The 57671-nt window shown below is 70.6% G+C and carries 13 protein-coding genes (1 of these 13 running past the window's edge); 8 read left to right on the forward strand and 5 right to left on the reverse strand.

Annotated elements, in window-relative coordinates:
• The 3 genes from AB0B96_RS37225 to AB0B96_RS37235 all read left to right on the forward strand — a co-directional run.
• The coding region (locus AB0B96_RS37225) for an SDR family NAD(P)-dependent oxidoreductase (RefSeq protein WP_362906538.1) at nt 1–8349 on the forward strand (8349 nt) is incomplete at its 5' end.
• A 38-nt stretch (nt 8350–8387) separates the two neighbouring features.
• Nucleotides 8388–27695 (forward strand): type I polyketide synthase, encoded by a 19308-nt coding sequence (locus AB0B96_RS37230; protein WP_362906540.1) that lies wholly within the window; start codon nt 8388–8390, stop codon nt 27693–27695.
• Nucleotides 27696–27864: 169 nt separating this feature from the next.
• Complete coding sequence (locus tag AB0B96_RS37235; protein WP_362906542.1) at nt 27865–28845, forward strand: enoyl-CoA hydratase/isomerase family protein; 981 nt, start codon at nt 27865–27867, stop codon at nt 28843–28845.
• A 126-nt stretch (nt 28846–28971) separates the two neighbouring features.
• Here the strand turns inward: AB0B96_RS37235 and AB0B96_RS37240 are convergent, their stop codons facing one another.
• A complete protein-coding gene (locus AB0B96_RS37240) occupies nt 28972–30741 on the reverse strand; it encodes an ABC transporter ATP-binding protein (RefSeq protein WP_362906544.1) in 1770 nt (589 codons plus the stop codon).
• 326 nt (nt 30742–31067) lie between these two features.
• Here AB0B96_RS37240 and AB0B96_RS37245 point away from each other — a divergent pair, with 326 nt between their 5' ends.
• Nucleotides 31068–31820 carry an alpha/beta fold hydrolase gene (locus AB0B96_RS37245; protein ID WP_362906546.1) on the forward strand — a complete coding sequence of 251 codons (753 nt, stop codon included), beginning with the start codon at nt 31068–31070 and terminating at the stop codon, nt 31818–31820.
• A 59-nt stretch (nt 31821–31879) separates the two neighbouring features.
• On the opposite strand, the gene AB0B96_RS37250 is transcribed toward AB0B96_RS37245, so the two are convergent.
• Both AB0B96_RS37250 and AB0B96_RS37255 read right to left on the reverse strand, forming a co-directional pair.
• Entirely contained in the window at nt 31880–32818 is a 939-nt protein-coding gene (locus AB0B96_RS37250; protein WP_362906548.1) for an NAD-dependent epimerase/dehydratase family protein, read from the reverse strand.
• A gap of 53 nt (nt 32819–32871) precedes the next feature.
• The gene (locus tag AB0B96_RS37255) at nt 32872–34101 is read right to left on the reverse strand and encodes a class I SAM-dependent methyltransferase (protein WP_362906550.1); all 1230 of its coding nucleotides are present in this window, start codon (nt 34099–34101) and stop codon (nt 32872–32874) included.
• A 332-nt stretch (nt 34102–34433) separates the two neighbouring features.
• Here AB0B96_RS37255 and rfbB point away from each other — a divergent pair, with 332 nt between their 5' ends.
• Nucleotides 34434–35342: a dTDP-glucose 4,6-dehydratase gene (gene rfbB, locus AB0B96_RS37260; RefSeq protein ID WP_350949968.1), complete on the forward strand. Its 909-nt coding sequence runs from the start codon at nt 34434–34436 to the stop codon at nt 35340–35342.
• 221 nt (nt 35343–35563) lie between these two features.
• On the opposite strand, the gene AB0B96_RS37265 is transcribed toward rfbB, so the two are convergent.
• A complete protein-coding gene (locus AB0B96_RS37265) occupies nt 35564–36799 on the reverse strand; it encodes a glycosyltransferase (RefSeq protein WP_362906553.1) in 1236 nt (411 codons plus the stop codon).
• Between the two features lie 636 nt (nt 36800–37435).
• On the opposite strand from AB0B96_RS37265, the gene asnB reads away from it, so the two are divergent.
• A complete protein-coding gene (gene asnB, locus AB0B96_RS37270) occupies nt 37436–39280 on the forward strand; it encodes an asparagine synthase (glutamine-hydrolyzing) (RefSeq protein WP_362906555.1) in 1845 nt (614 codons plus the stop codon).
• A gap of 51 nt (nt 39281–39331) precedes the next feature.
• A complete protein-coding gene (locus AB0B96_RS37275) occupies nt 39332–40870 on the forward strand; it encodes a glycosyltransferase family 39 protein (protein ID WP_362906557.1) in 1539 nt (512 codons plus the stop codon).
• 161 nt (nt 40871–41031) lie between these two features.
• On the opposite strand, the gene AB0B96_RS37280 is transcribed toward AB0B96_RS37275, so the two are convergent.
• Nucleotides 41032–42057: a DegT/DnrJ/EryC1/StrS family aminotransferase gene (locus AB0B96_RS37280; protein WP_350949972.1), complete on the reverse strand. Its 1026-nt coding sequence runs from the start codon at nt 42055–42057 to the stop codon at nt 41032–41034.
• A gap of 409 nt (nt 42058–42466) precedes the next feature.
• Between AB0B96_RS37280 and AB0B96_RS37285 the strand changes: the two genes are divergently transcribed.
• The coding region annotated (locus AB0B96_RS37285) for an SDR family NAD(P)-dependent oxidoreductase (protein WP_362906560.1) crosses the window boundary (this coding region is incomplete at its 3' end): on the forward strand, nt 42467–57671 show 15205 of its 17883 nt. 2678 nt of the annotated region lie beyond the right edge of the window.

Below are 57671 nucleotides of genomic sequence, written 5' to 3' on the forward strand. Positions count from 1 at the left end.
GAGCTCGATGGCGGGTACTGGTGTGAGAACCTGCGGCGCACGGTGGGCTTCGCTCCGGCGGTCGGGCAGTTGCTGGAGCAGCGGTATCGGGTGTTTGTCGAGGTGAGTCCGCATCCGGTGCTGACGGTCGGGGTTGGTGAGTGTGTGGACGCGGCCGAGGTGGAGGCCGTGATCGCCGGGACGCTGCGCCGTGACGAGGGTGGCCTGGAGCGGGTGCTGGTCTCGGCGGCGGAGCTGTTCGTGCGTGGTGTGACGGTGGATTGGCTGCAGGTGCTGCCGGGCGGTCGCCGGGTGGATCTGCCCACCTACGCCTTCCAGCACCAGCGGTTCTGGCCGAACGCCAAGCAGAGCGGTGACGCTCATGTGCTGGGCCTGGCCGCGACGGGTCATCCGCTGCTGGGCGCGGCGGTGGGCCTGGCCGATTCCGACGGTGTGTTGTTGACGGGCCGCTTGTCGCTCTCGTCGCATCCGTGGCTGGCCGATCATGTGGTGGCCGGGATGGTGTTCTTCCCGGGGACCGGGTTCGTGGAGTTGGCGGTGCGTGCCGGTGACCAGGTCGGCTGCGAGGTGGTCGAGGAGTTGATCCTGGATGCTCCGCTGGTGCTGGGCGAGGACGACGCGGTCGTGGTCCAGATCGCGGTGGGTGCGCCGGAGGAGACCGGTCGGCGGAGTGTGAGCGTCTACGCCCGTTCGGCGGATGCGGCCGAGGAGGTGCCGTGGGTACGGCACGCCACCGGCACGCTCGCCACGGGTAACCGGGCCGCGATGCCGTTCGACACGGCGGTGTGGCCGCCGGCCGGCGCGACCGCGATCGAGCTGGACGGCCTCTATGACCAGCTGGCCGAAGGGTTGCTCACCTACGGTCCGGTGTTCCAGGGATTGCGGGCGGCGTGGCGTGGTGCCGATGGCGCGGTGTTCGCCGAGGTGGCGCTGCCGGAGGAGGCGCAGTCGGACGCGGGGTCGTTCGGGGTGCACCCGGCTCTGCTGGACGCGGCGTTGCACGCGGTGAGTTTCGCCGGGCTGGACGCCGCGGCGGGTACGCGCTTGCCGTTCTCCTGGGACGAGGTGTGCCTGCACGCGAGTGGGGCGACCCTGCTGAGGGTGCGACTGGCCAAGGTGGGCGAGGACGCGGTGTCGCTGAGCGCGGTGGACTTCGCCGGGGAGCCGGTGGTGTCGGCGCGTTCCCTGGTGCTGCGCCCGGTCTCGGCCGACCAGCTCGTCGCCGTCGGTAGCACCCCGGCGGTGGAGCGGGACGCGTTGTTCGGGCTGGAGTGGACGCCCTCGGCTCAGATGCCGGTATCCGACGCCGAACCAGACGTGGTCGAACTCGCCGGAGAAGCCCTTTCTGACCTGGCCCTGCTGGATTCGGTGCCGGATGTGGTCATGGTCTCGGTGGGGTCGGCCGATGCCGGGGGTGTGGTGGAGTCGACGCACGCGGTGGTCGCGCAGATGTTGGAACTGCTGCAGCGGTGGTTGGCCGATGGGCGGTTTGAGGGGTCGCGGTTGGTGTTCGTGACTCGGGGTGCGGTCGAGGCGCGGGATGGTGATGTGGTCGTTGATCTGGCGGCTGCGGCGGTGTGGGGGTTGGTGCGGTCGGCGCAGTGGGAGAATCCAGGCCGGTTCGTGCTGGTCGACGTCGATGGTGATGGTGGGTTGTCGTCGTCGGTGTTGGCGGGGGTGCTGGTTTCGGGTGAGCCGCAGGTGGCGGTGCGTGAGGGTGGGATTCGGGTGCCGCGTCTGGTGCGGGTGGCGCCGGTGGGGGAGGCCGAGGGGTTGTGGGATCCGGAGGGGACGGTGTTGATCACTGGTGGTACCGGTGGTCTGGGAGGGAGTCTGGCTCGGCATGTGGTGGCCGAGCGTGGGGTGCGGCATCTGGTGCTGACCAGCCGTCGAGGTCTGGACGCTCCGGGTGCGGTGGAGTTGCAGGCTGAGCTGATCGCGCATGGCGTTGAGGTCACGGTCGCGGCCTGTGACATGGCCGACCGCGACCAGGTGGTGGCCCTGCTGGCGCAGATGGACGACGATCACCCGCTGACCGCGGTGATCCACACCGCCGGTGTGCTGGCCGACGGCACGATCCCGTCGCTCACGCCTGAGCGGCTGGAGACGGTCCTCCGGCCGAAGGTCGACGCCGTCTGGCACCTGCACGAGCTGACCCGGGATCTGGATCTGGCGGCGTTCATCACCTATTCGTCCCTGTCTGGCGTGATGGGCTCCGCAGGGCAGGGCAACTACGCGGCCGCGAACACGTTCTTGGACGCCTTGGCGCAGGTGCGCAGGGCCGAAGGGCTGCCCGCGCTCTCGCTGGCCTGGGGGCCCTGGACCCAGGACACCGGATTGACCGGCACGCTGGGCGATATCGATATGCAGCGGATCACCCGTACGGGCATGCCGCCGCTGTCGGTGGAGCAGGGCATGGCGCTGTTCGAGGCCGCTACCGCGCTGAAGCACGCGGTGCTGGTTCCGGTTCGGCTGGATCTTCCTTCGATACGCACCTACGGCGAGGTGCCGGCGTTGTTGCGTGGTCTGGTGCGGAGCGGTCGGCGGTCGGTGGCGTCGGGTTCGGTGGTGGCCGCGACGTTGTTGCAGCGGTTGGCTCCGTTGGGGGCGGCCGAGCGGGCCGAGGTGCTGGTGGACCTGGTGCGTGTCGAGGCGGCGATGGTGCTGGGTCATGCCTCGTCCGACATGGTGGAGGTGCGTCGGGAGTTTCGTGAGCTGGGCTTCGACTCCCTTACCGCGGTCGAGTTGCGTAACCGGCTGAACGCCGCGACGGGGCTGCGGTTGCCGTCCACGCTGGTGTTCGACTACCCGACACCGACCGTACTGGCGGACTTCCTGCTGGCCGAACTGTTCGGTGAGGACGCCGATGTGCGGGTTCCCGCGATGCCGGTGCCGGTGACGAACGATCCGGTCGTGATCGTGGGCATGGCGTGCCGTTTCCCGGGTGAGGTCGCCTCTCCGGAGGATCTGTGGCGGCTGGTGGCCGAGGGTGGGGACGGGATCTCCGAGTTCCCGACCACGCGAGGCTGGGATCTGGGGGCCTCGTACAGTTCGGACTACGTGCGCGAGGGTGGCTTCCTGGAGAGTGCCACGCAGTTCGATCCGGGGTTCTTCGGGATCTCGCCGCGTGAGGCGCTGGCGATGGACCCGCAGCAGCGGTTGCTGCTGGAGACGTCGTGGGAGGCGATCGAGCGGACGGGCGTGGACCCGATCTCGTTGCGCGGCAGCCGTACCGGCGTGTTCGCCGGGGTGATGTATCACGACTACGGGATGAGCGCCGCACTCCCACCGGAGGCGATGGGCTTCATCAGCACCGGTACGGCGGGCAGCGTCGCGACCGGCCGGATTTCGTACGCGCTGGGCCTGGAGGGTCCTGCGGTGACGGTGGACACGGCGTGTTCGTCGTCGCTGGTGGCGATGCACATGGCGGCGCAGGCACTGCGCTCGGGTGACTGCGACCTGGCGCTTGCGGGTGGTGTGACCGTGATGGCCACTCCGGCGGTGTTCATCGGCTTCAGCGCGCAGGGTGGGCTGGCAGGCGATGGGCGGTGCAAGTCCTTCGCTGACGCGGCGGACGGCACCAACTACTCCGAAGGCGTGGGCATGCTGGTGCTGGAGCGGCTGTCGGACGCGCGCCGCAACGGCCACCAGGTGCTCGCGGTGGTTCGGGGTTCGGCGGTGAACCAGGACGGCGCGTCGAACGGGTTGACCGCGCCGAACGGTCCCTCCCAGCAGCGGGTGATCCGTCAGGCGCTGGCAGGCGCCGGGCTCTCGGCGTCCGAGGTGGACGCGGTGGAGGCGCACGGTACGGGGACGACGCTGGGTGACCCGATCGAGGCGCAGGCGCTGCTCGCGACCTATGGTCAGGATCGGGACGAGGATCGGCCGCTGCTGCTGGGGTCGATCAAGTCGAACCTGGGTCACACGCAGGCGGCGGCCGGTGTGGCGGGTGTGATCAAGATGGTGATGGCTCTGCGGCACGGGGTGCTGCCTCGGACGTTGCACGTGGACGAGCCGTCGTCGCACGTGGACTGGTCGGCGGGTGCGGTGGAGTTGCTGACCGAGCAGGTCGAGTGGCCTCAGACGGGTCGTCCGCGCCGGGCGGGTGTGTCGTCGTTCGGGATCAGCGGCACGAACGCGCACGTGATCTTGGAGCAGGGGCCGGAGGTTTCTGAGCGGGAGTCGCGTGACCAGGGCCAGGCGCCGGGTGCGGTGCCGTGGGTGGTGTCGGCGAAGACCGAGGAGGCACTGCGGGCACAGGCCGGGCGATTGCTGACGCATGTGCGGGAGGCCGACGAGCTTGACCCGGTGGATGTGGGGTCGTCGCTGGTGGTGTCGCGGTCGGTGTTCGAGCACCGCGCGGTGGTGGTCGGTGCCGGCCGTGAGGGGTTGCTGGCGGGGCTGGGTGCGGTGGCTTCGGGTGAGCCGGTGCCCGGTGGTGTGGTCGAGGGTGTGGCCGACGTCGACGGGAAGTCGGTGTGGGTGTTCCCGGGGCAGGGGGCGCAGTGGGTGGGGATGGGTGCGGCTCTGCTGGAGGAGTCGGCGGTGTTCGCGGCTCGGATGGCCGAGTGCGCGGCGGCGTTGGAGCCGTTTGTGGAGTGGTCGCTGCTGGATGTGGTGCGTCAGGTGGAGGGTGCGCCGGGGCTGGATCGGGTGGATGTGGTGCAGCCGACCTCGTTCGCGGTGATGGTGTCGTTGGCGGCGGTGTGGGAGTCGCTGGGGGTTCGTGCGGATGCGGTGGTGGGGCATTCGCAGGGCGAGATCGCGGCGGCGGTGGTGGCCGGCGGGTTGTCGTTGTCCGATGGTGCGCGGGTGGTGGCGTTGCGGAGCCGGTTGATCGGTGAGCGGTTGGCGGGGTTGGGGGCGATGGCGTCGGTGGCGTTGCCGGTCGAGCGGGTTGAGGCCGTTTTGGTGGATGGGGTGTCGGTGGCGGCGGTGAACGGTCCGAACTCGGTGGTGGTGGCCGGTGAGGTCGCGGCGGTCGAGGAGCTGGTCGAGCGGTTGTCGGCTGAGAATGTTCGGGTGCGGCGGATCGCGGTGGATTACGCCTCGCATTCGGCGCAGGTGGATCTGATCGCCGAGGAGCTGGCAGCGGTGTTGGCGGAGGTGAGCCCGGGTTCGGTGCGGGTGCCGATGCTGTCGACCGTGACCGGTCAGTGGCTGGAGGGTCCGGAGCTGGCAGCCGGTTACTGGTGTGAGAACCTGCGGCGCACGGTGGGCTTCGCTCCGGCGGTCGGGCAGTTGCTGGAGCAGCGGTATCGGGTGTTTGTCGAGGTGAGTCCGCATCCGGTGCTGACGGTCGGCATCGGCGAGTGCGTGGACGAGACCGACGCCACCACCGTGATCGCCGGGACGCTGCGCCGCGACGACGGTGGTCTGGACCGGGTGCTGGTCTCGGCGGCGGAGCTGTTCGTCCGTGGCGTGACGGTCGACTGGCAGCAGGTGCTGCCGGGCGGTCGCCGGGTGGATCTGCCGACGTACGCCTTCCAGCACCAGCGGTTCTGGCCGAACGCCAAGCAGAATGGTGATGCTCGCGTGCTGGGGCTGGCCGCGACGGATCACCCGCTGCTGGGTGCGGCGATGCCGCTGGCCGATTCCGACGGAGTGGTGTTGACGGGTCGGTTGTCGGTGAGTGCGCATCCGTGGCTGGCCGATCACGTGGTGGCGGGCTCGGTGGTGGTGCCGGGGTCGGCGTTCGTGGAGTTGGCGGTGCGGGCCGGTGACCAGGTCGGCTGCGACGCGGTGGAGGAACTGACGCTGGAGGCGCCGCTGCTGCTGGGGGAGGGCGAGGCGGTCGCGGTGCAGGTCTGGGTGGGCGCCTCTCAGGAGTCGGGCCGTCGGACGGTGAACGTGTACGCCCGTTCGGCGGATGCGGTCGAGGAGGTGCCGTGGGTGCGGCACGCGACCGGCGCTCTCACCGCGGGTGCTTCGCCTGCCGTGCCGTTCGACGCGGCGGTGTGGCCTCCGGCCGGCGCGGCTGCGATCGAGCTGGCGGGGCTGTACGAAGAGCTGGCGGAGGAGGGCTTGGCGTACGGCCCGGCGTTCCAGGGATTGCGGGCAGCCTGGCAACGTGATGACGAGGTGTTCGCCGAGCTGAGTTTGCCGGAGCAGACCGGTGATGCGGCTTCGTTCGGGCTGCACCCGGCGCTGCTGGACGCGGCGCTGCACGCGGTGGCCTTCGCCGGGCTGGAGCCGGTGGAAGGTGGCCGGTTGCCGCTGTCATGGGGTGAGGTGTGCCTGCACGCGGGCGGGGCGTCGGTGCTGCGGGTACGGCTGGCCAGGACGGGCGGCGATACGGTGTCGCTGGTGGCGGTGGACGCGGCCGGGGCGCCGGTGGTGTCGGCCCGGTCGGTGGTGCTGCGGCCGATGGCCGCCGAGCACTTGGTCGGCTTCGACCCCCGTGAGGCCAGGCAGGACGCGCTGTTCCGGGTGGAGTGGTCTGCCGTGAGTGGCCTGCCGCTGACCGACGAGGTGCCGGTGGCGCTGCTCGGTGTGGACGCCCTGGGGCTTGCCCCCGCGTTGCTGGCGGCCGGGGACGTGGTGCCGGTGCATGCGGATCTGCCCGCGCTGGCCGAGGCGGGTCCGGCCCCGGCCGTGGTGATGGTGGAGGTGCTTTCCGAGTCCGCGGCCGGGGTGGTGGAGTCGGCGCATGCGCTCACCGCCCACGTGCTGCATCTGCTGCAGCGGTGGTTGGCGGATGAGCGGTACGCCGATTCGCGCCTGGTGTTCGTCACCCGGGGCGCCGTCGCGACCGACGATGGTGAGGTGGTGGCTGACCTTCCGGCCGCTGGGGTGTGGGGCCTTGTCCGCAGTGCTCAGTCGGAGAACCCAGACCGGTTCGTACTGGTAGACATGGATGACCAGGAGTCCTCGCTGCCGACCCTGCTCGATGCATTGCCGAGAGTGCTGGCTTCAGGTGAGCCGCAGGTGGCGGTGCGCGAGGGTGAGGTGCGGGTTCCGCGCCTGGTGCGGATGGCGCCAGGATCTGACGTTGGCGACGAGGCGGGCCGGGTCTGGGATCCGGAGGGAACTGTCCTGGTCACCGGTGGTACGGGTGGTCTGGGTGCGTTGTTCGCGCGGCATGTGGTGGCCGAGCGTGGGGTGCGTCATCTGCTGCTGACCAGCCGCCGGGGCCTGGACGCTCCCGGTGCGGTGGAGTTGCGGGCCGAGTTGATCGCGCATGGGGTCGAGGTCACGATCGCGGCGTGCGACATGGCCGATCGGGATCAGGTGGCGGTGCTGCTGGCGCAGATCCCGGTCGAGCACCCCCTGACTGCCGTGATCCACACAGCCGGTGTGCTGGCCGACGGCACGATTCCGTCGCTGACTTCGGAGCGGTTGGATGCGGTGCTGCGGCCGAAGGCCGACGCCGCCTGGCATCTGCACGAGCTGACCCAGGGGTTGGACCTGGCCGGGTTCGTGATGTTCTCCTCGTTCGCCGGGGTGATGGGCAACGCCGGGCAGGGCAACTACGCGGCGGCGAACGCGTTTGTGGACACATTGGTCCAGGCGCGTCAAGCTGCGGGACTGCCGGGGTTGTCGCTGGCCTGGGGCCTGTGGGAGCAGGAGACCGGGATGACCGGAGGGCTCGGGACGATCGATCTGCAGCGGATGGCGCGGGCGGGGATGCCGGCGCTGTCGGCCGAACAGGGGGTGGCGGCGTTCGAGGTGGCCACCACGTCGGGTCGGGCGACGGTGGTGGCGGCGCGGCTGGATCTTTCGGTACTGCGCACGTTCCCCGAGGTGCCGCATCTGATGCGGGGCCTGGTCCGTGTGGGGCGCCGCTCGGCGGTCTCCGTTCTCGCGGGCGGGGAAGCGGAGCTGGTGCGGAGGCTGGCGGGGCTGGGTGAGTCCGAGCAGGTTCGGCTGGTGGTGGAGCTGGTGCGGGCGCAGGCGGCGGCGGTGCTGGGGCACGACTCGGTGGACGCGATCCGGCCGGGACGGGAGTTCCGTGAGTTGGGCTTCGACTCCCTGACCGCGGTGGAGTTGCGCAACCGGCTCAACGCCGTCACCGGGCTGCGGTTGCCCGCCACCCTCATCTTCGACTACCCCACCCCGGCCAGCATTGCCGAATACCTCCTGGAGGAAATCGCGCCCGGAGCGGACACCACGGTGGAGCTGTCGTTGCTGGCCGATCTCGACCGCTTCGAGACCGCTCTTTCCGGCTACACGCTCGACGAACTCGCCCGGAACGGCATCTCGACCCGGCTGCGGCACCTGCTGACGAAGGTGAGCGAGAGCGGTACGGAAACTAGTGAAATCGCTGTCGCGGGCATGCTCGAATCGGCGAGTACCGAGGAAATCCTCAGCTTCATCGACAACGAACTGGGCCGCTCGAAAGATCTGTGATTCGAGCCCGCGTCTGAACAATGTGAAGGGCCACTCTCATGTCTGAAGACCGGAAGCTCGTCGAATACCTGAGGTGGGTCACCGCCGATTTGCACGAGACCCGCCGGCGGCTCGAAGAGGTTGAGTCGGGCAGGCATGAGCCGATCGCCATCGTGTCGATGGCATGCCGCTTTCCAGGTGGGGTCGATTCTCCTGAGGATCTGTGGCGGTTGCTGATCGAGGGTGAGGACGCGATCTCGCCGGTCCCGGCCGATCGAGGCTGGGATGTGGAGCTGCTGTCCGGGATGGGCCTTGATGTTCAGGGTGGGTTCCTGGCGGATGTGGCGGGGTTTGATGCGGGGTTCTTCGGGATCTCGCCGCGTGAGGCGTTGTCGATGGATCCGCAGCAGCGGTTGCTGTTGGAGGGGGCGTGGGAGGCGGTCGAGCGGGCCGGGATCGACCCGCTCTCGCTCAAGGGCAGCCACACCGGCGTGTTCGTGGGCACCAACGGTCAGGACTACATGAGCCTGATCATGAACGCCCCGGCGGATGTGCAGGGCAATGGCGTCACCGGCGTGGCGGCCAGCGTGCTGTCGGGTCGGCTGTCCTACACCCTGGGGTTGGAGGGCCCGGCGGTGACGGTGGACACCGCGTGTTCGTCGTCGCTGGTGACACTGCATCTTGCGTCGCAGGCGCTGCGGTCTGGGGAGTGCTCGCTGGCGCTGGCCGGCGGCATCACGGTGATGACGTCGCCGATGGCGTTGGTCGGATTCGGCCTACAGGGCAGCGGGATGGCGCCCGACGGGCGGTGCAAGGCTTTCTCCGACGCCGCGGACGGCACCAGCTGGTCCGAGGGTGTGGGCATGCTGGTGCTGGAGCGGTTGTCGGACGCGCGCCGCAACGGTCACCAGGTGCTGGCGGTGATGCGTGGGTCGGCGATCAACCAGGACGGTGCGTCCAATGGGTTGACCGCGCCGAACGGTCCTTCCCAGCGGCGGGTGATCCGCCAGGCACTGGTCAGCGCCGGTTTGTCGTCGTCCGAGGTGGACGCGGTGGAGGCGCACGGGACCGGCACGGTTCTGGGCGACCCGATCGAGGCGCAGGCGCTGCTGGCGACCTATGGGCAGGATCGGGACGAGGATCGTCCGCTGCTGCTGGGGGCGATCAAGTCGAACATCGGTCACACGCAGGCGGCGGCGGGTGTGGTCGGTGTGATCAAGATGGTGCTGGCCATGCAGCACGGTGTGCTGCCCAAGACGCTACATGTCGATACTCCCTCCTCGCACGTGGACTGGTCGGCGGGCGCGGTGAAGTTGCTGACCGAGTCGGCGGAATGGCCGGAGACCGGTCATCCGCGCCGGGCGGGTGTGTCGTCGTTCGGGATCAGTGGCACCAACGCGCACGTGATCATCGAACAGGGGCCGGAAGCGCCGGAAGAAGAGGACGTTCCGCAGGACCGGGTGCCGGTTGCGGGTGTGGTGCCGGTGCTGGTGTCGGCGAAGACGGGTCAGGCGTTGCAGGTGCAGGCCGAGCGACTGGTCTCGCACATACAGAACCGCGGTGAGACGGCGCTGGTCGATACGGCGTTCTCGCTGGCGACGACGCGGTCGGCGTTCGAGCATCGGGCGGTGGTGCTGGCCGACGGTCGTGAGGGTGTGCTGGCCGGGTTGGCCGGTCTGGTCGAGGGCCTGCCGGGTGCGGGTGTGGTGCGCGGGGTGGCTGCGGGTGAGCCGCAGTTGGCGGTGTTGTTCACCGGTCAGGGCAGCCAGCGGGCCGGGATGGGCCGGGAGCTGTATGAGCGGTTCCCGGTGTTCGCCGAGGCGTTGGACGAGATGATCGCCGAGTTCGACCCGTTGCTGGACGGATCGCTGCGGCAGGTGTTGTTCGCCGAGCCGGGGTCGGCGCAGGCGGAGGCGCTCGATCAGACTGGGTGGGCTCAGCCTGCCCTGTTCGCGGTGGAGACGGCGCTGTTCCGGCTGGTGGAGTCCTGGGGGGTGCGGCCCGATGTGCTGGCCGGGCACTCGGTCGGGGAGATCGCGGCGGCTCATGTGGCGGGGGTGTTGTCGCTGCAGGACGCGTGTGCGTTGGTGGCGGCGCGGGCGCGGTTGATGCAGGCGTTGCCTGCCGGTGGGGCGATGGTGGCGGTGCAGACCTCCGAGGAGCAGATCGCCGCCCTTATCGCCGGACGCGAGAAGGAGGTTGCGGTCGCGGCGGTGAACGGCCCCACGTCGGTGGTGATCTCCGGGGCCGAGGAGGCGGTGCTGGAGGTGGCCGCCGCTCTGGAGGAGCGGGGGATCAGGACGAAGCGGTTGCGGGTGTCGCACGCGTTCCATTCGCCGTTGATGGATCCGATGCTGGAGGAGTTCCGGGCGGTGGCGAGCAGGCTCACCTACGGGGCGCCGAGGACTCCGATCGTGTCGACCCTGACCGGGCAGGCGGCGACAGCCGAGCAGCTGTGCTCGCCGGACTACTGGGTCGAGCAGGTCCGCGGCGCGGTCCGCTTCTCCGACGGCATCCGCACCCTCCACGCTCAGGGGGTGCGGGCCTACCTGGAGCTCGGCCCCGACGGGGTGCTGACCGCCATGGCCCAGGACACCATCGCGACCGAGCCGGAGGCACATGGACACGAGTCGCCTGCGGTGCTGGTGCCGGTGCTGCGCAAGGGGCGGGACGAGCACATGGCGTCCATGACGGCGCTGGCCGAGCTGCATGTGCACGGGGTGCCGGTCGACTGGCGATCAGTACTGCCGGGCGGGCACCGGGTCGACCTGCCCACCTACCCCTTCGAGCGCCAGCAGTTCTGGCCGGAGAACATCGGTTCCGGTATAGGGAACGTGGCGGCGGCGGGGTTGGCCGCGGCGGATCATCCGCTGCTGGGTGCGGTGATGTCGCTGGCCGATTCCGACGGGGTGGTGTTGACGGGTCGGTTGTCGGTGAGTGCGCAGCCGTGGCTGGCCGATCACGTGGTGGCGGGTTCGGTGGTGGTGCCGGGTTCGGCGTTCGTGGAGCTGGCGGTGCGTGCCGGTGACCAGGTCGGCTGCGAGGTGGTCGAGGAGCTGACCCTGGAGGCGCCGTTGATGTTGGGCGAGCGGGATACGGCCGTGGTGCAGGTGTGGGTGGGGGCTCCGCAGGAGTCGGGCCGTCGGAGCGTGAACGTGTATGCCCGCTTGGCCGAGGAGGTGGCGTGGGTGCGGTACGCGACCGGCACGCTCGCGGCCGGTGTTTCGGAGGTCGTGCCGTTCGAGGCGGCGGTGTGGCCGCCGGCTGGGGCGGTCGCGATCGAGGTGGAGGGATTGTACGAGGGGTTGGCCGAGGACGGGTTCGTCTACGGTCCGACGTTCCAGGGGCTGCGGGCGGCGTGGCACGGCGCCGACGGTGAGGTGTTCGCCGAGATCGTCCTGCCCGAGCAGGCGGCGTCGAGTGCGGGTTCGTTCGGGGTGCATCCGGCGCTGCTGGACGCGGCGCTGCACGCGGTGCCCTTCGCCGGGTTGGACGATTCCGAGGGCGGTTTGTTGTCGTTCTCCTGGGGTGAGGTGTGTCTGCACGCCGGTGGCGCTTCGGTGTTGCGGGTGCGGCTGGTCAGGACGGGGCTGGATGCGGTGTCGCTGAGCGCGGTGGACGCGGTCGGGGAGCCGGTGCTGTCGGCGCGGTCGGTGGTGTTGCGGCCGGTCTCGGCCGAGCAGCTGAGGGTCTCGGAGGGGGTTGGCGCGGGCTGGGGGTCGTTGTTCGGGGTGGAGTGGGCGCCGGCGGGTGCTGTGCCGAAGGTCGGTGGGGTGTCGGTGGCGGTGCTCGGTGCGGATGCGCTGGGTGTCGCGGCGGCGTTGCGGGCGGCCGGGGACGTGGTGCCGGTGCATGCGGATCTGTCCGCGCTGGCCGAGGCGGATCCGGTCCCGGGTGTGGTGCTGGTGGAGGTGGTCTCGGATCCGGCGGCCGGGGTGGTGGGGTCGGCGCATGCGCTGACCGCCTACGTGCTGGAGTCGTTGCAGGGCTGGCTGGCCGATGACCGGTTCGCCGAGTCGCGGCTGGTGTTCGTCACCAGGGGTGCGGTCGCGTCGGGTGACGGCGAGGTGGTGGCGGATCTGCCGGCTTCCGGGGTGTGGGGATTGGTCCGCAGTGCTCAGTCGGAGAACCCGGGCCGGTTCGTACTGGTCGACATGGACCAGGACCAGGCCTCGCTGTCGGCCTTGCTCGGTGTGCTGCCGGGAGTGTTGGTGGCGGGTGAGCCGCAGGCGGCGGTGCGTGGGGGCGAGGTGCTGGTCCCGCGCTTGGTGCGGGTGACATCCGGCAACGTCTCGGCCGACGTTCTCGCTGATGTCTCCGGTGATGGCGCCGACCGGGTCTGGGATCCGGAGGGGACGGTGTTGATCACCGGTGGTACGGGTGGTCTGGGTGCGTTGTTCGCGCGGCATGTGGTGGCCGAGCGTGGGGTGCGGCACCTGCTGTTGACCAGCCGCAGGGGGTTGGACGCTCCTGGCGCGGTGGAGTTGCAGGCGGAGTTGATCGCGCACGGCGTCGAGGTCACGGTCGCGGCGTGCGACATGGCCGACCGGGACGCGGTGGCGGCCCTGCTGGCGCAGGTCCCGGTCGAGCACCCCCTGACCGCGGTCATTCACACAGCCGGTGTGTTGGATGACGGGACGATTCCGTCGCTGACGCCGGAGCGGCTGGACGGTGTGCTGCGGCCGAAGGTCGACGCGGCCTGGCATCTGCACGAGCTTACCCGGGAGCTGGATCTGGCGGCGTTCGTGCTGTTCTCCTCCATGGCGGGGGTGGTAGGAGCACCTGGTCAGGGTAACTACGCGGCGGCGAATGTGTTCTTGGACGCGCTGGCCCAGGTGCGCCGGGCCGAGGGGCTGGCGGGGTTGTCGCTGGCGTGGGGTGCGTGGGCTCAGGACGCTGGGATGACCGGCACGCTGGGTGAGATCGAGATGCGGCGGATGGCGCGGGCGGGGATGCCGGCGCTCTCGGCCGAGCAGGGGCTCGCGGCGTTCGAGGCGGCCGCTACGACGGGTCACTCGCCGGTGGTGGTGATGCGATTGGATCTCTCGGTCCTGCGCACGATTCCCGAGGTGCCGCATCTGATGCGTGGCCTGGTGCGCAGGGGGCGCCGCCTGGCGGTCTCCGCGTCGGCGGGTGGGGATTCGGAGTTGGTGCGGCGGTTGGCGGGGCTGGACGAGGCCGAGCAGGTTCGGCTGGTGGTGGAGTTGGTGCGGGCGCAGGCGGCGGTGGTGCTGGGGCACGACTCGGGGGAGGCCGTTCAGCCTGGGCGGGAGTTTCGTGAGCTGGGCTTCGACTCCCTGACCGCGGTGGACCTGCGTAACCGGCTCAACATCGCGACGGGGTTGCGGTTGCCGGCGACGTTGGTGTTCGACTATCCGACGCCGACCGTGCTGTCGCGGTTCCTGGTGTCGGAGCTGCTGGGCCGGCAGGACCTGGCGGCGGTCTCGGATGTGGTGGCCAGGTCGAGGACGTCGGTGGCGGACGATCCGATCGTGATCGTGGGGATGAGCTGCCGCTTCCCCGGTGGGGTGAACTCTCCGGAGGAGTTGTGGCGGTTGCTGGTCGAGGGTGAGGACGCGATCTCGCCGGTCCCGGCCGACCGGGGCTGGGACCTGGGGATGCTGTCCGGGATGGGCCTTGATGTCCAGGGCGGGTTCCTGGCGGATGTGGCGGGGTTTGATGCGGGGTTCTTCGGGATCTCTCCGCGTGAGGCGTTGTCGATGGATCCGCAGCAGCGTTTGCTGTTGGAGACGTCGTGGGAGGCGGTCGAGCGGGCCGGGATCGACCCGCTCTCGCTGAAAGGCAGCCACACCGGCGTCTTCGTGGGCACCAACGGCCAGGACTACACGAGCCTGATCGTAAGTACGCAGACGGATGTGCAAGGCCATGGCGTCACCGGTATGTCGGCCAGCGTGCTGTCGGGTCGGCTGTCCTACACCCTGGGGTTGGAGGGCCCGGCGGTGACGGTGGACACCGCGTGTTCGTCGTCGCTGGTGGCGATGCACATGGCGGCGCAGGCGCTGAGGTCGGGCGAGTGCAGCCTGGCGCTGGTCGGCGGTGCCACAGTGATGGCGTCACCGATGGGGGTCATGGGGTTCAGCGCGCAGGGCGGGTTGTCGCCCGACGGGCGGTGCAAGGCGTTCTCCGACGCCGCGGACGGCACCAGCTGGTCCGAGGGCCTGGGCGTGCTGGTGTTTGAGCGGTTGTCGGATGCCCGCCGCAACGGGCATGAGGTGCTGGCGGTGGTGCGGGGTTCGGCGGTGAACCAGGACGGTGCGTCGAACGGGTTGACGGCGCCGAACGGTCCGTCTCAGCAGCGGGTGATTCGTCAGGCGCTGGCCGGTGCGGGGTTGTCGCCGTCCGAGGTGGACGCGGTGGAGGCGCACGGGACCGGCACGGTTCTGGGCGACCCGATCGAGGCGCAGGCCCTGCTGGCCACGTACGGCAAGGACCGGGACGAGGACCGGCCGCTGCTGCTGGGGGCGATCAAGTCGAACCTGGGTCACACCCAGGCGGCGGCGGGCGTGGCCGGTGTGATCAAGATGGTCTTGGCTCTCCGGCATGGGGTGCTGCCCAAGACGTTGCATGTGGATGCGCCGTCGTCGCATGTGGACTGGGCTTCGGGTGCGGTGGAGTTGCTGACCGAGCAGGTCGAGTGGCCTCAGACGGGTCGTCCGCGTCGGGCGGGTGTGTCGTCGTTCGGGATCAGCGGCACCAACGCGCACGTGATCCTCGAACAGGGGCCGGAAGCACCGGAAGAAGAGGACGTTCCGCAGGACCGGGTGCCGGCTGTGGGTGTGGTGCCGGTGCTGGTGTCGGCGAAGACGGGTGAGGCGTTGCGGGCGCAGGCCGGGCGGTTGGCGTCGGTCCTGGATGGTGAGTCTGGTCCGGAGCTGGCCGATGCGGCGTTCTCGCTGGCGATGACGCGGTCGGCGTTCGAGCATCGGGCGGTGGTGCTGGCCGATGGTCGTGAGGGTGTGCTGGCCGGGCTGGGTGCGTTGGCCGAGGATCTGCCGGGTGCGGGTGTGGTGCGCGGGGTGGCCGGAGGCGAGCCGCGGCTGGCGTTCCTGTTCACCGGTCAGGGCAGCCAGCGGGCCGGGGTGGGCCGGGAGTTGTACGACCGGTTCCCGGTGTTCGCCGAGGCGTTGGACGCGGTGATCGCGGAGCTGGATCCGTTGCTTGAGGGGGTGGAGCGGGGATCGGCCGGAGGGTTGGGTGGCCGGTCGTTGCGTGAGGTGGTGTTCGCCGAGCCGGGGTCGGCTGAGGCGGAGGCGCTGGATCGGACCGGGTGGGCGCAGCCTGCGCTGTTCGCGGTGGAGACGGCGCTGTTCCGGCTGGTGTCCTCCTGGAGGATCCGTCCGAACGTGCTGGCCGGGCACTCGGTCGGGGAGATCGCGGCGGCTCATGTGGCCGGTGTGCTGTCGCTGCAGGACGCGTGTGCGTTGGTGGCGGGTCGGGCGCGGTTGATGCAGGCGCTGCCCGAGGGTGGGGCGATGGTATCGGTGCGGGCCTCCGAGGAGCAGGTCGCCGGGCTGCTGGCCGGACGTGAGGGTGAGGTGTCGGTCGCGGCGGTGAACGGCCCGTCCTCGGTAGTGATCTCCGGCGTCGAGGAGGCGGTGCTTGAGGTGGCCGCCGCCCTGGAAGAGCGGGGAGTGCGGACGAAGCGGCTGCGGGTGTCGCACGCCTTCCATTCGCCGTTGATGGATCCGATGCTGGAGGAGTTCCGCACGCTGGCGAGCAGGCTCACCTATAGGGCGCCGAGGACTCCGATCGTGTCCACCTTGACCGGGCAGGCGGCCACGGCCGAGCAGTTGTGTTCGCCGGAGTACTGGGTGGAGCAGGTGCGTGGCGCGGTCCGTTTCGCCGACGGTGTGAGCACTCTGCGCGCGCAGGGTGTGCGCGCGTATCTGGAGCTGGGTCCCGACGGGGTGCTGACCGCGATGGCGCAGGACACGCTGGAGGCGGACCCGGACCCGAGCACCGCGAAGTCCGGCTCGGATGTGGAGCCGGATCCGGACGTGGTACTGGTGCCGGTGCTGCGCAGGGACAGAAACGAGCATGAGTCCGTTACCGAGGCACTGGCTCGTCTGCACGTGCACGGGGTGCCGGTGAACTGGCAGGCGCTGCTCCCGCGCGGGCGCCGGGTCGATCTGCCGACCTATCCTTTCGAGCATCAGAGGTTCTGGCCTGAGGGCGGTTCCGGTGCGGGGAATGTGGCGGCGGCGGGATTGGCGGCGGCGGATCATCCGCTGTTGGGCGCTGCGGTTGGGTTGGCCGATTCCGATGGGGTGGTGTTGACGGGTCGGTTGTCGCTCTCGTCGCATCCGTGGCTGGCCGATCACGTGGTGGCGGGTTCGGTGGTGGTGCCGGGTTCGGCGTTCGTGGAGCTGGCGGTGCGTGCCGGTGACCAGGTCGGTTGCGAGGTGGTCGAGGAGCTGACCTTGGAGGCGCCGCTGGTGCTGGGTGAGCGGGACACGGTCGCGTTGCAGGTGTCGGTGGGGGCTTCGCAGGAGTCGGGTCGTCGGAGCGTGGGTGTGTATGCCCGTTCGGCGGATGCGGCCGAGGAGGTGGCGTGGGTACGGCACGCCAGCGGCACGCTCACGACCGAGGCGGCGGAGGTCGCGCCGTTCGAGGCGGCGACGTGGCCGCCGGTCGGGGCATCGGTGATCGAGGTGGACGGGCTGTACGAGGAGCTGGCCGAAGACGGTTTCGTCTACGGTCCGACCTTCCAGGGGTTGCGGGCAGCCTGGCGACGCGACGGTGAGGTGTTCGCCGAGGTGGCGCTGCCGGAGCAGGCGGCGTCGAGTGCGGGTTCGTTCGGGGTGCATCCGGCGCTGCTGGACGCGGCGTTGCACGCGGTGGCCTTCGCCGATCTGGATGATTCCGAGGGCGGTTTGTTGCCGTTCTCCTGGGGTGAGGTGTGTCTGCACGCGGGTGGGGCGTCGGTGCTGCGGGTGCGGCTGGTCAGGACGGGGCTGGATGCGGTGTCGCTGAGCGCGGTGGATGCGGCCGGGGGGCCGGTGGTGTCGGCGCGCAACGTGGTGTTGCGGCCGGTCTCGGCCGAGCAGCTGAGGGTCTCCGATGGTGTCGGGGCGGGCTGGGAGTCGTTGTTCGGGGTGGAGTGGGCACCGGCGGGTGCCGTGGCGCAGGCGGGTCAGGCGTCGACGCCGGTGGCGGTGCTCGGTGCGGATGCGTTGGGTGTGGCTCCGGCGTTGTGGGAGGCCGGCGATGTGGTGCCGGTGTATGCGGATCTGTCCGTGCTGGCTGAGGCGGGTCCGGTCCCGGCCGTGGTGATGGTGGAGGCGGTCTCGGATCCGGTGGGCGGGGTGGTGTGGTCGGCGCATGCGTTGACCGCCTACGTGCTGGAGTTGTTGCAGGGGTGGCTGGCCGATGATCGGTTCGCCGAGTCGCGGCTGGTATTCGTCACCCGGGGCGCGGTCGCGTCCGGCGATGGCGGGGTGGTGACCGATCCGGCGGCTGCGGCGGTGTGGGGCCTTGTCCGCAGTGCTCAGTCGGAGAATCCGGGCCGGTTCCTGCTGATCGACGTGGATGAGGAAACCCCGCTGTCGGGGCTGCCGGGGATGTTGGTGTCCGAGGAGCCGCAGATGGCGGTGCGCGGAGGCGAGGTGCGGGTTCCGCGCCTGGCACGGGTGGCGCCCGGTCCCGACCTGGACGGAGAGGCAAGTCAGGTCTGGAACCCGGATGGGACGGTGTTGATCACCGGTGGTACGGGTGGTCTGGGTGCGTTGTTCGCGCGGCATGTGGTGGCCGAGCGTGGGGTGCGGCACCTGCTGTTGACCAGCCGCAGGGGGTTGGACGCTCCTGGCGCGGTGGAGTTGCAGGCCGAGCTGATCGCACACGGGGTCGAGGTCACGATCGCGGCGTGCGACATGGCCGACCGGGACGCGGTGGCGGCCCTGCTGGCGCAGGTCCCGGTCGAGCACCCCCTGACCGCCGTGATCCACACAGCCGGTGTGCTGGTCGACGGGACGATCATGTCGCTGACGCCGGAGCGGCTGGACAGCGTGCTGCGGCCGAAGGTCGACGCCGCCTGGCACCTGCACGAGCTCACCCAGGACCTGGACCTGGCCGGGTTCGTGCTGTTCTCCTCGCTCGCAGGGGTGATAGGCAACGCCGGGCAGGGTAACTACGCGGCGGCCAACGTGTTCTTGGACGCGTTGGCCCAGGTGCGCCGGGCCGAGGGGCTGGCGGGGCTGTCGCTGGCGTGGGGTGCGTGGGCCCAGGACGCTGGGATGACCGGCACGCTGGGTGAGATCGAGATGCGGCGGATCAACCGGACGGGGATACCGGCGTTGTCGGCCGAGCAGGGGCTCGCGGCGTTCGAGGCGGCCACCGCGTCGGGCCGGGCGATGGTGGCGCCGGTGCGGCTGGAGCCGTCGGCGCTGCGGGCGATGGGCGAGGTGCCGCATCTGATGCGGGGCCTGGTGCGTGCGGGCCGCCGCCTGGCGGTCTCCACGTCGGCGGGCGGGGATTCGGAGCTGCTGCGGCGGTTGGCGGGGCTGGACGAGGCCGAGCAGGTTCGGCTGGTGGTAGAGGTGGTGCGGGCGCAGGCGGCGGTGGTGCTGGGGCACGACTCGGGGGAGGCGGTTCAGCCTGGGCGTGAGTTCCGTGAGCTGGGCTTCGACTCCCTGACCGCGGTGGACCTGCGTAACCGGCTGAATGTCGCCACCGGCCTGCGGTTGCCGACGACGATGGTGTTCGACTATCCGACGCCGGCCGCGCTGGCGCGGTTCCTGGTGTCGGAGCTGCTGGGCCGCGAGGACCTGTCGGCGGTCTCGGGTGTGGTGGCCGGGCCGAGGGCGTCGGTGGCGGACGATCCGGTGGTGATCGTGGGGATGAGCTGTCGCTTCCCCGGTGGGGTGAACTCGCCGGAGGAGTTGTGGCGGTTGCTGGTCGAGGGTGAGGACGCGATCTCGCCGGTCCCGGCCGACCGAGGCTGGGACCTGGGGATGCTGTCCGGGATGGGCATTGATGTCCAGGGTGGGTTCCTGGCGGATGTGGCGGGGTTCGACGCGGGGTTCTTCGGGATCTCGCCGCGTGAGGCACTGGCGATGGACCCGCAGCAGCGCCTTCTGTTGGAGGGGGTGTGGGAGGCGGTCGAGCGGGCCGGGATCGACCCGCTCTCACTCAAGGGCAGCTCCACCGGCGTGTTCGTGGGAAGCAACAGCCTGGACTACACGGGCCTGATCGTGGGTACTGAGGCGGATGGGCAGGGCCATAGCGTCACCGGTCTCTCGGCCAGCGTGCTGTCGGGTCGGCTGTCGTACATGCTGGGCCTGGAGGGCCCGGCGATGACGGTGGACACCGCGTGTTCGTCGTCACTGGTGACACTGCACCTGGCGGCGCAGGCGCTGCGGTCGGGCGAGTGCTCGCTGGCGCTGGCCGGCGGTATCACGGTGATGGCGTCACCGATGGGGGTCATGGGGTTCAGCGCGCAGGGCGGGTTGTCGCCCGATGGTCGCTGCAAGGCGTTCTCCGACAGCGCGGACGGCACCAGCTGGTCCGAGGGTGTGGGCATGCTGGTGCTGGAGCGGCTGTCGGACGCCCGCCGCAACGGCCATGAGGTGCTGGCGGTGGTGCGGGGTTCGGCGGTGAACCAGGACGGTGCGTCGAACGGGTTGACGGCGCCGAACGGTCCCTCCCAGCAGCGGGTGATTCGTCAGGCGCTGGCCGGTGCGGGGTTGTCGCCGTCCGAGGTGGATGCGGTGGAGGCGCACGGTACGGGTACCAAGTTGGGTGACCCGATCGAGGCCCAGGCGCTGCTGGCGACCTATGGGCAGGACCGGGGCGAGGATCGTCCGCTGCTGCTGGGCGCGATCAAGTCGAACATCGGTCACACGCAGGCGGCGGCCGGTGTGGCCGGTGTGATCAAGATGGTGCTCGCGATGCGGAACGGTGTGCTGCCCAGGACTCTGCATGTGGATGCGCCGTCGTCGCATGTGGACTGGGCTTCGGGTGCGGTGGAGTTGCTGACCGAGCAGGTCGAGTGGCCTCAGACGGGTCGTCCGCGTCGGGCGGGTGTGTCGTCGTTCGGGATCAGTGGCACCAACGCGCACGTGATCCTCGAACAGGGGCCGGAAGCACCGGAAGAGGACGTGCCGCAGGACCGGGTGCCGGCTGTGGGTGTGGTGCCGGTGCTGGTGTCGGCGAAGACGGGTGAGGCGTTGCGGGCGCAGGCCGGGCGGTTGGCGTCGGTCCTGGATGGTGAGTCTGGTCCGGGGCTGGCCGATGTGGCGTTCTCGCTGGCGACGACGCGGTCGGCGTTCGAGTATCGGGCGGTGGTGCTGGCCGATGGTCGTGAGGGTGTGCTGGCCGGGCTGGGTGCGTTGGCCGAGGATCTGCCGGGTGCGGGTGTGGTGCGCGGGGTGGCCGCGGGTGAGCCGCGGCTGGCGGTGTTGTTCACCGGTCAGGGCAGTCAGCGGGCGGGGATGGGCCGCGAGCTGTACGCGCAGTTCCCGGTGTTCGCCAAGGCCCTGGACGCGGTGATCGCGGAGCTGGACCCGATGCTCGACGGTTCGCTGCGTGAGGTGCTGTTCGCCGACCAGGCCGGGCTGCTGGATCAGACGGGCTGGGCGCAGCCGGCGCTGTTCGCGCTGGAGACCGCCCTGTTCCGACTGGTCGAGTCGTGGGGTGTACGGCCGGATGTGCTCGCCGGTCATTCGATCGGGGAGATCACGGCGGCTCACGTGGCCGGGGTGCTGTCGCTGGCCGATGCGTGTGCGCTGGTGGCGGCCAGGTCGCGGCTGATGCAGGCCTTGCCGACCGGCGGGGTGATGGTGGCGGTGCAGGCGACAGAGGAGGAGGTCGCCGAGCTGCTCGCCGGGCGTGAGAGCGAGGTGTCCGTCGCGGCTGTCAACGGTCCCACCTCTGTGGTGATGGCCGGTGTCGAGGAGCCGGTGCTCGGGATCGCCGCCGTCCTGGAAGAGCGTGGGGTGCGAACCAAGCGGTTGCGGGTGTCGCATGCGTTCCATTCGCCGTTGATGGATCCGATGCTGGAGGACTTCCGCACGCTGGCGAGCAGCCTCACCTACAACCCTCCGCGGGTTCCGATCGTGTCCACCCTGACGGGAGAAGCAGCCACGGCTGAGCAGTTGTGCTCGCCGGATTACTGGGTGGACCAGGTCCGTGGCGCGGTCCGTTTCGCCGACGGCGTGCGCGTTCTGCACGGGCAGGGCGTGCGGGCCTATCTGGAGCTGGGCCCCGATGGCGTCCTGACCGCCATGGCCCAGGACACGCTGGCGGCGGACCCAAGCTCCGACGTGGTGCTGGTCCCGGTGCTGCGCAGGGACCGGGACGAGCACGAGGTCGTCACCGAGGCGCTGGCTCATCTGCACGTGCACGGCGTACCGGTGCAGTGGCAGGCGGTGCTCCCGCGTGGACGCCGGGTCGACCTGCCCACCTACGCCTTCCAGCACCAGCGGTTCTGGCCCGAGACCGACGGCCTGGCCCAGGGCGCCGCCGCGGCCGATCCGGTGGACGCGGAGTTCTGGGCGACCATCGAGCGTGAGGATCTCCAGTCCCTCGCGGCGCGGCTGGATGTGGAGCAGGAGACGCTCAGCGCGGTGTTGCCGGCGTTGACGTCCTGGCGCCGAGCCCGGCGCGAGACGTCCGTCGCGGACTCCTGGCGATACCGCGTCATTTGGAAGCCGCTGACCAACGTCTCGGCCGCCGTCGTCCCGGGCACCTGGCTCGTCGTGGTGCCCGCGGAGCTGACCGGCGACGTCTGGGCGGAGTCCGTGGTCCAGATGTTCGGCGCGGCAGCCGTACGGCTGGACGTATCCGGACAGGACCGGGCCGCGCTCGCCGAGCAACTGCGCGAGAGCCTCGACGCGGAGCCGGCCGGGGTGGCATCGCTGCTGGCGCTGCGTGAGACCACGGAGCCAGGTGTCTCGGAGGGCTCGGCACTGACGTTGACCCTGCTGCAGGCACTGGGCGATGCCGGTGTCGAGGCGCCGTTGTGGTGCGTCACGAAGGGCGCCGTCTCGATCGGCCGGTCCGACACGGCGCCGAGCCCGGCTCAGGCGGGCGTGTGGGGCCTCGGCCGGGTGGCCGCGCTGGAGCACCCGAACCGGTGGGGCGGCCTGATCGACCTTCCCCAGACGCTGGACCAGCGGGTGGTGACCTGGCTGGCGGGCATCCTCACCGTTCCCGACTCCGAGGATCAGGTGGCGATCCGCTCGACCGGCGTCTACGGCCGCAGACTGGCCCACGCTCCCTACCAGGGCACCGACACCATGCCACGACCGCACGGCACGGTCTTGATCACCGGTGGCACGGGCGCGCTCGGTGGTCACGTGGCCCGGTGGCTGGCCGCCCAAGGCGTCGAACATCTCGTGCTGACGAGCAGGCGGGGCATGGCGGCCGACGGTGCGGCCGAGTTGCGCGACGAGCTGACCGCGCTGGGGGCCCGGGTGAGCATCGTGGCATGTGACGCGGCCGACGCGGACGCCCTCGCGGCCGTGCTGGCCGACATCCCGGCCGAGTGCCCGCTGACCGGGGTGGTCCATGCCGCCGGTATCAGCCCGGTGAACAGCCTGGACGGGCTGGACGCCGCCGAGCTGGCCGAGGTGATGCGGGCGAAGGTCCTCGGCGCGCTGAACCTCGACGCGCTGCTGGGCGACCGCGAGCTCGACTTCTTCGTGCTGTTCTCCTCGATCGCCGCGGTGTGGGGCAGTGGTGGCCAGGCCGCCTACGCCGCCGCCAACGCCTCCCTTGACGCCCTCGCCAGTCGGCGGCGTACGCGTGGAGTCGTGGCGACCTCGGTCGCCTGGGGCCCGTGGGCCGGGGATGGCATGGCCGCCGCCGACGGGGCGCAGGACTACCTGTCCAGGCGGGGCGTCCGGACCATGGCGCCGGGGGCGGCCGTCACCGCGCTGTGGCGGGCGGTCGCGCATCAGGACGCGAGCGTGGCGGTCGCGGACATCGCCTGGGAGCTGTTCGCCCCGACCTTCACCGCCGTACGGCAGAGCGCTCTGCTCGGCGACCTGCCGGAGGTGCGGAGTCTGGTTGAGGCAGGCCGTACGCTCCGGGAGGAAGAGCAGTCGGCCGTTTCCGCGCTCCGGGAGCGGCTGCGCGAGCTGGCGGCGGATGAGCGGTCGCAGGTCCTGCGGGGCATGGTCCGCGAGCAGGTCGCCGTGGTGCTGCGGCATTCCAGCGCGGAGGCGATCGAGGCCGAGCGCGCCTTCAAGGACCTCGGGTTCGACTCGCTCACCGCGGTCGAACTTCGCAACGCGCTCCATGCCGCGACCGGCCTGAGCCTGCCGGCGACGCTGGTCTTCGACTATCCGACGCCCGCCGTCCTGGCGGACTTCCTGCTGGCGGAGCTGCTCGGCGAGCAGGGGCAGGTGGGGGTGCCGTCGGCGGTGGTGCCGGTGGCGGACGATCCGATCGCGATCGTGTCGATGGCATGCCGGTATCCGGGTGGGGTGAGCTCTCCTGAGGATCTGTGGCGGTTGCTGATCGAGGGACAGGACGCGATCTCTACATACCCGGTCGATCGGGGCTGGGATGTGGAGACGGTATCGATGCTGGGCCAGGAGTGTCAGGGCGGGTTCTTGTCCGATGTGGCGGGGTTCGATCCAGGGTTCTTCAGGATCACGCCGGGTGAGGCGCTGGCGATGGACCCGCAGCAGCGCCTGCTGCTGGAAGGGGCGTGGGAGGCGATCGAGCGGGCCGGGATCGACCCGGTCTCGCTGAGAGGTAGCCACACGGGGGTGTTCGTGGGCACCAGTGGCCAGGACTACGGGAATCTGTTTCTGGAAGCCGGGGAAGAGGTGAGGCAGTACGCCCTCACCGGTACGGCGGCCAGCGTGCTGTCGGGCCGCCTGTCCTACGCCCTGGGCCTGGAAGGCCCGACGATGACGATCGACACCGCGTGCTCGTCGTCCTTGGTCGCCATACACCTGGCGGCGCAGGCGCTGCGTTCGCGCGAGTGCAGCCTGGCGCTGGCAGGCGGTGTCAAGGTGATAGCCACCCCGTTCGGGTTCTTCGGTCTCGGCGTGGAAGGCGGGATGGCGCCCGATGGGCGGTGCAAGGCGTTCTCCGACAGCGCGGACGGCACCGGCTGGTCCGAGGGGGTGGGCATGCTGGTGCTGGAGCGGTTGTCGGATGCCCGCCGCAACGGCCACGAGGTGCTCGCGGTCGTGCGGGGTTCGGCGATCAACCAGGACGGTGCCTCCAACGGCCTGACCGCGCCGAACGGTCCTTCGCAGCAGCGGGTGATCCGTCAGGCGCTGGCCGGTGCCGGGCTGACCGCCGCCGAGGTGGACGCGGTGGAGGCGCACGGCACCGGCACCAGGCTGGGTGACCCGATCGAGGCCCAGGCGCTGCTGGCCACCTATGGTCAGAACCGTGAAGCCGGCCAGCCGCTGCTGCTGGGCGCGATCAAGTCGAACATCGGTCACACCCAGGCGGCCTCCGGCGTGGCCGGTGTGATCAAAATGGTGCTGGCCATGCGGCACGGAGTGCTGCCCAAGACGCTGCACGCGGACGCGCCCTCGTCGCAGGTGGACTGGTCGGCGGGCGCGGTGGAACTGCTGACCGAGCAGGCCGAGTGGCCTCAGACGGGTCGTCCGCGCCGGGCGGGTGTGTCGTCGTTCGGGATCAGCGGCACCAACGCGCACGTGATCATCGAGCAGGAGCCGGAGGTACCGCAGGCCGAGCCAGGGGTGCGGGACCGGACGCCGGTGGCGGGTCCGGTGCCCTGGGTGGTGTCCGCCAGAAGTGACGAGGCGTTGCGTGAGCAGGCGCGACGGCTGGCGGCGCAGGTGAGTGCGCACCGCGAGTTGGACCCGGTGGATATGGGATTCTCGCTGGTCACGACGCGGTCGGCGTTCGAGCATCGGGCAGTGGTGCTGGCCGGCGATCGTGATGGTGTGCTGGCCGGTCTGCGGGCTGTTGCCGAGGATCTGCCGGGTGCGGGTGTGGTGCGCGGGGTGGCCGGGGCGGAGCCGCGGCTGGCGGTGTTGTTCACCGGTCAGGGGAGTCAGCGGGCGGGGATGGGCCGCGAGCTGTATGAGCGGTTCCCGGTGTTCGCGGAGGCGTTGGACGAGGTGTTCGCCGAGCTTGAGCCGCTGCTGGAGGAGTTCGACCGGAAGCCTGCCTGGGGGGCGGACAGCGAGGCGGCTGAGCGGGCGGGGCGTTACCGGGGTTGTTCGTTGCGGGAGGTGTTGTTCGCCGAGCCGGGTAGTGAGCAGGCGGGGTTGCTGGATCGGACGGGGTGGGCGCAGCCTGCGTTGTTCGCGGTGGAGACGGCGTTGTTCCGGTTGGTGTCCTCGTGGGGGGTTCGGCCACGTGTGCTGGCGGGGCATTCGATCGGGGAGATAGCGGCTGCGCATGTGGCCGGGGTGCTGTCCTTGAAGGACGCGTGTGTGTTGGTGGCGGGTCGGGCGCGGTTGATGCAGGCGCTTCCTGCGGGTGGGGCGATGGTGGCGGTGCAGACCTCCGAGGAGGAGGTCGCCGCTCTGCTGGCGGGCCATGAGGGTGAGGTATCGATCGCGGCGGTGAACGGTCCGTCCTCGGTGGTGATCTCCGGCGTGGAGGAGCCGGTGCTCGGGGTCGCCGCGGTGTTGGAGGAGCGGGGGATTAGGGCGAAGCGGTTGCGGGTGTCGCACGCGTTCCATTCGGCGTTGATGGATCCGATGTTGGAGGAGTTCCGCGCTCTGGCCCGTACGCTGACCTACAGCGCGCCGCGAATCCCGGTCGTCTCGAACGTGACCGGCGAGGTGGCCACGGCCGAGCAGCTGTGCTCGCCGGACTACTGGGTGGAGCAGGTGCGCGGCGCGGTCCGCTTCGCCGACGGGGTGCGCACCCTGCACGCGCAGGGCATACGGGCCTACCTGGAGCTCGGCCCCGACGGCGTGCTGACCGCGATGGCCGGCGACACCCTCGCCGCGCTCGCCGCATCGCCCGCCAACCGGCACCGGTCGGACACGGTGCTGGTGCCGGTGTTGCGTAAGGACAGGGACGAGCATACGGCGGCTACGGTCGCGCTGGCCGAGCTGTACGTGCACGGGGTTCCTGTCGACTGGCGGCTGGTGCTGCCGCCTGGCGGGCGCCGGATCGACCTGCCCACCTACGCCTTCCAGCGTCGGCGTTACTGGCTCGACGGAACCGGTTCGCCTACGGGGAACCCGGCGAAGACAGGGCTGGCCGCGGCGGTGGCTCTGGCCGATTCCGACGAGGTGGTGCTGACCGCTCGGGAGCGGTTGCGCGGGCTTGGAGAAGCGCAGCAGCACGAGGTGCTGCAGGAACTGGTGCAGCGTCATGCGGCTGCCGTTCTCGGCCACGGGGAATCCTCGGCCGTCGATCTCGAACATGATTTCTTCGAGCTGGGCTTCGACTCGTTCAGCGCGACCGAATTGCGTAACTCCCTCGCCAGGGCGGTTGGTTGGGAATTCCCGTTGATGGCGGTGTTCGAGAACAAGAACTCCGCTGGTCTCGCCCATTGGCTTCGGCATGAACTCGTCACCCGGACGAATGCCGGCGAGGCGACTGCGACCTCGATGGCGGGCCAGGTGAACGACACCTTGGCAGAGTTGTTCCGTGGCGCTTTCCGTTCCGGGAAAACGCAGGAGGCGTTCGAATTGCTGTATGCCGTGGCGAGGGCCCGGCCCACGTACGACGCACCTGTCGACCCGAAGGAAATACCCCGATCGGTGACGCTGGCCGGTGGCGCGACTCTGCCTCGCTTGATCTGTGTGAGTTCGTCCACGGTGACCGGTGGCGTTCACCAGTACGCGCGGTTCGCCGCGCACTTCCGCGGGGAAAGGCACGTCTCGGCGCTTCCCCTGCTCGGCTACGCCACCGGTGAGGGCCTTCCCGCCACGATCGATGTCGCCCTCGGGAGCATCGCGGAAAGCATCGTGCAGGCCAGTGAGGGGGAACCGTTCGTGCTCGTCGGTCATTCGGCCGGTGGCATTCTCGCTTACGGCGCGGCCGGTGTACTGGAGAAGTCGGGGATCTCCCCGGAGGCGGTGGTGATGATGGACTCCTTCCATCCCCGCGCGGGTGGCGATTCGCAGATGCTGTCCGAGCAGGTGCTGCAGTACATCATGCAGATGGAGACGGTTTTCGGCGGGTTCAACACCGCGCGACTGTCCGCCATGGGGCACTGGTCTGCCATTACGCACGGCATCGAACTGGCCGATGTGAGAGCGCCGGTGCTGTTCGTACAGTGCACGGAGCCGTTCTCCGAGGTCGAACCCGAATCGGATTACTGGCGGGCGACGCCGTTCGACCCATCGCATGCCATACGGACGATCGAGGCGAACCACTTCTCGATGCTCGCCGAGAAGGCAGAGGACACGGCCCGCCTGATCGACGGTTGGTTCCGCTCGGCACACTGACCGTCGCGTCACGTACGGACGCGGGCCGCTCGAAGAGGTGGCCACCAGTAATAGTAATTGTGCGAGTCGCTTCTGCGGTTCACTGTGCCCAGTGGCATCGCCGGGAGGGTTTGTCAGACCAATGGATCGTGCAGCTCCACCCAGTAGAGAACAGACGGACCACCGGCCGGTGGATGGCAGCTCAGCGGGTCTCGAACTGTCCACGTTGCGGCTTGAGCAGTCGGGCCGGGTGCTGACGGCGCGGGTGGACGCCCCGCCGTTCAACTACATGACCTTGGCGATGCAACGGGACTTCATCCGGCTCGTCGAGGCGGTGGAGCAGGACGCCTCGGTCGGCGCGGTCGTCGTCACCGGCGCGCGCCCCGGCCGGTTCATCACCCACTTCGACATCGCCGACCTCTCTTCGCAGGCGGACGGCACGCCGGAGATCTCCCGCGCGGTCGCTCAGAACCTGTACCGGACTGTGCGGACCATGACGGGCCGGGCGGGTGAACGTCTGATCGCCCGTTCCTCGCTCAAAGGACTGCTCGCGGTGACCCGGTTCCATGACATGGCGCTGCGGCTGATGCACTCCCCGGCGGTGTGGATCGCCGCGGTGAACGGGCCGTGCGGCGGCGGTGGCCTGGAGATGTCGGTCTTCTTCGACATGCGGGTGTCCGCCGACCGTGATGCCGGTTTCAGCCTGCCCGAACTGTCGCTGGGGCTGAACACCTCCCTGGGCGGGCAGCGGCTCGTCCAGCTCGTCGGGCCGTCCCGGGCCCTGGAGATGATGCTCGAAGCGCGTTCCTACACGCCGCAGGAGGCTCTGGAGCTGGGCCTGGTGAACCGGGTGGTGCCGGCCGAGGACCTGCTGGACACGGTGCGGCGGATGGCGGAACGCTATGCCAGGCGACCGCGGAAGGCCGTGGCCCTGCAGAAGCGGATCTTCAACGATGCCCCTTCACTCTCGGCCAGGGCCAGCCTCAACCAGGAGGCCGTCGCCGCGCTGATGAGCATGTCGTCACCGGTCACCCAGGCCGCCATGCGGCGGTGGGTGCGGATGCAGGAGGGCACCGACGGCGACTCGGTGTTCCTGACCCGGCCGGAACCCTGGACCGAGGGCACCGCGCTCGACATGAACGTTCCCGCGCACGGACCGACACCGTCATGACCGGTGCTCTCCCCGTCGCGACGGGAAGAGCACCGGCCGGCGGATCTCGCGGCCGAAGGTTCGAGCGCCCCAGCGGAGCGGCCTCGCGGCTGTCGCCCACGAATGCCGCACCGGTTTCCTGAAGCGTCAGGACGTGACGAGGAACTGGGTCGCGGCGAGCTCGCGGTAGAGGTCGTCTGCGTCGACCAACTCGTCATGGGTGCCGTAGGCGCGGACCCGGCCCGCCTCCATGAGGATGATCCGGTTGGCGCCGGTGACGGTGGAGAGCCGATGGGCGATGACCAGGACCGTGGTCTCCCGCGCCACCTCGGCCACCACCTCGCGCAGGCGCAGCTCGTTCACGGCGTCGAGCTGCGAGGTGGCCTCGTCGAGCAGCAGCAGACGGGGTTTGCGAAGCAGTGCCCTCGCGATGGCCACCCGCTGGCGTTCCCCGCCGGAGAGCAGGACGCCGCGGTGGCCGACAGGTGTGTCGAGGCCTTCGGGCAGGCGGGCGATCAGATCGTCCAGGCGGGTGCGGGCCACGGCGTGGGCGATCTCCTCCTCGGTGGCGCCGGGCGCGCCGAAGACGAGGTTCTCCCGGAATGTACCGGCGAGGACGGGGGCGTCCTGCTCCACGTAGCCGAGCGAGGCGCGCAGCTCGCTCAGCGGCCATTCGCGGATGTCCCGGCCGTCGATGAGGATTCGCCCGGCCTGTGGTTCGTAGAACCGTTCGATGAGCCCGAAGACCGTGGACTTGCCGGCTCCCGAAGGGCCGACCAGGGCGGTCATGCCGCCCGCGGGCACCTCGAAGTCCACCCGGTCGTGGACGATCGACCGGTTCTCGCCGTACCGGAAGACCACGCCGCTGAAGACGAGACCGACGGGGTCGGTGCTCTCCGGCTCCCGCGTCCCAGGGGTGGGCGGCTCGGACGGAAGCTCGGAGATCTCCCGGATACGGGTTATCGCGGCCAGGCCGTTCTGCATCTGGGTGAGGTTGTCGATCAGCGTCCCGATCGGGGAGACCAGGTAGAACATGTAGAGAAGGAACGCGACCAGCGACGAGATCTCCAACGCCCCGCCGGCGACGCGCGCGCCGCCCACCCCGAGCACGGCGAGGAACGCCAGCTGGGTGGCCATCCAGGTGCCGACGCTCGTGACCGAGGTCCACGCGGCGGCGGCCACGCCGCGGTCACGTGCCTCGGAGGCCGCGACGCCCACCACCGCGATCTCGCGTGCCTCGGCCCCGCTGGCCTTGACCGTGCGGAACGCCTGGAGCGCGCGGTCGAGTATGGAGCTCATCTCGCCGAGGGCGACCTGGGCCTGGAGCGACGCCCGGCCGATGCGCGGCACGATCGACGCCGCTATGAGGCCGATCAGGGCGACCACCGCGAGCGTGACCAGGAGGAGCAGGCCGTCGATGACGGCCATCAGCACCACCGCGCCCAGGAACATGAAGATCGCGTTCACCGAGCTGGCCAGCGCGTCCGTGCAGACGGCGCGCAGCAGCGTGGTGTCGGAGTTGACCCGGGAGAGCAGGTCTCCCGGCTTGAGCCGGTCCACGTCGGCCACCCTGAGCCGCAGGATGCGGTCGACGAGGCTCATGCGCGAGGTCAGCACGATGCCCTCGCCCATCCGCTCCAGCAGGAAGCGACCCGCCCCCAGCAGCAGGGCCGCCAGCAGGACCGCCACCGACAGCCAGAGGATCGGGCCGGCGAGGTCGCCACCGTTTCCGAAGGCGTCGATCACGCTCTTGGCGAGGATCGGCATCGCCAGCCCGGCGGAGCTCCCCACCAGGGTGAACACGCCACCCAGCAGCAGCACGCGTTTGTGCGGCCGGACCAGGTCGAACAGCGGCCGCCACGAGTTCCAACTGCCCAGGCCGCCGAGGCGCACCCGCCCGCGCGGAACCTTCTCCATCCGAGGCGCTGGTATGCCGCCTGCCTGCTGACCCCGAGGGTCTCCGCTGTCTGCGTCCATGACATCCTCTGTACGGCGCGTACCCGGCGCACCCGGACGGTGGCCGGCCGATCGACCTGGCGGCGCGACTCGGTGGCGGCGCGCAGTGACGGCCAGTGGTGACAGTAAACGGCGAAAGACCAGGAAATCACCGGAGTTCGTGGCCCATGGACAGGTCGGCGGCCTCGGGGCGGAACCCACCGGTCCGGCTTCTAGTGTTTTTGTGAGTCGCGATGGGTTTCACTGGTCCCGAGTGCTATTCGGCGAGATGAAGGGGTCAACGGATCGTGAGTATCGCGGACGACGTCAGCACCGCATGGGTCCGTCGCTACCATCCGGCGGCGGGGGCGGGTAAGCGCCTGGTGTTCTTCCCGCACGCGGGCGGATCGGCCAGCTTCTTCCGTCCGGCCTCGGCCAGGTTCTCGCCGGGCGCCGATGTGGTGGCCATCCAGTACCCCGGTCGGCAGGATCGGTTGCGGGAGCCGTGCATCACCGAGATCGGCACCCTGGCGGATCGGATCGTCGACGAGCTGATCACGCTGTCGGAGAAGCCGACGGTCTTCTTCGGCCACAGCATGGGGTCGGTGATCGGCTTCGAGGTGGCCTGCCGGCTGGAGCGCAAGGGCGTCAACGCGCCCCACACGCTGATCGCCTCGGGACGCCGTGGGCCGTCCACCTACCGGGACGAGTCGGTGCACCGGCGCGACGACGACGGCATCATCGCCGAGCTCAAGCTGCTGAACGGCACGGACGCCGGGCTGCTCGGCGACGAGGAGATCCTGCGGATGGCGTTGCCCGCGCTGCGAGGCGACTACCGCGCGATCGAGACCTACACCGGAGATCCCGAGCAGCGAATGAGTGGTTCGATCACCGTGCTGACCGGGGACGCCGACCCGAGGACGACGATCGAGGAGGCGGAGTCCTGGAGCCGGCACACCTCGGGGCGTTTCCGTATCAAGGTGTTCTCCGGCGGTCACTTCTTCCTCACCCGGCACCAGCAGGCGGTGAACGAGGAGATCGCCAGGGAACTCGGAGCGTAGCCGCGTCGGCCCGTCGCGGACGGCGGGCCGACGGCGGGCTTCGCCCGCGCGGCCGATCGTCAGGCGTTCCAGGCGTTCCACGCCTCGGTGATCATCTCGGTGAGGTCCGACCGTTCGGGAAGCCAGCCGAGCTCTTTCACGGCGCGGCCGTTGTCGGCCGTGAGAATCTGCGGTTCCGGCTTGGGCGGCGCCTTCCTGACCGGTACCGGGAGCCCGGTCACGGCTTCCGCCGTCGCCACGACCTGCGCCATGCTGGACGCGGTGCCGCTCCCGATGTTGTAGACACGGTGCTCGCCCACCCGCACGGCGGCGAGGGAGAGCCGTATCGCCGCCGCCACGTCGAGGATGTGGACGAAGTCGCGGACCGCGGACCCGTCGCCGTTGAGGGTGACGTACGGTGACTCGCCGGTGAGCGCGCGGAAGATGTTCGGGATGATGCGCGCGGTGTCGGTGTCGGCGCGCCCGCCGGCCGCTCCGGCGATGTTGAAGCACCGCAGCGTGACCGCGCCGATCGCCCCGGTGGCGGCGTACGCGGCGACGAGTTGCTCCGCACCGACCTTCGACGCCGCGTAGGGACTTTCCGGATGGGGCTCCACGTCCTCGCCCAGGGCGCCGACGTGCCGCGAACCGTAGACCTTGTCGGTCGACGCGAACACGAATCGAACCGGCGGCACCGATTCGCGGATGTCGTCGAGCGCCATGAGGAGGTTGAGGGTACCGGCCACGTTCACGTCGTAGTACGTCAGCGGGTCGGCGAACGAGTCCCGCCCCCGCGACACCGCGGCGAGGTGGCACACCGCGTCGAAGCGTCCGGCGGCGACGATCTCCCGGATGCGGCCGCGGTCGCGGACATCGCCTTCCACCAGGCCGACGTCGGCGGGCCGCTCCGTGTCCGGGTGGCCCCGGGTCAGGACGGTGACCCGGTGACCGGCGGTGAGAAGCCCGGGGGTGAGCGCACGGCCGAGATAACCCAGACCTCCGGTGACCAGGACGTGCACGTCAACTCCTCCAGACGATCGTCACGCGATGTGCCGGGCCGGCAGGATCGGCCTCACCGGATGGACAGCTCGGGGAACGGCACGACGAACGAGCCGCCGGCCGCGGAGAACGCCGTCGACCGTGCGCGGATGCTGGCCTCGAAGTTCCAGGCGAACAGTACGCAGTAGTCGGTCGAGCCCGCGACGAGCCGCTCGGAGCCCACGATGGGGATACCGTCGCCCGGCGTGAACTTGCCCACCTTGCGCGGGTTGTCGTCGACGATCCAGTCGATCTCGCCGCCCACTCCCGCCTGGGAGAGGAGGGTGACGGCTCGTGCCGACGCGCCGTACCCGCTGATCCGCCGGCCGGTTTTCGACAGGCCGCCCAGCACGTCGTTGAGGGTCGTGCAGACCCGGTCGACGCGGTTCGCGAAGCCGTCGAGGAAACCGCCGTCGGGCACCCCCGCGTCGACCTCGGCCCACAGGATCCGGTCGAACCCGGCGCTCGGGGAGCGGCCGTCGTCGTCGCGGCCTATCCAGCAGCGCAGCGAGCCTCCCTGGGTCGAGATGAGCTCGGCGTCGAACACCGCGAGGCCGTTCGCCTCGGCCGCCCGGGCCAGCACGTGCAGGGAGAAGTAGGAAAGGTGCTCGTGGTAGACGAACTCGAAGATGCCGTGCTGGACCATCGGCAGGACGTGCGCGACCTCGATGACGGCGCTGCCCCCCGGCTTGAGGAGCATGCGGATCGCGCGGAGGACTCCGTTCACGTCGTTGACGTGGGCGAGCACGTTACTGCCCAGCACCGCGTCGACGGGTCCGATGTCGCCCAGGATCCTCTCGACCGTCTCCACACCGAAATGTGTGGTCAGCGTCGGAACCCCGTGCTCCCGCGCGTAGGTTCCCACCTCCACCGCCGGGTCGACGCCGAGCACCCGCATGCCGCGCTCACCGAAGAAGCTCAGCTGCGTGCCGTCGTTCGAGCCGATCTCCAGAACCTTCGCCCCGGCGGCGAGCCCCAGCCGATCCGTGACCAGGGTGGCCAGCGCACGGCAGTGGTCGACGAGGGCGGGAGCGGCACCCGTGGCGTACCGGTAGTCGGCGAACAGCACCGACCGGGGAATGACGTCCACCAGCTGGACCAGACCGCATCCGGCGCAGCGCACGAGGTCCAGCGGGTATCGGTCCTGGGCTCTGGCCAGCTCTGCGGTGGGCGCGATGTCGTTGGCGGGCGGAGTCGGGGTGAGCGAGACCACCTCCTCCAGGCGGTCGGCCCCGCACACCAGGCACCGGCTGGTGGTGTCCATCAGCGTTCTCTCCCTCCAGCTGTCGGGTCGCCCGGCCGCCGTGGCCACCGCGCTCGATCTGCCGGAAGGCGTTTCGACAGCTCACGACCAGTCCTCGATCGGCCGGCGGTCGGAGCCTACGTCCGACAACACTAGGGGAATTACCTGATCGGCTGAGGCACAATCGCCTGAACGAAACCCCTTGATCTGGGGGAATCACATGATCGCCGACACCGTGTTTCCGTCCGAGTTGTCCGCCAGAGGCGAGGCAGGTAACGCGGATGAAGGAGTATCAGATGCGAATCCTGGTCACTGGCGGAGCTGGGTTCATCGGATCCCATTTCGTTCGGTCAATGCTGGAAGGCCGATATCCCGGCCACGAGGACACCCGAATCACCGTTCTGGACAAGCTGACCTACGCCGGCAGGAGGGAGAACCTGCCCGAGGAACATCCAAGGCTGACCTTCGTACGCGGTGACATCTGCGATCGGGAACTGCTCGCCGACCTCGTGCCGGGGCACGACGCGGTCGTGCATTTCGCCGCCGAGTCGCACGTCGACAGGGCGGTGGACGACGCGGAGCCGTTCGTCTGGGCCAACGTGATGGGCACCCACCGGCTTCTCGAACAGTGCGGGATGAACGGGATCCAGCGGGTCGTGCACGTGTCCACCGACGAGGTGTACGGGTCGATCGAGCAGGGGTCGTGGACGGAACGGTTCCGGCTTGAGCCCAACAACCCGTACTCGGCGTCGAAGGCGGCCAGTGACTGCCTCGCCCGATCGCACTGGCGCACCTACGGGCTGGACCTCTCGATCACCCGATGCTCCAACAACTACGGACCCCGGCAGTACCCGGAGAAGATCATCCCTCGCTTCGTCACCCGCCTGCTCCAGGGGCGTGACCTCACCCTGCACGGCGACGGCAGCGCCGTCCGCGAGTGGCTGCACGTCGACGACCACTGCCGTGGCATCTCCATGGTCCTCGACAAGGGCCGCGCCGGTGAGATCTACAACATCGGCGGCGGGATAGAGCTCACCAACCGTGAGCTGACCGGTCTTCTGCTCGAACTGGCCGGTGCCGACTGGGACCGGGTTCGTTACGTGCCGGACCGGCGCGTCCAGGACTACCGGTACTCGCTGGACCACGGGAAGATCACCGAGGAGATCGGCTACGAACCCGTGATCGATTTCAAGGAGGGCCTCGCGGACGCCGTCACCTGGTATCAGGAGAACCGATCCTGGTGGGAGTCCCTTGACGCGTAGGGATCGCGACCGGAAGTCCCGGTGCCGCTTCGCGGGTTGGTGTGAGGGGCAACCCGCGCGGTGACGCGATCTCCGACGGCCCGCCGTACGGACCCTCTCGACGACTTCGATCGCCACACCCCGACAGCACCTTGAGGGCACCCCGGCGGTACGGCCGCGCCCGGGTCATGCGCCTCGCCGCGCGGGTTTCGGGTGCGATGCGACTGCCGCCGCGGCCGTCCTCACCTGGCCGCGAACGCCTTCTCGATCGCGCGGACCGCCATACCGGTTCCGTCCTCCGCACGGATCGCGGTGCCCAGCATCCGGGCACGGGCCGCCATGTCGCCGTTGCCGAGCAGGCTGTCGAGCGCGCCCCGCAACCAGCCGGCCTTGAGGGCGTGCTGGGAACGAGGAGACGGCCCGACGCCGAGTTGCGCGATCCTTCTTCCCCAGTGGAGCTGATCGCCCTGGAGCCACACGACCGCCTGCGGGATACCGGCGCGGAACGCCGCCGCGGTCGTGCCGGCGCCCCCGTGATGGATGACGCACGCGGCGCGGGCGTAGAGCCACCCGTGCGGGACGAAGCCCGCCAGGAAGACGTGGGGCGGGAGCTCCTGGTCTCCGAGCCCCGCCCAGCCGGACAGCAGGACGACGCGCCGGCCCAGGCCGCTGACCGCGTCGAGCAGCTGCTCGGTGACCGCGCTGGCGTCGAACCCGTTGTTCGAGCCGAAGCCGATCACGACCGGCGGCTCGTCGGCCACGAACGCCGCGAGGTCGTCCGGGGGCACGTAGTCCGGCTCGTCGAGAAACCAGTATCCCGTGTTGAGGTAGGCGGGACCGAAGAGCGGATCGTGCTCAAGGGTGTGCGGGCTGATGGCGATGAGGTTGAGCAGGCGCGAATGGCTCGCGTCGAAGAGAATGTCGCGCCACGGGGGAAGGCCGGCCGCGGCGACGACCTGGTTGAGGAGCTTGTCGGTCGCGAGCCTGACTCCCGCGCCGGTGACCGCCCAGGCAAAGGCGTTGCCGACGGGGCCGAGGTCGACATTGGTCGGGCCGTGTCCGCGTGCTCGGCGCAGCGGCCAGGTGTGGTGCACGCTCACGTGGGGCGTGCCGACCGCGCGTGCCGCGGCGACCGCGCCGATGGCCAGCGGTGAGTGGATGACGACATCGGCCTCACCGGCCAGCGCCATCAGCTGAGGTAGCGCGGCACGCTGCTCCTGCGCCAGGAATTCGATCACCACGGTCAGTTGCCGCAGCTTGTTCCTCTCGCTGATGATGCGGAGGTAGTTCGCCTGGAATTCCGTCTCGTTCCAGGTCGGCCTGCCGACGAAGGGAACGCCGACGGCCTCGGCGCGTGCGGTGTAGCTGTCGGAGGCCGAGAACACGACGTCGTGACCCTCGGCGATCAGGCGTTTTCCGAGGGCGAGAAAAGGCTGGACGTCCCCCTCGGAACCGACGGTCGCTATGAGAGCGCGCATCGCGTCACAGTCGGACGTTCAAGGGCCGGGCCGGTGGCGGTCGAAGTCGGGTTCACCCTTGGTTGCCTCCCTGGATCGGCTGCCGAGGTGACATGTGTGACGGATCCGAGCAGCGATCTTGAGTTTCCTGTCCGGCACATCCTGGTGTGACCGATTCCCGGAAATCATTAGATTCGCGGCGTCGATGCGGGTGATGGGCGGGCGCTCGCGGCCCGGCGCGCGGACGGCTGTTAACGGCCCGCCTGATTCTTTCAAAAACGGTGTCCGTTTTATGGGCGCCGCACTTCCGCGGGCACAGAATTCCCTTGTTGTCCCAGGTCAGAGGCATGATCGCAGGCGGCGTCGAATTCTCGGACTAAGTAGGCGTTTTCCTAGCCGAGCGTTCATAGCATCAGGTCTCAGTAGGGTGCCGGGGCCGGTGTCTGCGTTACCGGGGCGGGGTGGACGACGACATCTCCCCGATGTCGTCCAAGCCTCCGGCCGACAGGCGAGTGCTGGGTACGGGCCGCCCCTGGTGGAAGGCCAGGTCCGCGGCAGACCTCTCGACCCTCATCGGTGGTCTGCCGGGATCCGACCGGGCAGGTCGCTCATGAGAGCCGCGGTCGATTTCTTTGACGGACAAGGAGAGAACCCTTTATGTGCGGGATCACCGGCTGGGTGTCCTATGACGCGGATCTGACCGAACGGCAGGCCACGATCGACGCGATGACCGCCACCATGGCGCTGCGCGGGCCCGACGCCTCCGGAACATGGCTTCAACGACACGTCGCGCTCGGTCATCGAAGATTGGCGGTCATCGACCTGGACGGCGGCGTGCAGCCGATGGAGTTCGCCACGCCGAACGGTCCGGTGGTCCTGGTGTACAGCGGCGAGGCGTACAACTTCATCGAGCTGCGCAAGGAACTGCAGGCCAAAGGGCACCGGTTCCTCACCGCGAGCGACACCGAGGTCGTGTTGCACGGTTATCTCGAATGGGGGGAAGGCGTCGCCGACCACCTCAACGGGATGTTCGCGTTCGCCGTCTGGGATTCCCGTGACCAGAAGCTCGTCATGATCCGTGACCGCCTGGGAGTGAAGCCGCTCTACTACTACCCGACTCGCGACGGTGTGCTGTTCGGATCGGAACCGAAGGCGATTCTGGCCAACCCCCTCGCCCGCAAGGCCATCGACCTCGACGGGATCCGCACCGCGGTGACCGGAATCGGGCAGGGCCAGGCGATCTGGAAGGGGATGCACGAGGTCGAGCCGGGCACGATCGTCACCGTCCAGGCGAGCGGAATCCGCGACAGGACGTACTGGAGACTCCAGACGGCGCCGCACACCGACGACCAGAAGAAGACGGTCGAACGAGTGCGGCAGCTGCTCGGCGACACCGTCGGCCGGCAGTTGATCTCCGACGTGCCCCAGTGCGTCCTGCTCTCCGGTGGGCTGGATTCCAGCGCGATCACCGCTCTCGCGTCGCCCAGGCTGGCCGCGAGCGGTGAACGGGTACGTACGTTCTCGGTCGACTTCGTCGATCACGTCGACCGCTTCAAGGCGGACGTGTTCCGGAGCACCCCGGACGCGCCGTTCGTCAAGGACATGGTCGACCTGATCAAGCCGGTGCACCGGCAGGTGGTGCTGAGCGCGGATGATCTGGCCGATCCGACCATTCGCCGCTCCGTGATCACTGCACGGGACACGCCGAATGCGTTCGGTGAATCGGACATCTCGATGTACAGGCTGTTTCGAGAAATACGCAATGAATCGACGGTGGCCTTGTCCGGCGAGGCGGCGGACGAGAACTTCGGCGGCTACCGGTGGTTCCACGACGACATGCGCGCGCTTCCCATCTTTCCCTGGATGGCGGCGGTGCTCAACTCGCAGCCCAGCGCCTCCGCCGTCATGCCTTTCACCCCGGAGGCACTGCAGGCGATGGGACTGGAAGGCTATCTCGGGGATCAGTACGCGACGGCGGTGGCGGCCGTCGATCACCTCGACAGCGCGTCGCGGGTCGAGCGCCAGATGCGCGTCATGTTCCACATGCACCTGACCCGGTTCCTGCGGATGCTGCTCGACCGTAAGGACCGGCTGTCCATGGCGGTCGGCCTTGAGGTGCGGGTTCCGTACTGTGACCACCGTCTCGTCGAGTACCTCTACAACACCCCCTGGAAGCTCAAGTCGTTCGACGGCAGGGAGAAGAGCCTGCTGAGGCACGCCGTGAAGGATCTGCTTCCGCCGTCGGTGGCCAATCGGGTGAAGAGTGGTTACCCGACGATGATGCATGACGTCCGCTATTCGAGCACCCTGCAGATCCAGGCCAAAGAGGTGCTGGCCGACGCGCACAGCCCGCTGTTCACGCTGTTCAACCGAGAATGGCTGAAGTCCATTGTCGAAATGGACTCGGCGAAGATATCGCACGGAGACAAGCTTCTGCTCGACAAGATAATCGACATGCACTGCTGGCTTGACATCTACTCGCCCGAGTTCGCCATTTCCTGACCGTTTCCCGGTGGGACGTCGCGGTTCGAGGAACAACAGGACGGGTGAGGGATGGGCGAGCCGGTGACGAAGGCGCGGGCGGTGGCCGGCGCGTTGGAGGGCACGATCGCACCTCTCGCCCGGGGGCCGGTGTCGGTCATCGCCGGAGCGGTCGCGGTGCTGCTGCTGGTGACAAGCGGCCGATACGGCTACTTCGCCGACGAACTGTACTTCGTGGCGGCTGGCGAGCGCCTGAGCTGGGGGTACGCCGACCAGCCGCCAATGCTCCCGTTGATCGCGCATGCGATGGACACGTTGTTTCCCGGATCCCTGGTCGCGCTGCGGCTTCCGGCGACGCTCGTCACGGCGCTGGGGGTCGTCGTCGCAGCCCAGATCGCGAGGGAGCTGGGCGGCCGGCGCCGGGCGCAGGTGATGACCGCGGCGGTGTCGGCGATCGGCATGGTCGTCAACGGCCACCTCCTCGCGACGAACGCCTTCGACGGCTTCCTGTGGGCGGTGGTCTCATGGCTGGTGATCCGCTGGGTCCGGCTGCGTGAGGAGGGGCGGTCCGACGACCGCCCGCTGCTGTGGGCGGGTCTCGCCACGGCCGTCGCCCTGCAGGTCAAGTTCCTCATCCCGGTGCTGTGGCTCGCGCTGGCGGTGGCCGCGCTCGCGGTGGGGCCACGGGACCTGCCGCGCAGGCCGTTGCTGTGGGCCGGTGCCGCGATCACCCTGCTCACCACGCTTCCCGGACTGGCGTGGCAGGCCGGCAACGGATGGCCGCAGTTCGATATGGTCCGGACGGTGTCGGAGGAGGTGGGCCTGAACGGTGGCCGCGCGCTGTTCCTCCCGCTCGTGCTCGCCCAGCCCGGCCTGCTGGCCGGGGCCGTGCTCGCCTGGTACGGCCTGTGGCGGCTGCTGCGTTCCCCGCTGCTCAGGCCCTACCGGTTCTACGGCGTGACCGCCGTCACGGTGATCCTGGTCTTCTGGCTGGCCGGTGGCCGGTGGTACTACGTGATCGGGCTCTTCCCCGTGCTGTGGTCCGCGGCCGCGGTCGAACTGCAGCGGCGCCGGGCGGCGCGCTGGTGGCATTGGGTGCCCACCTGGCCGGTCGTCGCGCTGTCGGTGCTGCCGTCCCTCTACTGGCTACCGGTGCTGCCGGCGGAGTGGGTGCGGCAGCCCAGGGCCGGTGAGAACCTCGGGGTCGAGCTCATCACGATCGGCCAGTTCGGCTGGCCGGAGTTCGCCGACACGGTCAGCCGGGCGTACCGGACACTGCCGCCGGACGAGCGGCGGGACGCCGTGGTGATCACCAGGGTCTACTGGCAGGCCGCCGCCCTCGAGTTCTACGGCGGTGAGCGTGGGCTGCCGAAGACGTACAGCGGCAGCCGTGGGTACTGGTACTTCGGCATGCCCCCCGAGGGGACCCGCACGGTGCTGTACGTCGGCGACGAGGGCGAGCGGCTGCGCACGTACTTCGGCGACGTGCGGCAGGTGGCCACCGTGGACACCGGACTCGGCCTGGAGGTCGGCACGCCCGTCTGGCGGTGCGACGATCCGCGGGCCCCGTGGCCGCAGCTGTGGCCGGAGTTCCGGCGAACGGCCATCTGAGGCGACGCGCCGGCGGTGACGCACGAGCCGGACGGGCGTGCGGTGACGTGTACGGACGGACGAGCGACGTGTACGCAGGGACGGACGGGCCGTGACGCACGGACGGACGACCGTCCGGAGCGACCGGCGGACAACGGCCCGGAGACCTACCGGCCGACGGGTCACATGCGCGTGTGCCGACCCTCCAGATGGAACTCCCGCACCTTCTCGATCACGAAGTCCTGGTCGGACTCGGACAGCCCGGGGTCGGTGGGCAGGTAGAGCCCGTCGGCCGCGAAGCGGGCGGCGTTCAGCGCCGGCCAGTCGGGGTTGAAGTACATCGGCTGACGGCTCATGGGCTGGAAGAACGGCCGGGTCTCGATCCCCGCGTCGGTGAGGAACTCCCGCAGCTCCTCCCGGCGCTCCGCCCGGATGTCGTACATCCACAGGACGTCGCGGGGCGGCATGAGGGTGAGCCCTTCGATGCCGTCGAGCCCGCTGTCGTAGTGGTTCTCGATCCGCTTGCGGATGGCGAGGATCTCGTCGATCTGCTCCAGCTGGGCGAGGGCGACCGCGGCCTGCATGTTCGTCATGCGGAAGTTGTAGGCCAGCTTCTTGTGGATGAAGTCGTGTTCCTTGCTGAAGGCCATGCTGCGCAGGTGGGCCATCTGCTGGGCGAGATGCTCGCTGTTGGTGACGCAGACGCCCCCCTCACCGGCGCTGATGATCTTGTTGGCGAACAGCGAGAAGCACGCGATGTCACCCACGGGACGCACGCCGTGCGCCTCCGCCGAATCCTCCACCACCCTCAGGTTGTACTCGTGCGCCAGCTTCATGATCGCGTCCATGTCGCACCGCCGGCCGTAGACGTGCACCGGCATGATGACCTTGGTACGGGGGGTGATCCGGGACTCGATCAGCGAGACGTCGATGTTGAGGTCGTCGCCGCAGTCCACGAACACCGGCACCGCGCCGGTGTAGGTGACCGCCCACGCGGTGGCCACCATGGTGAACTCGGGCACCAGGACCTCGTCGCCGGGGCCGATCCCGAGCGCCCGCAGCGCGAGGGTCAGGGCGGTCGTTCCCGAGGAGCACGCGACGCCGTACGAGACGCCGTTGTACTGGGCGAACTCCTCCTCGAAGCGCCTGACGAAGGGGCCCTGCGAGGATATCCAGCCGGAGCCGACGGCCTCGGTGAGATACTCCATCTCCCGTCCTGCGAGGTACGGTTTCGAAACCTGATATCTGAACGCCATGGGGTTCCTCACTCATCAGCCGGCCGGGCTCGTTGGCACGGGACGATAGGAGGCGCTCAGAAAATCCCGCCTTCCCCGCCGCGACGCGGGACTCTCCGGGCACGTGCCGGGCCAACCAAAGAAGAACCCGGACGGCACTCGTGAAAACACTAGGATCCGCGCCGGTCCGTCCCGCACCGGCTTCTCGCGCCGCCTGACCTGCGGTGGCCGCACAACTAGTGAAACGCGCAGCCCGTGCTCGGCATAGTTCGTGCTGGCCGTGAGGCCACGAGCCGAACGCGGTGATCCGAGCGCCCACCCTCGCCGGGCGGCGAATCGAGTCTCCGCGTATCGGCATGACGACGTGTATGGGGAGCGGTGCGTGAATCGACCCGAGTTCATGCCTGACCATGACTCCGGCACGGACGACGATCGCATCGCGATCGTCGGAGTGTCCTGCCGGTTGCCCTCCGCGCCAGGTCCGGCGGAGTTCTGGCGGCTGCTGCGCGACGGAGTGAGCGCCGTGTCCACGGTGCCACCCGGCCGCTGGAGCGCGAACACCGAGCCGGGGCCCGGCGAGCACGGCGCCTTCCTGGACGCGGTCGACCGGTTCGACGCAGGCTTCTTCGGGATCTCGCCCCGCGAGGCCCGTGCGATGGACCCCCAGCAGCGGCTGATGCTGGAACTCGGCTGGGAGGCGCTGGAGAACGCGCGTGTCGCGCCCGCGCTCCTGCGCGGTACCGACGTCGGCGTGTTCATCGGCGTGATGGCCGACGACTACGCGTTGCTGAGCCGCCAGAGCGGCGCGGCGGGAATCGGCCACCACTCGCTCACGGGCGTCAACCGCAGCATCCTCGCCAACCGGGTGTCGCACTTCCTCGCCCTGACGGGCCCGAGCATGGCCGTGGACACCGGCCAGTCGTCGTCGCTGGTCGCGGTGCACCTCGCCTGCGAGAGCATCCGCAGCGGTGAGTCGGACATGGCCCTCGCGGGCGGTGTCCAGCTCAACCTCGCCGCGGAGAGCGCCCTGGCGGCCGCGGAACTCGGCGCGCTGTCCCCCGACGGCAGGTGTTTCACCTTCGACGAGCGGGCGAACGGTTACGTCCGCGGCGAGGGCGGCGCCGTCGTCCTCCTCAAGCCGCTGGCGCGCGCCGTCGCGGACGGCGACCACGTGTACTGCGTCATCTCGGGCAGCGCGGTGAACAACGACGGTTCCGGCGAGACGCTCACCACCCCGAGCCCCCGGGCGCAGGAGCGGGTGCTGCGCTCCGCGTACCGGCGTGCCGGCGTGGACCCGGCGAGCGTCGGCTACGTCGAGCTGCACGGCACCGGCACCAGGGTGGGCGACCCCGTCGAGGCCGCGGCGCTCGGCGCGGTGCACGGCAGTGGCCGTTCCGACGCGCCGCTGTGGGTGGGATCGGCCAAGACCAACGTCGGCCACCTGGAGGGCGCCGCCGGCATCGTCGGGCTGCTCAAGACCGTACTGGCCATCGAGCACCGGCTGCTGCCGCCGAGCCTGAACTTCGAGCGGCCGAACCCCGCGATCCGCTTCGACGAGTGGAACCTGCGGGTGGTGGGCTCCGCGACGCCGTGGCCGGTGAACGACGGTGACGGTGACGGACAGATCATCGCGGGCGTCTCCTCGTTCGGTATCGGCGGCACCAACTGCCATGTCGTGCTCACCTCCGCTCCCGAACGCACCTCGCCGGTCCCGGTGACCGCCGTACCCGAGGGCGTCGAAGAGGCGCCGGCCCCGGTGACCTGGCCGCTGTCCGGCCACACCGAGGGCGCGCTGCGGGCGCAGGCGGCGCGGCTCGCCCGCCACGTCAGGGAACGGGAGGACCTCTCGACCGGCGACGTGGCCTTCTCGCTGGCGACGACGCGGGCCGGTCTGCGCCATCGAGCGGTCGTCGTCGGCGACGGACGCGAGCAGCTGCTCCACGCGCTGGACGCACTGTCGGAGGGGCGCTCCGCGCCGGGAGTGGTGCGCGGCAGGACCGAGGTCGAGTCCGCTTCCGGCGGCGTGCTGTCCGACCGGGTGGAGCGCCTCGATCAGATGCGCCTCGTCCTCGGGCTCGGTCAGCACACCGCGCCCCTGGCCGGCGTGTGGCAACGCCCCGGCCAGCACGTCTTCGTCTTTCCCGGGCAGGGATCGCAGTGGGCCGGGATGGGGGCGGAGCTGCTCGACTCCTCCCCGGCGTTCGCCGCCGCCATGGCGGAGTGCGAGGCGGCGCTGGCGCCGTTCGTCGACTGGTCGCTCACGAGCGTCGTACGGGGGGAGCCCGGCGGCCCGCCCAGGGAGCGCGCCGACGTGATCCAGCCCGTGCTGTGGGCGATCATGGTCTCCCTCGCGGCACTGTGGCGGTCGTACGGTGTGGAACCGGCCGCGGTGGTCGGCCACTCGCAGGGGGAGGTCGCCGCCGCGTGCGTCGCGGGCGCGCTGTCACTGGAGGACGGCGCCTACCTCGTGACCGCCAGATCGAAGCTGATCACCGAGGTCCTCTCCGGCAGAAGCGGCATGGTCTCGGTGGGACTTCCCCTGGAGGTCGTGCGGGAGCGGCTGGCCCGCTGGGCGGGCCGTCTGTCCATCGGCGCCGTGAACAGCCCGTCCTCCGTGGTGGTGTCCGGGGACAACGAGGCGCTGGCCGAGATGATGGCCGAGTGGGCCGACACGGTGCGGATGGGCCGGGTCAACATCGACTACGCCTCGCACTCCTCCGTCGTCGAGCAGATCGAGGAGCGCCTGGCACCGCTGCTGGCGCCGATCCGGCCGCGCGGCTCGGAGATCGCCTTCTACTCGACGGTGACAGGCGCCCCCCTGGACACCGCCGAACTCGACGGCGACTACTGGTACCGCAACCTGCGCAGGCCGGTCGACTTCCAGGGCGCGGTCGAGCGGCTGCTCGCCGACGGGTTCGGTCTCTTCGTCGAGGTGAGCCCGAACCCCGTGCTGGTCGGCAGCATCCACGAGAGCGCACGGGCCGTCGGCCGTCCGGCGGTGGCCGTCTGCACCCTCCAGAGGCACAACGCGGGGATCTCCCGCGTGCTCACCTCGATCGCCGAGCTCTACGCGAACGGGGTGGAGGTCGAGTGGGAGAGGTTCCTGCCCGCCGCCTCCCGGGTCGAGCTGCCGACGTACGCCTTCCAGCGGGACCGCCACTGGCTGGAGGAGTCCGGCAGGGAACGGGAGCGGACGGCACCGCGGACGGGAGCGGCGGCGACGGACGCCGCGAGGCCGGACGAACCGGGCGGGTCAAACAGGTCCGACGGGCCGAACGAGTCGGACACCGTTCGGCGGCCCGGCTCCGGCGACCCGCTGGGCCTGGTCCGCGACGCCTGCGCGGCGGTCCTCGGCACCTACGACCCCGACGGGATCGACCTCGGCCTGCCGTTCAAGGAGCTCGGCTTCGACTCCGCGATGCTCGTCGAGCTCACGACCCGGCTCGACACGGACGGCGGGCCGGCGCTGACCGCCACCGCCCTCTTCGACCACCCCACGCCGGCGAGACTCGCCGCGTTCCTGGGGTCCACAGCCGCCACCGGTTCCGAACCTCCGCCTCCGGAACCGGTGGCTTCAACTCCCGCGGCCGGCGAGCCCATCGCGATCATCGGGATGGCCTGCCGCTACCCGGGCGGTATCGACTCCCCGGAAAGCCTGTGGCGGCTCGTCGACACCGGCGAGGACGCGGTGTCCGCGCTGCCCGCCGACCGCGGCTGGCGGATGGGAACCCTCGCCGCGGACCATCCCGGAGGCTTCCTCCACGACGCGGGAGACTTCGACGCCGGCTTCTTCGGCATCTCGCCGCGCGAGGCGCTCGCGATGGACCCGCAGCAGCGGCTCGCGCTGGAGGTGACCTGGGAGGCGGTGGAGCGGGCCGGGATCTCGCCCTCGTCGCTGGACGGCACCCGCACCGGCGTGTATCTCGGCGCGATGGCGCAGGACTACGGCGCCCGGATGCACGAGGCGTCAGGAGACGCCGAAGGCTACACGCTGACGGGCACCTCGCCCAGCGTCCTGTCCGGCCGGGTCGCCTACACCCTCGGGCTGGAGGGTCCCGCGATCACGGTGGACACCGCGTGCTCGTCGTCGCTGGTCGGCCTGCACCTGGCCGCGCAGGGGCTGCGGTCGGGGGAGTGCTCGCTCGCGCTGGCGGGCGGGGTCACCGTGATGTCGACGCCCGGCATCTTCCTGGAGTTCGCCAAGCAGGGCGGACTCTCCCCGGACGGGCGGTGCAAGGCGTTCGCCGACGCAGCCGACGGCACGGGCTGGGCCGAGGGCGCCGGCGTGCTGGTGCTGGAACGCCTGTCGGACGCCCGCCGCAACGGCCACCGGGTGCTCGCCGTCCTCCGCGGATCCGCGGTCAACTCCGACGGCGCCTCCAACGGCCTGACCGCCCCCAGCGGCGTCTCCCAGCAGCGGGTGATCCGCCAGGCCCTCACCGGCGCCGGGCTCGCCCCCTCGGACGTGGACGTGGTGGAGGCGCACGGCACGGGCACCAGGCTGGGCGACCCGATCGAGCTGCAGGCCCTGCTGGCGACGTACGGGCAGGACAGGGAACGGCCGCTGCTGCTCGGGTCGATCAAGTCGAACATCGGTCACACCCAGGCGGCCGCGGGGGTCGCGGGCGTGATCAAGATGGTGATGGCCATGCGGCGGGGGATCGTGCCGCGGACGCTGCACGTCGACGCCCCCACCTCGCGGGTGGACTGGTCGGCAGGCGAGGTCGGGCTGGTGACCGAACGCGCCGGATGGCCGGAGGCCGGGCGGCCCCGCCGGGCCGGGGTGTCGTCGTTCGGTATCAGCGGCACCAACGCGCACGTGATCGTCGAGCAGGTGCCGGACTCCTCCGTCGAGTGGCCGTCCGGGCAGGCCGATCCCTCCGAGCCCGCCGCTACACAGAGCACGACCCCGAGTACGACACAGAGCACGACCCCGAGTGCGACCACGGAGGCACCCGCGCCGGTGCCCTGGGTGGTCTCCGGCAAGACCGAGGCCGCGCTCGGCGCCCAGATCGACCGGCTGGCGTCCTTCGCCGCCGAGAGCGGAGCCGATCCGGCCGACATCGGGTACTCGCTGGTGACGGGCCGTTCGGAGTTCGCCCACCGGGCGGTGCTGCTGGCCGGAGCCGACGGCGTGACCGAGATGGCTCGCGGTGTCGCGGGCGCGCCCGGCTCGCTCGCGATGCTGTTCGCGGGACAGGGCGCGCAGCGGATCGGGATGGGCCGCGAACTCGCCGCCCGCTTCCCGGTCTTCGCCCGCGCGCTCAACGAGGTGTTCGCACGACTCGCCGGCAGGCTGGAGAGACCGCCTGTCGAGGTGATGTTCGGCGCGGACGCCGGGCCGCTGAACCGCACCGAGTACGCCCAACCGGCGCTCTTCGCGATCGAGGTGGCGCTCTTCCGCCTGGTCGAGTCCTGGGGCGTGACCCCCGACCTTCTGGTCGGGCACTCGATCGGCGAGATCGCCGCGGCCCACGTGGCGGGCGTGCTGTCGCTGGACGACGCCTGCACGCTGGTCGCCGCCAGGGGCCGGCTGATGCAGCGCCTGCCCGAGGGCGGGGCGATGGTGTCCGTCCAGGCCGGCGAGGCACAGGTCGAGGCGGCGCTGGAGGACGGTGCCGTCATCGGCGCGGTGAACGGCCCCTCCTCCGTCGTGATCGCCGGAGCCGAGGAGGCCGTCCTGCGCGTCGCCGCGCGCTTCGACGGGGCCAGGCGCCTGCGGGTGAGCCACGCCTTCCACTCGCCGCTGATGGAGCCCATGCTGGCGGAGTTCAGGGAGGTCGCCGAGGGGCTGACCTTCCACCGGCCGAAGACGGCCATCATCTCCACCGTGACCGGGGCTCCCGTCGACGCCGCCTACCTGTGCTCGCCGCAGTACTGGGTGGACCACGTCACGCGTCCGGTGCGCTTCGCCGACGCGATCCGCGCCGCCGCGGCGGCGGGGGCCACGGTCTTCCTGGAGCTCGGCCCCGACGGCGGGCTGTCGGCGCTCGTCCACCAGAACCTCGCCCCGGAGGCCGGCCGTGACCTCGCCCCGGCCACCGGCCGGAACCCGTCCCCGAAGACCGGCCGGAACCCCGCGGGGACGCCGGAACCGCAGGCGTTCCCCATCCTGCGCAGGGACCGCGGCGAGGAGGCCGCCGCCCTGACGGCGGTCGCCCGGCTGTACGTGCGCGGGACGCCGGTGCGCTGGCCGGAGCTGTTCTCCGGTACCGAGGCTCGCCGGGTGGACCTGCCGACGTACGCGTTCCAGCGGGAGCGGTACTGGCCGGACCCCTCGGCGACCGTGGGCGACGTCACCTCGGCGGGACTGGACCGGCCGCGACACCCGCTGCTCGGCGCGGCGGTGGACCTGCCCGACACCGGCGGGTTCCTGTTCACCGGCCTGGTCTCGACGGCCGCGCACCCGTGGCTGTCCGACCACGTGGTGGCAGGGCGGGTGCTGTTCCCCGGCACGGCCTTCGTCGAGCTGGCCACGCGGGCGGCCGCCGAGGTCGGATGCGGCCTGGTGGAGGAACTCACCCTCACCGCGCCACTCGCGCTGCCCGAACGGGGCGACGTGCGGCTGCAGGTCGCGATCGGCGCCGCCGACGGCGACGGAGCCCGGACGATCGGCGTGTACTCCCAGGCGGCGGACGAGCCGGAGGCGCCCTGGACCCGGCACGCCACCGGCGTGCTCACTCCCGGCGTGCCGGGTGTCCCCGACCCCGGCATGGGTGAATGGCCCCCCGCCGACGCCGTCCCGATGGACCTCGACGGTTTCTACCAGCGGCGGGCGGAGGCGGGCTTCTCCTACGGCCCCGCGTTCCAGGGGGTGCGCGCCGTCTGGCGTACCGGCCGGGACGTGTTCGCCGAGGTCGCCCTGCCGGACGGCCCCGCCGCCGACGCGGGTTCCTACGGGCTGCACCCGGCCCTGCTCGACGCCGCGCTGCACGTGGCGTCCCTCACCGGGATCGACGAGGCGAACGGTGGGCTGCTCCCGTTCGCCTGGGCCGGGGTGTCCCTGCACGCGTCCGGCGCCTCGACGCTCCGCGTCCGGATGAGCGGGACCGGTACGGACGCCATCACGCTGGCCGTGGCCGACGCCGAGGGCGGCCTGGTCGCCTCGGTACGCTCCCTCGCGCTCCGGCCGAACGACGTACGGCCCGCGACGCGCACCGGCGGGCCTCTGCTGCGGCTGGACTGGCCGCTCGCACCGGAGTCCGGGAGCGAGGACCGTCCGGCGAGGCGCTGGTCGGTGCTCGGCTCCGACGAACGCGGTCTCGTCGCCGCCCTGCGCGCGGCCGGGCAGACGGCGGATCTCGTACACGAGCCCGACCCGGCCGCGGACGTGACGCTGGTCGAGGTCTCCACACCGGCCGGGGACGACGTGCCGGCCGCCGTACGGTCGGTGACCTCGGCTGTCCTGGCCCGGCTGCGGGAGAACGGACGCGACGAGCACCCCGACACTCCCGTGATCTTCGTGACGCGTGGGGCGGTCGCCGTCGACGCCGACGCCGAACCGGATCCCGTCGCCGCGGTGGCCTGGGGTCTGGTGCGCTCGGCGCAGGCGGAGAACCCGGGGCGGTTCCTCCTGCTCGACCTCGACGTCGAGCGGGTGACCGGTGAGACCCTGGTCGCGGCGCTCGACTCCGCCGAGCCGCAGATCGCGGTACGCGACGGTCTGCTCCGGGTGCCGAGACTCGTCGAGGTCGGCGCCGCCGCCTCTCTCACGTCGAACACTCCGCGGAGCACCGACGGCGACGCCGCCTCGTTCACCCCGGACACCTTCCGTGCCGGGTCCGCACCGAGCACTCTTCGTGCCGGGTCCGCACCGAGCACCTTCCGTACCGGGGGCACCGTCCTCGTCACCGGTGGCCTGAGCGGGCTGGGCGCGCTCGTCGCCCGCCACCTGGTGACCGAGCACGGCGTACGGCACCTGACCCTGGTCGGCCGTCGCGGCATGGACACCGAGGGCGCCGCGGAACTGACCTCGGAACTGATCGCCCTGGGCGCCGAGGTCACGGTCGTCGCCTGTGACGTGTCCGACCGCGAAGCCCTCGCCGAACTGATCGCCGAGATCTCCCCGGAGCACCCGCTCACCGGGGTGGTCCACGCCGCGGGCGTGCTCGACGACGGGCTGGTCGAGTCGCTGACACCCGAGCGGATCGACACCGTGCTGCGGCCGAAGGCGGACGGCGCCTGGCACCTGCACGAGCTCACCCGCGATCTCGACCTGACCGCCTTCGTGCTGTTCTCCTCGGTGTTCGGGACGCTCGGCAACGGAGGCCAGGCGAGCTACACCGCGGCGAACGCCTTCCTCGACGCCCTCGTGCGGCAGCGCACCGCCCGAGGACTGGCGGGCCTGTCGATCGGGTGGGGGCCGTGGCGGCAGGACACCGGCATGACCGCCGGCCTCACCGAGACGGACATGCGGCGCATGGCACGGGTCGGGCTGCGCCCCCTCTCCGGAGAGCAGGGGCTCGCCTTCCTCGACGCCGCGCTGGCGAGCCCCGAGCCGACACCGGTGGCGGCGCGGCTGGACCGGGCCGCACTACGGGCGCGGAGCCACGTGCCGGAGGTCTTCCGCGCCCTGGTACCCGCTCCCATCCGGCGGGCCGCCCGTCGGATGGGGGTCTCCACCGGCTCCGACGCCCTCGGCGCCCTGTCGGGAGAGGAACTCGGCGAGGCCGTCTCCACGCTGGTGCTCGGGCAGGTGGCCGCCGTGCTGGGGCACGCCTCGGCGGATGCGATCTCGCCGCACCTCACCTTCCAGGACCTCGGCCTGGACTCCCTCACCTCGGTGGAACTGCGCAACCGGTTGACCGAGGCCACCGGTATCCGGCTGCCCGCCACCCTGGTGTTCGACCAGCCCACCCCGACGGCGGTGACCGGCTTCATCCGCGAGCGTCTCGACGGCGTCGAGGCGACCCACACGCCCCCCGCGCAGGTCACGGCCCCTCTCGCCGGGGATCCGATCGTCATCGTCGGCATGGCCTGCCGCTACCCGGGCGGCGTCACCTCTCCTGAACAACTCTGGGAACTGGTCGCAGAGGGCAGGGACGTCATCTCGGACTTTCCCGCCGACCGAGGCTGGGAGGTTCCTGACGCGTCCTTCGCCCGCGCGGGCGGATTCCTGTACGACGCGGCCGAGTTCGACGCTCCGTTCTTCGGGATCTCGCCGCGCGAGGCGCTGGCGATCGACGCCCAGCAACGACTGCTGCTCGAGACCTCCTGGGAGGCCGTCGAACGGGCGGGCATCGACCCGCTCACCTTGAAGGGCAGTCGGGCCGGTGTCTTCGCCGGGATGATGTACCACGACTATCCGTCGACGGGAGACGGCGCACCGGAGGAACTGCGCGGGATCGTGGTCAACGGGACCACGGGAAGCGTGACCTCCGGGCGGGTGTCGTACACGCTGGGCCTGGAGGGTCCGGCGGTCACGGTGGACACCGCGTGCTCGTCGTCGCTGGTGGCGCTGCACCTGGCGGCGCAGGCGCTGCGTTCGGGTGAGTGCTCGCTGGCGCTGGCCGGTGGGGTGACGGTGATGGCGACCCCGGACACCTTCGTCGATTTCTCCCGCCAGGGCGGTCTGAGCTCTGACGGGCGGTGCCGGTCGTTCGCCGACTCGGCCGACGGGGTCGGCTGGTCGGAGGGCGTCGGGGTGCTGGTGCTGGAGCGCTTGTCGGACGCGCGCCGCAACGGCCACGAGGTGCTCGCGGTGGTGCGCGGTTCCGCGATCAACCAGGACGGCGCGTCCAACGGACTGACCGCGCCGAACGGTCCCTCGCAGCAGCGGGTGATCCGTCAGGCCCTGGCCGGAGCGGGGCTCTCGGCGTCGGATGTCGACGCGGTGGAGGGGCACGGGACCGGTACGACGCTGGGTGACCCGATCGAGGCCCAGGCCCTGCTGGAGACCTACGGCCAGGACCGGCCGCAGGACCGGCCGGCACTGCTGGGTTCGATCAAGTCGAACATCGGTCACACACAGGCGGCGGCCGGTGTGGCGGGTGTGATGAAGATGGTGCTCGCGATGCGGCACGGGGTGCTGCCTCGGACGCTGCACGTGGACGCACCGTCTTCGCACGTGGACTGGGCCTCGGGCGCGGTGGAGCTGCTGACCGAGCCGGTGGAATGGCCGCAGACGGGCCGTCCGCGCCGGGCCGCGGTGTCGTCGTTCGGGATCAGTGGCACCAACGCGCATGTGATCATCGAGCAGTTCCCCGAGGCCGAGGCCGACGAGGCGCGGCGGGAGCCGGAGGCTCCGCACGGTGAGGTCGAGCCGGGTGTGGTTCCGGTGGTGGTGTCGGGCCGGTCGGCGGGGGCGTTGCGGGCGCAGGCCGGGCGGTTGGCGTCGTTCCTGGAGGGTGAGCCTGATCTCGGGTTGGCCGATGTGGCGTTCTCGCTGGCGACGACGCGGTCGGCGTTCGAGCATCGGGCGGTGGTGGTCGGTGATCGTGAGGGTGTGCTGGCCGGGTTGGGTGCGCTGGCCGGGGATCTGCCGGGCGCGGGTGTGGTGCGCGGGGTGGCAGCGAGTGAGCTGAAGCCGGCGTTCCTGTTCACCGGTCAGGGCAGTCAGCGGGCCGGGATGGGCCGTGAGTTGTACGACCGGTTCCCGGTGTTCGCGACGGCGTTGGACGCGGTGATCGCCGAGCTGGATCCGCTGCTTGAGGGGGTGGAGCGGGGATCGGCCGGAGGGTTGGGTGGCCGGTCGTTGCGTGAGGTGGTGTTCGCCGAGCCGGGGTCGGCTGAGGCGGGGTTGCTGGATCGGACCGGGTGGGCGCAGCCTGCGTTGTTCGCGGTGGAGACGGCGTTGTTCCGGTTGGTGTCCTCGTGGGGGGTGCGGCCGGGCGCGCTGGCCGGGCACTCGGTCGGGGAGATCGCAGCGGCGCATGTGGCGGGGGTGTTGTCGCTGGCGGATGCGTGTGTGTTGGTGGCGGGTCGGGCGCGGTTGATGCAGGCGTTGCCTGCGGGTGGGGCGATGGTGTCGGTGCGGGCCTCCGAGGGGGAGGTCGCCGAGCTGCTGGCCGGGCGTGAGGAGCAGGTGTCGGTCGCGGCGGTGAACGGCCCGTCCTCGGTGGTGATCTCCGGGGTGGAGGAGGCGGTGCTGGAGGTGGCCGCCGCCTTGGAGGAGCGGGGGGTGCGGACGAGGCGGTTGCGGGTGTCGCACGCCTTCCACTCGCCGCTGATGGACCCGATGCTGGAGGACTTCCGGGCGGTGGCGGGGTCGCTGACCTACGACCCGCCGCGAATCCCGATCGTGTCGACCCTGACCGGGGAGCAGGCCACGGCCGAGCGGTTGTGCTCGCCGGAGTACTGGGTGGAGCAGGTCCGTGGCGCGGTCCGCTTCTCCGACGCCGTCCGCACCCTGCACGCTCAGGGGGTTCGGGCGTATCTGGAGCTGGGCCCCGACGGGGTGCTCACCGCGATGGCGTCCGACACCCTCGCAGCGCTCGCCGACGTGGCGGCCGGAACCGCTTCAGGTCCGGACGCGCTGCTGGCGCCGGTACTGCGCGGAGGCCAGGACGAGCAGAAGACGATCGTGACGGCGCTGGCCGGGTTGTACGTACGTGGCATACCGGTGACCTGGCCGGCCGTGCTCCCCGACGCCCGCCGGGTGAAGCTGCCCACCTACGCCTTCCAGAAGGAGCGGTTCTGGCCGAGCGGCAGGCGAGGCGGGGACGCGCGGGGTCTGGGGCTTGAGACGGCGCTCCACCCGCTGCTGGGTGCGGTGATGGTGTCACCGGAGTCGGACGGGGTGGTCCTGACCGGGCGGCTGTCGGCGTCGACCCACCCGTGGATTCGCGACCACGAGGTTCTGGGCCGGGTACTGCTGCCGGGGACGGGATTCGTGGAACTGGTGGTCCGCGCGGGCGACGAGGTCGGCTGCGCGGTGCTGGAGGAACTGGCGCTGCAGGCGCCGCTGGTGTTGCCGGAGACCGGTGGAGTGCGGGTCCAGGTGGTGGTCGACGGCCCCGGTGAGGCCGGCAGGCGCGCGGTCCGGGTGTATTCCCGGGCCGACGGGCGAGAGGGCGGCGACTGGACGCTGCATGCCCAGGGAGTGCTCGCCGAGCGAGCGGAGGAGCCGGGGTTCGATCTGGTGCAATGGCCGCCGGCGGGTGCGGCCGAGGTGGACGTGACGGGGGCCTACGAACGGCTGGCCGAGGTCGGCTACGGCTACGGTCCGGCGTTCCAGGCGTTGCGCGCGGCGTGGCGGCGAGGGGAGGAGCTGTTCGCCGAGGTCGTGCTGGGTGAGCGGATGGCCCCGGAGGCGGGGCGGTTCGGGGTGCATCCGGCCCTGCTGGACGCGGCGATGCACGTGTCACTCATCGATCCCTCGGGCGTGGCGAGCGGCGGGCGGGCGGTGTTGCCGTTCGTGTGGCGGCAGGTGGTGCTGCACGCGGCGGGCGCCTCGACGCTGCGGGTGCGGGTGCGGCATTCGGGCGAGCACACGCTCGTCCTGGACGTGGCCGACGAGAACGGCCGGCCGGTGCTGTCGGCGGGATCGATGGTGGGGCGTCCGGTGTCGGCGGAGCAGCTGGGCGCGGCAGGGGAGCGGTCCCTGTTCCTGGTGGAGTGGAACCCGATCGAGATGCCCACGGCCGGTTCGGCGCGGGTTACGGAGTGGTCCGCGCTCGCCGCCGACCATGCCTCCGACGTGTCCGACCCGGCTGCCGGTGCCGATGACTCGATCGCGGTGGTGGACTGCACGGCACCGCCGACCGGCGAGACGCCGGACGTGGTGCGCTCGGTGACCGGAGACGTGCTCGAGGCGCTGCAGGCGTGGCTGGAGCGGGAGAGCCGGGGATCGGCACCTCTGGTGGTGGTGACCAGGGGAGCGGTGGCAGTGGGTGAGAGCGCGGACGTGGATGTGAAGGTCGCGCCGGTATGGGGACTGGTGCGGGCGGCACAGGCCGAGCACCCCGGGCGCTTCATGCTGCTGGACCTTCAGGAGGACCAGGAACGGGACGTGGCGGTGCGGGCGGCGGTGGCCTCCGGCGAGCCGGAACTCGCGGTGAGGTCGGAGACGTTCCTGGTGCCCCGGCTGGTCAGGATGGCCAGGCCCGAGCGGCCCGCCGACGGCTCGGGCCCGGACTCCGTCGAGCCGGCCGACGGCTCCGCCGGGTTGGCGGCGGGGACGGTGCTGGTGACGGGAGGTACGAGCGGACTGGGGGCGTTGCTGGCCCGTCGTCTGGTGACCGATCACGGCGCGCGTTCCCTGCTGCTGGTGAGCCGGCGAGGACCGTCGGCGGAGGGCGTCGAGACGCTGGTGCGGGAGCTGACGGCGCTGGGCGCCGAGGTCCGCGTGATGGCGTGTGACGTCGGGGATCGGGAGTCGCTGGCACGGGTCGTGGAGTCGGTTCCCGACTCGGCTCCGCTGGTGGGTGTGGTGCACGCGGCGGGAGCGGCGGACAACGGCGTGCTGGAGGCGCTGTCACGAGACCGGCTGGAGACGGTGCTCCGGCCGAAGGCGGACGCCGCCTGGCATCTGCACGAGCTGACCAGGGATCTGCCGCTGGAGATGTTCGCGCTGGTGTCCTCGGCCGGCGGGCTGGTCCTGGCGGCGGGGCAGGGCAACTACGCGGCGGCGAACGTGTTCCTGAACGCGCTGGCGGCCCATCGACGGTCGCGAGGGCTGGCGGCGACGTCGCTGGCGTACGGGCTGTGGGATGTGGCCACCGGCATGAGCTCCGAGCTGTCCGACGCCGACCGGGACCGGCTGGCCAGGCTCGGGCTGCCCGTGCTGTCCGCGGCCGAGGGAGTGCGGCTGTTCGACGTGAGCGTGCGGACGGACGCGGCGTTGACGGTACCGCTTCGGGTGGACACGGAGGTGATGCGGGGCCGTGGCGGCGAGGTGCCGGCGTTGCTGCGCGGGCTGGTACCGGCGAGGCGGCCGATCCGGGTGGCCGCGGGTGGCGGCGGAGAGGACGGTTTGCGGCGGCGCCTGGACGGGTTGGACACGGCCGAGCGCCGGCGGGTGCTGGAGGAGCTGGTACGACGGCACGTGGCGGTGGTGCTGGGGCACGCGTCGGGGGATGCGGTGGAGCCCGATCAGGCGTTCAGCGCGATGGGGCTGGATTCGCTCGCCGCGGTGGAACTGCGCAACCAGCTGGCCACGGCGACAGGGCTCTCGCTGCCCGCGACGCTCGTCTTCGACTACCCGACCTCGTACGGCGTGGCGGAGTTCCTGCACGGGGAGCTGTTCGGCTCGGTGGACGCCGAGCGGGTCGATGTGGGTGTGCTCTCGCCGGTGGTGCGGTCGGTGGCCGACGATCCGGTGGTGATCGTGGGGATGGCGTGTCGTTATCCGGGTGGGGTGTCTTCTCCGGAGGATTTGTGGCGTCTGGTGGTTGAGGAGACCGACGCGATCACCGGGTTCCCGACGAATCGGGGGTGGGATCTGGAGGGGATCTATGATCCGGATCCTGGTCGGGTGGGGACGTCGTACACGCGTCATGGCGGGTTTTTGCATGACGCGGATGAGTTCGACCCTGGGTTTTTTGGGATGTCGCCGCGTGAGGCGTTGGCGGTTGATCCGCAGCAGCGGTTGCTGTTGGAAGTGTCGTGGGAGGCGGTGGAGCGGGCGGGGATCGAGCCGGGCTCGTTGCGGGGGAGCCGGACCGGGGTGTTCACCGGTTTGATGTACAACGACTACGGTTTGGCGTTGGGTAACGCGGCCGGCCGGGTGCACCAGGCGGCCGTCGGCGAGGTGGTCGAAGGTCTCGGCCAGCGTGATGCCGTCGAGGGTTACGAGGGCACCGGGACGGCGCCGAGTGTGGCGTCGGGTCGGGTGTCGTACACGCTGGGCCTGGAGGGTCCGGCGGTGACGGTGGACACCGCGTGTTCGTCGTCGCTGGTGGCGGTGCACCTGGCGGCACAGGCGTTGCGGTCGGGGGATTGTTCGCTGGCGCTGGCGGGTGGGGCGACGGTGATGTCGACGCCGAACACGTTCATCGGGTTCGCTCGGCAGCGGGGTTTGTCGGTGGATGGGCGGTGTCGGTCGTTCGCGGAGTCGGCCGATGGGGTGGGCTGGGCCGAGGGCGTGGGCATCCTGGTGCTGGAGCGGTTGTCGGATGCTCGGCGCAACGGCCACCAGGTGCTCGCGGTCGTTCGCGGATCTGCGGTGAATCAGGATGGTGCGTCGAACGGGTTGACGGCGCCGAACGGTCCGTCTCAGCAGCGGGTGATTCGTCAGGCGCTGGCGAGTGCGGGGCTGTCGGCGTCCGAGGTGGATGTGGTCGAGGCGCACGGCACCGGGACGCGGTTGGGCGATCCCATCGAGGCGCGGGCGCTGATGTCCACCTACGGACAGGGCCGTGACACCGGAGAGCCGTTGCTGCTGGGGTCGATCAAGTCGAACATCGGTCACACCCAGACGGCGGCCGGTGTGGCGGGAATCATCAAGATGGTCATGGCGATGCGCGAGGGCATGGTGCCGCGCACGTTGCACGCGGACGAGCCGTCCTCGCATGTGGACTGGAGCGAGGGCGCGGTCGAGTTGGTGACCGAGGCACGGGCGTGGCCTCGGGTGGAGCGGTCGCGCCGGGCCGCGGTGTCGTCGTTCGGGATCAGCGGCACCAACGCGCATGTGATCTTGGAGCAGTCTC

Origin of the sequence: Streptosporangium sp. NPDC049046 (assembly GCF_040649155.1) — a bacterium.
Lineage (GTDB): Bacteria > Actinomycetota > Actinomycetes > Streptosporangiales > Streptosporangiaceae > Streptosporangium.

Coding starts and splice junctions, on each gene's coding strand:
- AB0B96_RS37280 (WP_350949972.1), bottom strand. CDS start 42,057: ATGGAGTATCTCACCGAGGCCGTCGGCTCCGGCTGGATATCCTCGCAG.
- AB0B96_RS37255 (WP_362906550.1), bottom strand. CDS start 34,101: ATGGACACCACCAGCCGGTGCCTGGTGTGCGGGGCCGACCGCCTGGAG.
- AB0B96_RS37265 (WP_362906553.1), bottom strand. CDS start 36,799: ATGCGCGCTCTCATAGCGACCGTCGGTTCCGAGGGGGACGTCCAGCCT.
- AB0B96_RS37230 (WP_362906540.1), top strand. CDS start 8,388: ATGTCTGAAGACCGGAAGCTCGTCGAATACCTGAGGTGGGTCACCGCC.
- AB0B96_RS37240 (WP_362906544.1), bottom strand. CDS start 30,741: ATGGAGAAGGTTCCGCGCGGGCGGGTGCGCCTCGGCGGCCTGGGCAGT.
- AB0B96_RS37275 (WP_362906557.1), top strand. CDS start 39,332: ATGGGCGAGCCGGTGACGAAGGCGCGGGCGGTGGCCGGCGCGTTGGAG.
- rfbB (WP_350949968.1), top strand. CDS start 34,434: ATGCTGGAAGGCCGATATCCCGGCCACGAGGACACCCGAATCACCGTT.
- asnB (WP_362906555.1), top strand. CDS start 37,436: ATGTGCGGGATCACCGGCTGGGTGTCCTATGACGCGGATCTGACCGAA.